The following is a 49,753-nucleotide window of genomic DNA, read 5'->3' as shown; positions in this document are numbered from 1 at the left end:
TAAATCAGGCATTCCACCACCAAAGGCTCCAGCGTAATAATACCCACCACCAAGTGTATGCCATAAACTACGGTTCATCGTATATCGATCATCATTACTTGTTATCTTACGGTAGTATCCTTGATAATCAGGATCATCATTTCTCCATGCTTCAAACCAAGGATGTTGATTTGATGTATGATTGACAAGTAAATCAATAATTACTTTTATACCTCTTGCTTCTGCTTCTACTAAGAAGTTCTCAAAATCTTCTAATGTTCCATAATCAGGATTGATATCATAATAATCTAATACGTCATATCCATGATATGTAGGACTTGGATGAATCGGCATTAACCAAATTCCTTCAATTCCTAATTCCTCCATATAATCTAACTTCGCAGTTAAACCATTAAAATCTCCAATTCCATCTCCATCAGAATCTGCATAACTACGTACAAAAATTTGATAATAAGCACCCATTTCAGGATACATCTCATCAAAATCTATAAATTCAATTTCAGGTTCTTTTTCAACACAAACACCTTCAATTAATTCTTCAGTGTCTAAACATTCAATTTCTTTTTCTGTACATCCACTTAACGTAAATGCACCAATTAATACTAAAAATCCTATAAATAGTTTTTTCATATCTTCACCTCTATCATTCATAGAATACCAAATATTATACTAAGTGTAAACGCTTTAACGTATGTAACCCTTACCTTAAAAAAACAGAGAAATCTCTGTTTTTTAGTTAAAGTCCTATGTTTTTATTCGTTCTTACTTCTTTAAACTCATATCTGAACTTATTATCGTCTTCAATATAGATCAATAAGTAACTTTCTATTAAACCATTTCTACTTCTATGGACAGAACCCGGATTCACAAAATATATTCCATCCTTATAATCTACTTTTGCAATATGGGTATGTCCATATAATACAATATCACTTTTATGTTCAACTGCTTTATCATATAACCTCTCAATACCTCTTCTAACTCCATATCTATGCCCATGTGTCATATATATGTTTGTGTCCATTATTTTGATTTCCTTATCATATTCAAAACCAGCATCAAATGGATAATTTCCCTTTACTAATGTTATATTCTTTTCTTGTAACTCTATAAGAGGTAACTCACTATCTCCTAGTGACAATATATAGTCCGCATCAGGATTAAAATCAATGATTCTTTGTAATGCAGTTCTATTACCATGTATATCACTAACAACTACTACCTTCATTTATACTACCTCCTATCATTATATATAATAGCATATTCCAAATAAAAAACGATGCATGGCATCGTCTTTTTTTAGAAATTAGATTTTTTTCTTTCAAAGTAAGCACGTGGATGCATACATACAGGGCACATACCCGGAGCTCTTTTAGCTATATGAACATGTCCACATTCTCTACAGAACCAAATCGTTTCTTCTTCTGTTTGGAATACGATATCTTCTTTTAGGTTACTTGCTAACTTAAGATATCTTTCTTCGTGATCTTTTTCAATTTTTGCTATTTGACGGAAACTAGCAGCAACTTTTTTAAATCCTTCTTCTTCTGCGATTCTTGCGAATTCAGGATATAATTCAGTCCACTCTTCATTTTCACCGTCAGCAGCAGCTTTTAGGTTTTCCATAGTAGTTCCTTCAATTCCTGCTGGATAAGTAGCTGTAATTTCAGCAGTTCCACCTTCTAAGTAACGGAAAAAGATTTTAGCATGCATATACTCGTTTGCAGCTGTTTCTAAGAATAATTCAGAGATTTGCTCATATCCTTCTTTTTTAGCGATTTTAGCAAACATTGTATATCTGTTTTTTGCTTGTGATTCTCCAGCAAAAGCTTTTAGTAAGTTTAATTCTGTTTGTGTTCCTTTAATTGACATAGTTGTCCTCCTTCTTATATTTACTATTTAATTATAACAAATAAAAAGAGCATTTTATATACTCTTTTTGTATTATGTATCTTTTATAAATACCTTTTGTATACTTCTCAACGTTTTCATAATCTATCATTTTTTTGAATGATTTGATTGTTGGTCTATTCTTTAGAAATGGATTCTCTAATATTTCTCCTTTTTATAGGATTAAGTGGCTAAAAGATTATTCAAATGAATTTACCATTATAAATGAATATTTGGTATAATAGAGTATATTTTAGAAAACGAGGTATCCTATGACTCATAATTACGAATTCAAATATCTTGAGCTATTAAGTAAAGAATTTCCATCTGTTCAAGAAGTAAGCACAGAACTTATAAATTTAACTGCTATATTGAATTTACCAAAGGGGACAGAACATTTTTTATCTGATATCCATGGTGAATATGAAACATTCAATCACTTCTTAAAAAATGGGAGTGGGGTAACCAAAGATAAAATTAATATTCTATTCACAGAAAAATCAGAATCTGAAAAGAATAGATTATCATTTTTTGTGTATTACCCTAAACAAATGATTATTAAATACGAGAATCTAGTTCAACCAAATGAATTCAAAACATTTATTAGACTAATGCTTCTAGATTTGATATCTCTAGCTAGTTTATTGGCCCAAAAATACACTAAAAGTAAAGTACGTAAAACATTACCTACAATGTTTTCTTACATTATCCAAGAATTACTATATGAAAACAGACAACACACAGATAAAGAGAAATATTATGATGCAATATTAGACGCTATCTTTAAAACAAAGCGTGAAAAAAACTTTTTAATTGAATTATCATATTTTATTCAAAGACTTACGATTGATAGACTTCATATCGTTGGTGATATTTTTGATAGAGGACCGCAAGCACATTTAGTAATGAATAAAATCCAAAAGTATCATTCAGTGGATATTGAATGGGGAAATCACGATATTATATGGATGGGTGCTGCTTGTGGTAGTAAACTAGCAATCAGTAATGTTTTAAGAAACAGTGCTAGATACAATACTTTAGACACCTTAGAAGAAGGATACGGAATCAATCTTCTACCTCTTGCCAGATTCGCAGATAAATATTACTCAGATGATCCTTGTGAAATCTTTATGCCACCTACCCTTCATAAAGGTCCTGATGAAGATGAGGAATTATTGGTTGCTAAAATGCATAAAGCAATCGCAATTATCCAGTTTAAATTAGAAAAATCACTTATAGCAAGAAATCCTCAGTTTGAATTAGAGGATAGATTGCTTTTAGATAAAATAAACTATGAAACAGGGACCATTTCAATAAACGGAAAAACGTACCCCTTAAGAGATACAAACTTTCCAACCATTGATCCCTCAAATCCTTTTGAGTTAACCATTGAAGAGGATTCTATTTTAACGCAATTGAAAAGTGCATTTTTAAACAATGATTTACTTCAAAACCATATGAAACATTTATTTCTGATTGGACAATTATATCTTAAATACAATAACAATCTATTGTTCCATGGTTGTATCCCACTACACAGAGATGGTTCACTTTCTGGGATTACAGTAGAAAACAAAGAGTATAAAGGGAAAGCATTGTTTGATTTCCTTGATCAAACAGTCCGTATGGGTCATTTAAATAGATACAATGTCATCAATGATGAAAAAGACTATTTCATATTTTTATGGCAAGGTAAGAACTCACCACTCTTTGGTAAAAAATCAATGAAAACATTTGAACGTTACTTTATTAAAGAAAAAGAAACGCATATCGAAGAGAAAAACGATTACTTCACATTAAGAGAAAACGAGGATGTTTTACGTAATCTATATACTGAATTTGATATTGATTTTAACAAATCTAAAATCATTAATGGCCATGTACCTACTGACATTAGTAACGGAGATAATCCAATCAAAGCAAACGGTAGAATATACGCAATTGATGGCGGAATGAGTAAACAATACTCAAACAAAATTAGTATTGGTGGCTACACTCTTGTGAGTGATTCATATAGTATGTTTTTAATCTCTCATGATCGATTCCAATCCAAAGAAGCATTGATAGAGCAAGAACAAGATATTATTAGTCTAGTTCGTTCTGAGGATATAAATAAAGACAGAGAGTTTATGTACAGCACAGACAAAGGAATGAAATTACAAGAAGAAATCGAAAACTTATATAAACTTTTAGAATGTTATCGTCATGGACATATAAAAGAGAACATCAAGAAACATAATAAAAACAAAAGACAATGATTATTCATTGTCTTTTTTATTTCTAATATATTCTGTTAATTGTTTTAAACATTTACCTCTATGACTTATCTGGTTTTTCTCTTCAAGAGAATATTCTGCCAAATGTCTACTTCCACCTTCTACAATAAATAAAGGATCATACCCGAATCCATTATCCCCTTTGAATTCATATCCAATGTTTCCAAATAGATAATCTTCAAAGTAGATAGGTTCTTGTCCTATATTATACATACAGATAGTAGTTACAAACCGTGCAGTTCTATTTGAAACACCTTGTAGTTCTTTCAACAACAAATGATTGTTTTCAGTATACGTCGCATTTTCTCCAGAATATCGTGCACTATAGACACCAGGTCTGTTATTTAGAGATTCCACTTCAATTCCGGAATCATCTGCGATAACATCTTTATTTAAGTATTCACTTAGTTCTTGTGCTTTTTTTAACGCATTTCCCCTGAATGTATCTTTATCTTCGATGATTTCAGGAAACTCTTCAAAATCAAACAAACTTAACACTTTATACCCAAGTGGTTCTAAACTATGCTTCATTTCTACTATTTTGTGCTTATTTTTTGTCGCTATTACGATTTCTTTCATATTATCACCTACTACCATTATACAAAAAAATAAGCCGAGAGGGCTTATTTTTTTAACCAATTATTAAATTTCTCTAAATCATCATTTTTACCAACTAGTAAAAGTTGATCACTTTCACCTAATAAATCATCAGGTTTTGGAATAATAACGTCTTCTCCTCTACGGATTGCGACGATATTGATATTGAATTTATTTCTTACATTCAGATTAATAATTGTTGAATCAATAATCTTTGGGGTTACTTCTACAATAATGAAACTATGTGATTGATTTAAATCAATGAAGTCTAGTACATTGTTTGAAACAATTTTACTAGCAAGTCTTCGTCCTGATTGTTTTTCAGGTTGAATAATTTCATCTGCGCCTAGTTTATCTACTATTTTAGCGTGATCTTCTGTTTGAACCTTAACAGTTACTGTTTTAACACCTAAGTTCTTAAGAGCTAAGGTTGTTAATATGCTTGATTGAATATCTTTACCGATTGCCACAACTACGTGATCAATAGAAGAAATACCTACTTCTTTTAATGATTCAACATCTGTCGTGTCTAATGTAACAGCATGAGTAGCTATTTTTGACATTTTCGCAATTCTTTCTGGATCCTTATCAATTACTAATACATCAGCTTCTCTTTTAATTAATTCTTCAACAACGCTTTGTCCAAAGCGTCCCATTCCGATTACAGCAAAACTCTTTCTTGCCATGATATCACCCTTTTTTCATGAATATTTGGTTCTTTTTTAACTCACTTAATATTACCATAAAATATTTATAAGTCAATGTTTTAGGATTTGGCTAAATATGTTATAATTCTCTTTAGAGGTGGGACTATGAAAAGAAATATATTTATTATACTAACGTACATTGCGGTTTATGTTTTAACATCAGTATATGCTGGTTTTATCATCGCAGGACAAATAGCAGCTACTGGAGATTACGTAGAATCTGAAGTATTGTTATATGCTCAGATATTTATGGGTGTTGCCGGTTTTGCGCTAATGGTAGGGATATTTAGAAAGTACTTATTACAACAATTTAAAGATTTCAGAAATAGACTAGGGAACATCATTCTAATAGGGATTCTTGGATTCATGGCTTTGTTTGTTGTTTCGATTATTAGCGGAATAATTATCAGCTATTTTACAGAAACAGCAACCTCTGTTAATCAGGGTGGTATTCAAAGTATGTTTGAGGGTCTATCCACGTTTCAATTAATTATGCTTTCACTATCAATTGCAGTGTTTACTCCAATTGTGGAAGAACTTACGTTTAGAAAAGGACTTTATGGGATTATTGGGTTCTTGGTTATGTCGGTAGGTATTAAAATTAATAAAGAGGTTGATGATGCAAAGGATTCAAAATTATTTATGATTGCATCGATCTCAGCTATTATTGGTAGTAGTTTGATATTTGGACTACTTCATGTGTTTGCTGGTGGAGATTATATTTATCTTATTAATTATGCTAGTGCTGGAATTGTTCTTGGTGTAATTTATCATGTAAGCGGTAGAAATATTTATGCATCAATTATTACTCATATTATTCAAAATACAATAGGTGTAATCGCAATATTATCTGTAATATAAAAGGCTCAAATAATTGAGCCTTTTTTTAATACATCATATAGTTCTAATTTCTCAGTATGTACTGCAATTTCTAGTACATTATATCCACCGTATTGCTTAGTGTAATCCAGTGGTTTTTGTTGTAGTATTTTAACGATTTCAATGTTCCCAAGAAGAGTAGCATAGTATATGGCATCATCACCGTGAGGTTCAATTCCATAGATTGATGCATTTTGTTCTAATAGACGTTCTACTAGATATGCTTCTTGATTCATAATCGCATAGAATAGCGGTGTATTACCAAATATATCTTTTTGATTCACATCTGAAATATTGACTAAACTATCTGCTTTATCAAACTCATTCATCACTATTGCCAAGCAAAGTGGTGTTTTTTTAAGACGTGATTGGAATACTTTATCATTCTTTAACTTATTGAATAATTCAACACTTTCATATTGATTTTTTGATAGTGCAATATCGTATGGTGATTGATCAAATTTTGTTTTATCATAACTTGTCAAACCACTTTCCATTAGCACTTCCAACATCTCAATTTGAGGGTGTTCTACTGCAAGATGTAGTGGTGTCATTTTATACTGATCTTTTGAATATGGATTCACTCCTAATTCAATTAGATATTTCACTATATCTACAGTTGAATGTAGTGATGCATAGTGCAATGTGCTTTCTCCTCTAATATCAATGCTATTAATGATTGCTCCACGTTCTACAAGATATTTAACAGCTTTTATTTTTTTGCTTCTTACTGCAAATTGTAGACAAGAAGTTAAATTCTCATCTGTTAGATAAATATTTGAGTGATAATCCAATAATAGTTTTATTACTTCGACACTACCTTTAAATGATGCTCTATGTAAAGGTGTTTCTTTTGTGTTTGATTGATAATTTGGATCCGCATTGTTTTTTAATAACTGTTCTACTAAATTTGCATTCCCCATGTACGCACATATGTGTAATGGTGTGTCTCCAAATTTATCCCCAATATTTGGATTACATCCCATCTTTAAAAGAAGTTCCATTGAACGTTCTGCTTTGTTTCTAGCAGCTAAGTGTAGTAAGGTTTGTGATCGATCATCAAGTAGATGAATGTCTTCCTTATTATTATAGTAATTTACTATATACTTTGCATCGTTCGTAAGAGCTGCGATAAAGATTGAACTGCTGTTACCATTTCCATAATTTAAATATTCTTCGTACATCCTTTCACCTCCATAACAATACCTCTCAATTTTAACATAAAGGCATAAAAAAAAATACCACTTGAGTGATATTTCTTTTTTATTTTTTTATGGTTATCTTACTGCTTCTTTTAAAACTTTACCAGCTTTGAATGCAGGTGATTTTTGAGCAGGAATATGAATTTTTTCGTTTGTTCTAGGGTTGTGTCCAACTCTTTCTTTACGATTACGTACTTCGAAAGTACCAAATCCTGTTAATACTACTTTTTCCCCTGCAACTAATGATTCTTGAACTGCTGCTAATGTAGCGTTTAATGCTGTTTCAGAATCTTTTTTAGTTAAACCAGAAACTTCCGCAATTCTAGCGATTAATTCAGTTTTATTCATCGTTTGACCTCCTATAAATTTTTATCTACCCCAATTATACCAGTTGAACGGCTTCATTGCAAGTGATTTTGTGGTTTGCAAAATAAAAGACCACAAATTATATAAAATTCGTGGTCAATTTACGTTAATCGCACAGTTAAAGAGTATAGTGTATATTGTATGAGTGTAAACTCATTTGTAGTACAACCTTATTCTGATTTGACCTTTCTTGATAGCAAAGATTTTAATGCGATGTTCGGATCCATTTTATGGAATAGCACATTATAGATTGCTTCAATAATCGGCAACTCTAGATTGTGTTCTTTTGCATATTTATAGGCAGCTTCACAAGTACGAATACCTTCTACTACCATTGTCATTGAGTTCAGTGTTTCTTCTAAATCTTTTCCGTGTCCAATCTTGAATCCAGCTTGGTAGTTTCTACTATGTACTGATGTACATGTAACTACTAAATCTCCGATACCTGTCAGACCCATTAAAGACTTTGAATCAGCGCCGTAAGCATTGTAGAACTTTTCCATTTCTACTAGCCCTCTTGTAATAAGAGCAGCTCTACTATTATCTCCTAATCCTTTACCAGCAATTAGTCCAGATGCAAGTGCAAATATGTTTTTTAATGCCCCACCAAGTTCAGCACCTTTTAAGTCTAAAGAACTATACACTCTGAAGTAATCTTCATTGTGAAATAATGATTGAACAAATAGTCCATCTTCTTCGTTTTCACTAGAAGCTGCTACTACAGTTGTCATACCTTTGATTACCTCTTCGGCATGACTCGGTCCACTTAAAGATACAAAGCCTTTTAAGTACTTTTCATCAACCATTTCTTTGAAGACTTCACTTACTCTGAGAAATGTTTCAGGTTCGATACCTTTTGCGGCATTTATGAACAATTTTGGAGTTTTTAAGTGTTTTAAGACATCACTTATGGCAAATCTTAATACTTTTGTAGGTACTACGAACAACAATGTGTCAGAAAAATCGATTATTTCTTTGATATCAGTTGTTGCCTTGATATTTTCAGGAATATACTCGTCTAATTGAACACATAGATGTAGTTCATTAATTTTTGAAACTATCTTTTCATTCACATCATATACTAGTACACCATGTCCATTATCAGATAATACTTTTGATAATGCTAATCCCCATGATCCACCACCGATAACACTTACGTTCATCTAATCACGCTTTCTTAAAATTAGTTTGATAGGTGTTCCTTCAAAACGGAAGGATTCACGTAGTCTATTTTTCAAATAACGTTCGTAACTGAAATGCATAACTTGTTCTTCATTAACGAACAGTACAAATGTTGGTGGTTTTGATGCAACTTGTGTTGCGTAATATACTTTTGCTTTTCCACCATTGTGAATCTTTGGAGGATTCACATAGAATGCATCTAGTATTACATCATTTAATACAGATGTTTGAACTCTTCTACTAAAGTTATTATATGCTTCTTCTATTGCTGGGAACATTGTGTTTACACGTTGTTTTGTTTTAGCACTTAAGAATATGATAGGTGCATATGTTACAAATTGGAAATGAGAACGAATTTCTCTTTCCCATCTGTGCATTGTATTTGTATCTTTTGTTACTGTGTCCCATTTGTTGACAACTAAGATGATTCCTTTACCTGATTCTGTTGCATAACCAGCTATCTTTTTATCTTGTTCTCTTATACCTGTTTCTGCATCTATTAAGATCAAACAGATATCTGATCTATCGATTGCGCTTAAAGCACGTAGAACAGAATACTTTTCTGCGTTTTCGTATACTTTACCTTTTTTTCTCATTCCAGCTGTATCGATTACTACATAATCTTGTTCTTTATATGTAAATAAACTATCGATACTATCTCTTGTTGTTCCTTCAATCTCAGATACGATTACTCTGTCTTCACCTAGTAATGCATTTGTTAAAGAAGATTTACCAACGTTTGGTCTACCAATAAGACATAATTTGATACGAGTATCTTCATAGACAACATCTTTTACATCTGGAAGTTGTTTTGCTACTTCATCAAGTAAATCCCCAATTCCAACACCATGTTGTGATGATACTGGGATTGGATCTCCAAGTCCTAGGCTATAAAATTCATACATTGTATCAGTTAATGTGATATCATCTGCTTTGTTTATAGCTAGTACTACTGGTTTATTTGCTTTGTAAAGCATTCTTGCGATATATGAATCTTCATCTGTGATACCTGTTCTGATGTCACATACAAGGATAATTAAGTCTGCTTCTTGAATTGCGATTTCTGTTTGACTTTTTATTTCATGGATAAAAGGGGCATCGTTAAAATCGATTCCACCTGTATCTATTATATTAAATTTTCTTGTTAGCCATTCACCTTTACTATAGATTCTATCTCTAGTAATTCCTGGCTCATCATCTGTAATACTTAATCGATTACCGATGATTCTGTTGAATAGAGTTGACTTACCGACATTCGGTCGTCCAACTATTGCTACTGTTGGTAACATAGTAACACCTTATTTCTTGAATTTCTCTAGCTGATCTTTGAATAAATCACCTAATGTAGGATTTGTTGCTTGTTCTTCTGTTTTTAGGTAATCTTCGAATTCTGCGCGTTGTTTACCTTCAACAAGTTGATTCATTGAGATTGCCATTTTCCACATGTGTTTGTCTACATTTGTAACGACAGCGTTGATGACATCATTCACTTTTAATACTTGTGCAATGTCTTGAACACGTTCAGATTTGATTTCACCAATTGGTAAGAATGCTTTAACACCTTGAATTTTTACTAAAGCTCCGTTACTTTGTAGTTCTTCTACTGTTCCAGATACTTCTTCTCCAACTTTAACGGTTACATCTTTCCAAGGGTTATATTCTAAATGTTTTTTAGATAATCCCATTTTTCTGTTTTTAACATCTAAGCTTAGTACTTTTAATGTAACCTCATGTCCAACTTCTACTTCACCAGCGAAGTTTAAACGAGGATCCCATGAATAATCTTTTTTATGTAGCATTCCAACAACGTCTCTTGAAATCTCTACTAAGATACCATTTGCCATTTTACGAACAACTTTACCTTTGATTTCGTCTCCAACTTTGTTAGATTCTGCGAAGATTTCCCAAGGAGTTTTTTGTAAGGCTTTGATTGATAATCCAATTTTACCTTTTGCTTTTGAAATTACTTTTGTTTCAATTTCTTGTCCTTCTGTTAGAACGTCAGTAACTTTTTCAGTTCTGTGGTGTGATAATTCAGATTTATGTACCAAACCTTGGTTGAATCCGATTTCTACGAATGCTCCAAAGTCCATAATCTTAACTACTTTACCATTTATAACTGCACCAATTTGAATGTCTTCAAATTCTTTTTTTCTATCTATTTTACGTGCTGCTTCTAAGACTTTACGACGACTTACTTTGATTTTACCGTCTTTATTTTCAAGTACTGTAACTTCTAATGTTTGTCCTACAAAATCTTCTGCTTCCACTCTTTCTAATGAAATATGAGAAACAGGCATAAACATATCAATTCCGTTATAATTCAGTAATAATCCACCTCTGATAGCGCGTGTTACTTTTGCTTTGAATGAATCACCTTCACCGCTAAATTTATCAAAGTCTTTTCTTTTTTCTGCTAATAAGATATCAGTTCTTGATAATAATATTTGTTGGTTCTCATCATCGATTTTAGTGATTTTAGCTGATAAGATATCTCCTTCTTTTACTACATCTTTACAAGAAGAAATATCGTCAAGTGTTAACCAATCTCTATATATAACACCTTCTGCGTATGCTCCAAAATCTACGTGTACTGATTTTTCAGTAACCATAAATACTTTACCTTCTACAAACATCCCAACTTTAACTTTTTTCATGTTGAATTCCATATTAATCTACCTCATTTATCTGATTTGTAATTAATTCTACGACTTGTTCTATTGATAATTCAGATGTATCAATTATGATTGCATCTTCTGCTGGTTTTAATGGGCTATGTTCTCTTGTTGAATCAAAATGATCTCTCGTTTTAATTTTTTCTTTCAAGATATTTAAGTCACTCTTAATTCCTCGCATAATATTATCTTTATAGCGTCTTTCCGCTCTTGTTTCTATTGATGCTGTTAAATAAAATTTATAGTCAGCATTCGGTAATACATTATACCCAATGTCTCTACCATCCATAACGACACAATCTTTATCTGAAATTACTCTTTGAATTTTAACACATTCGTTACGAACGGATATGTATGATGAAACCAAAGATACATTGTTAGATACTTTGTGTGTTCTAATGTTTTTACTTTCATCTATATCGTCCATGTATAATGCTCCATCAACGAATTTGAAAGTTGTCTCTTTGACAAAGTTGAAATTGTCTTCAATAGTTAGATCAATGTTTTGTCTTAATGCTTTTAATGTAATTGCTCGATACATTGCTCCTGTATCAATATATGTATAACCTAATTGCCTTGCAATCATCTTTGCTATAGTGCTTTTACCAGCACCCGCAGGACCATCAATTGCAATTTGAACATGCTTCATATATTCACCTCTCAACTCTTTTAATATTATAACACAACTATGTTTCTTTTCTAAGTTGTTTTAGCTCGTATGGTTTTAACTTTCTATGGTCTCCTTTTCGAAGTCCATCTAAGGTTACAATTCCAAATCTTGTTCTCATTAATTTAAGTACTGGATGTCCTACTGCTTCAAACATTAATTTTACCTGATGATATTTACCTTCAGTGATAATGATTGTGCATATTGATGTTTCATTTTTCTTATTGTATTCGACATCTTTAATCACAGCTTTTTTTGTCATATAACGATCTATTTTAATACCTCTAGAAAGTTTTTGTGATTCTTCTTTTCGTAAGAATCCTTTTACTTTTACACGGTATTCTTTCTCCGTATTGTGTTTTGGAGATGTCATCAGATTAGTAAATGTTCCATCATTCGTGATTAATAACACTCCTGATGTATCATAATCTAATCTCCCTACAGGATAAATACGATTTTCAGAAGGTATTAAATCTAATACCGTTCTTCTATCTTTTTCATCGCTTGTTGTAGATACATAACCTTCTGGTTTATATAGTACATAGTAAACAAACTCTTCTAGAGTTATTGCTTTACCATTTACAATAACTACGTCTTTAGGTCCAACTTTTGTCCCTAATTCCTTAACGATTGTATCATTTACTTTTACTTTACCAGCTGTTATTAATTCTTCAGCTTTTCTTCTTGAAGCGATTCCGCTTCTCGCTATTACTTTTTGTAATCTTTCCATTATATCACCCACAAGATAAAAAGAGGTTATACCCTCTTTTAGTCTTCAATTTCTTCTTCGATTGTTAAATGCACATAACTAATACGACGCTCTTTAATATCTTTTACTACGAATTTAAGTATTAGAATTGTCGGGTCGTCTTCATTATGATCATACGAAGGGATTTCTTGACGGTATGTATATGATTCATCTATTTCAGGAATATCTTCAAACATCTCATACAACCAACCACCTAAACTACTATAATGGCTTTCTGGTTCTGGACCTAGTTCTAACTCTTCAAATAAGTCCTCTAAGTCGATATCTGCATCTACCCCGTACTTATGTTCTTTTATTTGTTGGATTGATTCCCCTTCGACAACATCATGTTCGTCGTAAATCTCTCCTACAAGTTCTTCTAATGCGTCTTCCATTGTAACGATACCACTTGTACCACCGTATTCACCTGAAACGATAGCGATGTGTATCTTTTCTCTTTGTAATGTTTCAATCAAAGTATCTACTTTCATTGATTTTGATACAAAGAAAGGTTCTCTCATTAGTTTTTTTATTGTGACTTTTTGTCCCTTAATCAGTTTTGTAAAAAAGTCTCTTTCGTGTAGTACTCCAATAACGTTATCACGTGTATCTTCAAATACAGGTACTCTACTGAATTGATTATCAAAGAATATTTTCTTTATATCTTCAATAGTATCGTCTTCAACATCAATACCAATCATATCTACACGAGGTGTCATAATTTCGTATACTTGTTTATCATTAAGATCTAATACACTTTGTAGTAACTCAGCTTCATCCTCATCAATACTACCTTCTTCTTCCATAGTATCAATAATTGTTTCTAGTTCATCACCAGTAACACTGATTTGAATTTCATTGTTATCTTTAACAATCCACTTTTTGATTTTCAAGAATATCCAAGTAACAGGTTTTAATACGATAATTATGTAATAAAACAAACTGCTTATTCTTAAAGATATAGTATCAGCATTATTTCTTGCGAAGCTTTTAGGTACTATTTCACCGAAGATTAGAATTACTGTTGTCATAACGAATGTACTCATTATACTAACTAAATTCAATGGTAAAATGGCTGTGAAGAAGCTTACACTAACAACTGTTAATGCGATGTTTGCTAGATTGTTACCAACTAAAATCGTTGTCAATGTTAAATCATAGCTCTCAACAATCCACAATGCTTTCTTACTACCTCTTTTACCGTCTTCAATATTTGTTTTTAATCTTATTGGGTTTACAGTAGAGAATACAGTTTCTGACATACTGAAGAAACTTGATACTACTAATAAAACCAACATTAAAATGCTTAAATCTAATGGTATACTACTAAAACTAAAAGTATACAACCTGACGAGATCTTCCAATTAGCTCACTCCTTATGCGCGCTTATCATATTTTCCAGTATTTGTATTTACAACGATTTTATCGCCTAAGTTTACAAATAAAGGAACTTGTAATTTAAATCCTGTTTCTAAAATACAATCTTTTGTTGCACTTGTTGCTGTGTTACCTTTTACTGCTGGATCAGCTTCTGCTACTTCTAATGTTACTTTTTCAGGAATATCTACTCCTAAAATTTCACCTTCGAAACTAATAACACTCACTTCCATACCTTCAATAATGAAGTTCAATTGATATTTGATACTTTCTTTTTTGATTTCTACTGATTCATATGTTTCATTATCCATGAATACAAAAGTATCTCCCATTGAGTACGAGTATGTCATTTTACTTTTATCTATATGTGCTTTAGCCACTTTTTCTCCGGCTCTCCAAGTTTTATCTACGACTGCTCCCGTACGTAAGTTTCTTAATTTACTTCTTACAAACGCAGGACCTTTCCCAGGTTTTACATGTTGAAATTCCATTACTAACCATAGGTTTCCTTCGTTTTGAATTGTTACACCATTTCTAAAATCATTTGTTGATATCATGTGTCTCACTCCCAATCAATATAATATTATATATAATATTAGTATGAATGTAAACAAAATCATACAATATATCTTTAAATTGACAAAAAGAACAGTACAATTTATAATTGACTTTGAGGAAATAATTATCGCGGATTTTACATATACACGGAGAAGGAAGGCTGGATTATGGCAAATTATTGTTCGAATTGCGGATTAGAATTGCAAGAAAATTCAACAAGATGTAAAGAATGTGGAAATATACAATACATACAACCACAACGTACAACAAAGACAGAAGGCACATCAAGTTCTACAGGTGCGATATCAGTTGCAACTGGGGTTATTGGTTTATTGATTTTTGGTTTACCTCTAGGTATTGTTAGTGTTATTTTAGGTATAAAATCAATAGAATCAACAGCAGGTAAGATTGGATTAATACTTGGTGTTGTAGATATTATTGGTGTTCTATTATTTTTAGGATCACTATAGAAGGAGTAAATTATGGAATGGTATACATGGGTCATAACAATTGTCGGTGGGGTTGTGCTTGGATTATTAGTATCAAGTAGAAAACCTGCAAATAAAGAAGTTATTCATATTGTTAATAACGATGATTTCAAAAACAATATGCGTAAAGGACAATTGGTAGATATTAGAAGCAAAGATGAATTTGAGAAATCAAAAATCAAAGGTGCAAGAAATTTTACAAAGAAAAGTGTCTTATCAAAGTATTCAAAACTTCGTAAAGACCAATCAGTATTCATTTACTGTAATAATGGTAAGAAAAGTTACAACCTTGCAAAAAAGATGTCTAAAGAAGCATTTAAAGCTATTTATGTTTTAGATGGTGGGTTAGAAAACACAAAATAAAAATGATGGAAAATTCCATCATTTTTTTAATAGTAACTTATTGTCCCATCACATCTTGTTTCTGTTCCAGCAATATACCCATTATCCGTTTTCATTATGATTTGTCCCCGACCAAATCCTCCACCATAAAGATCAATTGAAATATGATGACCTAGTTCTCTTAATTGTTGAGCAATATATATATCAAACGAGTTCTCAACACCAACTTTTAATCCTTCATCCCATCTAAATCTTGGACAATCCAGACTAGATTGTGGGTCCATATTGTAATCTACCAGATTCATAACTACTTGTAAATGACCTTGAGGTTGCATAAATCCACCCATAACTCCAAAAGGTCCAACTGCTTTGTTATCTTTCATAATAAATCCTGGAATAATTGTGTGATATGTTCTTTTTCTTGGTGCCAATGCATTGTGATGTTCTTTATCTAAACTGAAAGTATGACCTCTATTCTGCATCGCAATCCCTGTACCATCAATCATAATTCCACTACCGAATCCCATATAGTTACTTTGGATAAATGATACCATGTTACCATCTTTATCAGCGGTTGATAGATATACAGTTCCAGCTTTTTTATAGTCTATTGGTTCTTTCAATGTTGCTTTATCCAAAATGTCTTTCTTTCGTAGTTTTACATATTCATCACTAAGTAGAAAGTCAGGATTCATTTTCATAAAATTAGAGTCTGTAACATATGTAAGTGTATCACTAAATGCAATCTTTAATGCTTCAATTTGCTTGTGATAAGTCATTATATGACCTTGTTCTAATGTTTCATCTTTAAGTAAATTCAATGCCATTAATGCAGTTATCCCTTGTCCATTTGGAGGGATTTCGCAAATATCATATCCTTTATAGTTTACACTGATTGGATCAACCCATTCAGACTCAAAATCTTCTAAATCTGATTGATCTATGAAACCATTATGTTTTTCCATAAATGAGACGATTTTCTTTGATAACTCACCTTTATAAAATGAATCACTATTTGTCTTTCCTATTTCTTCTAGTGTTTGTGCATGTGCTTCACTTTGATAAAAATCACCAGCTTTATATCCCATATTGTTTTTTGTGAACACATCAAAGAATGTGTGATACATCTCACCTTGATTTCTTTTTTTATATGTTTCCATTGCTTTTTCCCAGTAGAAGCCTACTGTTTCAGATACAATAAAACCATTCCTTGCAAGTTCAATCGCAGGTGTTAAACATTCTAATAAACTTAAATTACCAAATCTTTTGTTTAAAGCAGCCCATCCCTTTGGAGTTCCTGGGATAGTAATTGGGATAATTCCAGACACAGGCATTTTATCATGTCCCATCTCTTTTACTTTTTCTATAGAAATGTTCTTACTAGAATACCCACTACTATTTAATCCATAAAGAGAGTCATTCATGTACACAATTGCAAAGCAATCACTACCAATACCATTACTTGTTGGTTCTGTTACTGTTAAGGCAGCGGCAGTTGCTACTGCAGCATCTACAGCATTTCCACCTTTTTTTAGTATATCTAGTCCAATTTGTGAGGCAAGTCCTTCACTTGTAGCTACAACACCGTGTCTTGCATGTACTGATTGTCTTTTACTAAAGAATTGATTATTCATATTACCACTCCTTATTATCAAAACAATTATAACATAACTTGAAAATAGCGTATATCTATTTTCTATAACGGTGTTAAGTCATATAATGAGGGTGAGGTGATAGTATGAAAAAAGTATCAACAATAAAAGCTAGTTTATTAGGTAGTGCAAGTGCACTTGGTTATAACTGGATCTATGATAGAGGATACCTCTTAGAGCTATCAAATAAGAAAGATTTACTATTCCAACCTATTGACCATACAGCATATGATGAATCGACTCAATCATTTGATGTATATCCAGATTTCAAACTTGGAGATGTCGATTTTATGGGAGAATCTCTCTATCTTTTTAGTAAGTTTTTAGCATTAGAGTATGATAATGACCCTCTAAAATGGAGAAATATGATGTATAACCATATTCATGACAATGGAGAGTATAATGGGTATATCGAAAGTTTTGGAAAAGATTTACTATCTCAAGTTAAACATGAACAAGACTATAGTAAAGAACCTAAAGTCTTTACTGACCATATCGATAAACAGTTGATTGGACCTGTATTACTGCTTGCGAGTATGGATAATGATGATATTTCAGATAAAGTAGACACTGTATTAGCGTATTCTAAAGTATTGACAGGTTATACCAATACAAAACATTTTTTAGACATGCTATTTGATGTTCTTGATAACGTAAACGAGTTTAATAAACTAGACGTTCTAAAAAATAGTTTAAAGTATGCTCCTGATGAATATCTTGTTTCACTAGAAAAAGCTATTTCAATGAATGACATCAATGAGTTTATATTTGAATACTCAGGTGTTGCATGTGGATTAGAACAATCCTTTCCTTTAATCTATTATATAGTAGCTCATTATGATACATGGGAAGATGCATTACGTGAAAATGTAATTCTAGGTGGTGCCTCTTGTGCAAGAGGAATATTTATTAGTGCAATATTCAATAAGATTAGTGGTATAAATCCAAAATTCGAGACATTACTAAATCATACATTATAAAAAACTTGTCAACTAGACAATAATTTAGTACAATTTCATAGTACACTTTTACTTAAAGGAGTTGTGACTATGAATGAATTTGGAACTACGATTACTTGTATGGATGGTAGAGTGCAGGAAACTGTTCAACAATATGTTAAAGATAATTATAATGTTAAGTATGTAGATACAATTACTTTGGCAGGGCCAGTAAAAGTAATTGCCTTAAAAAAGCAAAAATCAATTCTACATAACCTTCAGTTTAGAAGTGATATCAGTGTTAACGGACATAAATCCAATATAATTGCTGTTGTTGGGCATCATGATTGTGCTGGAATTGTTGAAGATGATGATACACAAGTTGAGTTTATAAAAGAGTCTGTTAAGACCATTAAAGAATGGTATACAGGTGTTACTGTTATTGGGTTATGGTTAGATGAAAAATTTCAAATTACAAAATTAAACGACTAGTTTTAGTCGTTTTTTTATGGTAATATGTTATATAGTAAACATAGTAAATTGAGGTGTAATATGAAAAAGACATTACTAATATTAACATTATTTATGATAGGGATTTTAACAGGTTGTACTGGAGAACGCATTATGCAGTGCACTCTTCAAGTTGGTGACATTTCACAAACAATTCAGTACACATATACTAGAAATGATATTGTAAGTATTAATGATACGAATAGATTACTGAGTAATGAAGAGATCGATTACTATGAAAATCTATATATTGAATTATATGAAGGCAAAGATATCTTTGAGACAATGGATTTATTCAAAGAGGATGCTGAGGAACGATTAGGTTTGGTATGTATAATAGACTAAAAAAAAGACCATAAATGGTCTTTTTATTTTACTGAATATCCTTTTGATTCAAGATTCCACTGACTCAATCTATTAAATAGAGGAGAAGGAAGTAATGAATCTTTCGATATAATCTTTGTCGGTTCTACATTCTCTTTAAATTTGTCAATTACCTCAATATCACTTAATGCGATTAAACCTAAGGCAACTAAATCATATCCTGATTTGAATGCTTCTTCTATTTTAGGAAGGGTATCAAGACCACCTACACCTATAAGTGGTACTCTACCATCAATAACTTCAAGTAATTGGTTTGCGATAGAGATTGTATTTTCTTTATCTCTGATTGATAATTGATCGTGTTTTCCTAATGAAATGTGTAGATAATCAACACCAAGTTTACATAATTGATTTACCAATACTTTTGTTTGATCAAGTGTTATTCCTGGGTTTTCAATTTCTTCAGGACTAAATCTGTATCCAATTATGAATTCTTCTGTCGCATAATGTTGTTTGGTTCTTAGCAATCTTTTTGTTAGTTTTAATGGAAAGCTTAATCTTTTTTTATCAGATCCACCAAACTCATCATCTCTTTGATTTGAATGAGGACTGAAGAATTGTTGTATTAAGTATGTATTTGCACCATGTAGTTCTACACCATCAAACCCAGCTTTAATTGCGAGTTTAGTTGCATCTACAAAATCATCTATGATGTCATACACTTCTGATGTTCTAAGTTCTCTTGGTGTTACACAGTAGTCTCTTTCTGCTTTTACAGCACTAGCGCTAACTATGTCTTGCCCATTATAAAGACCAGGAGGATTCATTCTTCCTCCATGATGTATTTGAAGGATTGCTTTTGATCCTTCTTTTTTTATTGAATTTGCTAATCTAGTCATTGAGTCTAAGTATCTAATATCCCTAATAGATATCTGATTCTCGAATGCTTGTGCGTTTTTACTAATCGCTGTAGCTGCAGTAATTATCATACCAAATTGCTTTGCTCTACTATTATAATAAACTTCTTCTTCCTCCGATAATGTTAAATCGTCATTAGAAGAATAGGTTGTCATAGGTGCTAAGCAAAATCTATTTTTTATCGTTGTACCATTTTTGAATGTGTATGGTTTAAATATGTCTTTCATGCTATCACCTCTACTCTATTATATAGAACTTTCCTTGATTTAAGAAATGATATATAAAAAGAATAGATTTCTCTATTCTTAATTGTACTCATTTATGATACCGATTATATCATCTTTGAAGTCTACAGATTCATATCCTGTACAAGATGTTGGAGTTCCAGAACATACTAGTATTGTATTTCCATTTTTAGATATTTCATAGTTTTCTGCGTCACCTTGGATAATGTAGATATCGTCGTCAATCTCAGTCGTAATAATTGTCACTGTACCATATTGTACTTCAACTATATGACCATTGTTAGTAAATATATCATAATCGTTTTCTGTTTTTACATATTCATAAGTTTCACCAGAGAAACTGATGCTATCTACATCTTCATTCTCCTCTGTGTTACCACATGCTGTTAATGTAAGTATTGAAATTAATAGTAATAGTTTTTTCATCTCTTATCCTCTAAAATATATCTTCCTGAAGTTGTGGACTTCTTCTTTTTAGTTCAAAAATAAATCGTTCTTTATCTTCTGGACTAATTTCTGTGTATGCTGTTAACTTCTTTTTATGGCTTTCCTTGATTCGCACTCTATCACTAGATAAGGCGTAACTGTTTGTTAACCCTTTTTTTTCAGTGATTTCAGATATGTTTGAATACTTAATTCTCTTAATAACAAACCCAAATCTTATAAGTAAATGATCATCTCTTAATTCATAGAATCCAATCATTACAAATGGTAGAATAATTGCCATATTTAGCAATGATACTAGAACTACGATAAACATTTCTTCTCTTGGTACAACAAATATAATAGGTACTACTAGAAATGCAGAAAAATACATCACCAGTCTCATCCATAAATCAATTTTTACTTTAAATTTCATAATTATTTATAACTTCCATTTAGATAACGACACATTTCGAATAATACGAATTGATGTTTGATATCTGTGAAGTTATAAGTCACCTCCTTGTAGTCAAAGCTAAAGCTATGTCTCATTGTGTTTACTTGATGTTTTATGTCTTTAAGATCAAAGACACGAGTTTCTTTATTGTTTTTCAGAGTTATTTTTTTATCTTTATAATATAAAGTGTATTTCCCTACTTTTTTATTTTTAAGTTTCTTTGTGTTTACAACATTTAAAGTTACTGGAAATGAGAATTCTGAATGTATTACTTCTTCAATATGAGAGTATTGTTCCTTGTTATAATCAACTAAGTTATCATGTTTATTACCCTCTATAAATTCAAACTCATTAATTGTACCTATTGTTCCACATGTTGAACAATTAATATGTGAGTCTTCTCCATAAATAGTCATTACACTATTACATTTATTACAGTAATAGATAAGTCTCTCTATTCCTTCAGCTCTCTTTTTTCTTTTCATCGGAATCATATGTTCTCTTTGATAGTCATAATCGTTATGATATAGTTCTTTTTCAACTATTTTTGTTATTTGGTCCGGTTCTAATTCTTTTAATTCTTCTTTGGTTATAATCGTTTTTGTGTATGTATGAAGTTGTCCAGATTTACTAAAGTAATCTGCCCATCTAGGCTGTGAGATGTATCCTAGTGCTTGTTTTGTTAATACGACATCCACATTTGTTTTCTTTAATAATCGTCCGGTGTTCTGAAATATTTCAAGTGTTTCTCCATAGTATGTATTATCTCCCTCTGGAAATACTCCAATACTATAACCCATCTTAAGGTATCTAAACATTTCTTTGGTTGCTTTTACGTCTTTTTTACCTACTCTTTTTCTGATTGCTCTGGCTATATATTTAAGAAGAGCTTTTTTTGATTTATCCAAAAATGCAATTTCTGTTACAACGAAACGGATTCTTGTTTTATTATGTTTCATCAGTGCAAAAGCATCCCATGTATTAAAATGGTTGCTTATTAAAATGAAAGGTTCCCTATCCTTTGTGATTTTATCCCCAAAATGTGTTACTTTAAGTTCTCGTTCCATAAGAAATACGATGATTGGTCTGATAAGACCAACGATAAAGTCAGCAAATCTTTCGTGCAGTGGGGCTTTCATTTTATCACTCCTCAATCTATTATAGCATAAAAAAAATAGACCAAGAGGTCTATTTTAGTAATTGTACTAAGTTTGAATCAATGATAGTTAGTTTATCTATGTATTCTTTGTATGTATTTGCATCTATCGTTTCTTTATACATGATCAATTCGAAGTTTTTTCTAATCGAATGAACTTGCTTCATTGATGGTAATTCGAAGCTATCTTTTAGAAGTTCTATTGTATCTTTTAGTGCTTCTAATACTTTAGAACGTGAGAAGTTTTTGGTTAGTTTATTTTCGATAAACTCAGTGTTTATTTCAAGTCCGTTTTTTGCATCTTCTATTACTTTTTTATTGAACCCTATTAAACAGTTTGTACCCCCACAAACACCACAATGGTTTTCTCCTAAACAGATGTCTTCTAATGTGTTATACATAGTGTTGTAGAAGTTATGAAGTCTTGTAGCTGTACGTTGGTATTCAGTTGAGCGTCCTAGTCTTCGTAATGCTACTGTTGGTTTTAATAATACATAGCTCATAAATAATAGTATTAAGGTAACAAACGTAATATTGAATACCGATAAGTATGTAGTTGGAAGAGAACCTATTAGTTTGATGTACCCAAATACAAAGAAAACCGTTGATGCGACTATCTTTATATAAAACTCATCAACCTTATTCCCTAGTTTAATCCCGACAAATATACCAAGAAGTCCAGTAAGAACCATCCCTGATACTGTCCCAATTAGGATAAATACTGGGTTCACAGCATCTGTTGCTAGAATGATTGCTGTTAACTGTGTTTTGTCACCAAGTTCGCCAATAAAGAAGGCAAGTGCAACTGTTGATATTGGACCAAAGAATGTTTTTGATTTAGATTCGTCTTCGTCATCCATTTTTAGGTTCCATAATCCGAACAATAGAAAACTGAATCCAGCAATAATTCCAAGTGCTGATATTGGAATTATTTTATATAAGTTCGCACCTAGTAAAACTGCGAGTGCGTGATTTAAAAAGGAACCGATTAAGATTCCAAGTACTACTTGTTTGATTTTATATTTTGTAGCAAATGCCATTGCGAGAATCTGAGTTTTATCTCCCATTTCAGCTACAAATATTAACAGTAATGCTCTGAATAACTCTGCCATGATTTCACCTGTTTTCTATAATATTGATTACCTTTTTAAATGTGTTATCGAAGTTATTTAAATCCACATCAACCCAGTTACAATCAAATTGATTGTTGAAGAATGTGAATTGTTTTTTTGCTAGGTTTCTTGATTTTTGTTTTATTTTGTTTACTGCTTCTTCTAATGTGCAATTTTTATCAAAGTATGTATACAGTTCTTTGTATCCAATGGCTTGTACACTGTTTGATTGTATGTTGGCATCATATAATGATTTCACTTCTTCTATTAAACCATTGTTTATCATTATGTCAACTCGTTTGTTTATAATTTCATATAATTGTTCTCGTTCAAGAGTTAAACCAATTAATGTGAAATCATATACTTTGTTATCTTTGTTTGTATTATCTGATACTTTGTTTGATGAAGATCTACTGATTGCCTGTAATACTCTTTTTCTGTTGTTTGGATGTATTTTAATGCTTGATTCTTCATCTTTTTCCTTTAAGATACTATGTAGTTCTTCGTTGTTAAGATCTTTATATTCCTCTTCTAAGGAATGATCTCTTTTTGTTTCGTCGAAATTATAATCATATAATACTGATTTTATGTATAACCCAGTCCCTCCTACGATTAATGGTATTTGGTTTTTTGAGTTGAACTCATCAATTTTATTTCGTACAAGTTTCTGATAAAGTGCGACACTAAAATCTTCTGTTGGTTCGAAGATATCAATTAAATGATGTTTGATTCCTTGTGTTTCTTCCTTTGTTACTTTTGCGCTTCCGATGTCTAGTTTCTTGTATACTTGGACACTATCACCACTGATGATTTCAGTGTTATAGTGTTTTGCGAGCATAATACTTAGTTTGGTTTTCCCAATACCTGTTGGTCCTACTAAAACAATCATTACATAATCCTCTTAAACATTTTTTCGATTTCTGTTTGTGTGAATTTTATAATAACTGGTCTTCCATGAGGGCAAGTATATGGGTTGGTACATTGTTCTAAATCATAAAGAAGTTTATCTATTTCAATTCTATTGATATATTTGTTTGCCTTGATACTGTGTTTACAGCTTAGGTTCTTCGCTAAGTCATCACGGATACCTTCTACAGTTAAATCTCTACCTTCAATTATGTATTTTACGATTTCTTCTGTATAAGATTGTTCAAATCCTTTTGGGAAGTATGATGGGACTTCTAATATATCTACCCCACTGTGGTTATTGTCTACTAGTGATACACCAAGAGGTAGAGTGATATCAAGATTATCTTTTATTTGAAGGACCTCTGCGTTACTTAAGTCTAATGTCATTGGGATTAAAAGTTTTGTTGTGTTAATTTCAACTTCTCCAAATTTCTTTTTATAGTTTTCATATCTAATTCTTTCAGCAGCTGCGTGTTGATCTATGATGAATAGACCTTCACTGTTTTGAGCGATTAGGTATGTACCTAGATACTGTCCTATATATTCCATATTTGGTACTTTGGTTGTTTTTGTTTCTATTGTTTGTTCTATTTTTAGTTCTGGTTTTTCACCGACTTTATTCTCAATAAATGTCATAAAATCTTCTTTTACTAATGTTGGCTCTAATGTATCTGAACTAAGGTTTAATGTTTCGTATTTATAGTCTTGTTCTTTTTTAGGTGTTTTCATTTCTGGGATTAGGTCTAATCTTTGTAATGTTTCTGTGATTGTGTTTCTGATTAGACTGTGAAGCATTCTTTGTTCTGTGAATTTCACTTCTAATTTTTGGGGATGAATGTTTACGTCTATTAAAAGTGGGTCTAATTCTATTTGAAGAAAGACGATTGGGTATTTCCCAATCGGAATGAATGTTTTAAATCCATCGATGACTGCGTTTATTACTTTTGAGTTTTTAATCATTCTGTTGTTGGCGATTAATGTTACGTGGTTTCTTGTTGATCTGTTGAACATTGGTTTTGTTAGAAACCCTTTTATTTTAAAGTACTGGTTCTGGTTTTCAAATGGAACCATGCTTTTTATGATTTCTATGCTATATATATTGCTTAGAACTTTTAGGTGATCATTTGATCCTGGAGTTCTAAAGATGACTTTTTTATTGTTAGATAATGTGAAGCTTATTTCTGGATGTGATAATGCTATTTTGTTTATGTAGTTCACGATATAACTAAGTTCTGTGTTTGTTGCTTTCAGATGCTTTAGTCTAGCTGGTGTGTTAAAGAATAGGTATTTTACGTTAATCGTTGTCCCTTTTCTTGGGCTATACTCCCCTTGATTTTGGATGACACCGTTTTTTAGTTCAATTTTGTATCCTGTTTCACCTTCACTTGAAATGATATCCATATGAGATACTGAGGCAATACTAGGCATTGCTTCTCCACGGAATCCTAGTGTGTTGATATGATATAGATCATGAGATGTTTTAATTTTAGATGTAGCATGACGTTGAAAGCACATTAAAATATCTTCTTTTGACATTCCATCACCGTTATCAATAACTTTGATTTCTTGAAGACCTGTCTCTAGTAGTTCTATTTTAATGTCTGTACTGTTTGCGTCTATACTGTTTTCAACTAGTTCTTTTACGACTGAGGCCATGTTTTCTACTACTTCACCTGCGGCGATTAAATTAGATAGTTGATCGTTGAGTTGTATTATTTTTCCCATATCATCACTTCTTTCTACACTATTATACAAAATTATATATATTTTATCTATAAAAAGTAAAAAAGTAGATTTCTCTACTTTTTAAATAAATGTAAATACTCGCTATATCCTTTTTTACTCATATCTTCTTTCTTGATGAATTGAAGTGATGCACTGTTTATACAATATCGTAAGTTTCCATCTGGCCCATCGTTAAAGACGTGTCCTAGATGTGAATCAGGTGTACTGCTTCTTACTTCGGTACGGATCATTCCATGGGTAACGTCTGTCTTTTCTACAACTAATTTTTCGTTCACTGGTTTTGTAAAACTAGGCCATCCACAATGCGCATCAAATTTATCGTTTGAACTGAATAGTACTTCTTTACTAATGATGTCTACATAGATACCTTCTCCAAATTCATTATAATACTCGTTTTGAAATGGTGCTTCAGTACCATTCTTCTGTGTTACTCTATATTGAATATCAGTTAACTTACTGATTTCATCTTTAAATTTTTTCATGATATCACCTCGTTTATAGTATATCAAACATCATATATATTATATGTGTAAATGCAATAAAAAAAGCCACTACTGTGGCTATTTTAATAGTTCTTCATCGAATTTACAAAGTACCCAAATACTTTGAAATATTGTTACTACGATGTAAAGCATTAAAATTATTTCATTTATCAATTGAAAAATCAAGAGTATTCCTACTATTAGTACTAATTGAGATAGTAAAAAATTAATAAAGATTTTTTTATGATGTTTTGTTTTTAACGCAATTGCTGAAGCAATAACAATAACTAATACGTTGGTAATCAAGAATATTATTGTAAGTGTCGCAGTAGCGTCTATACAAGTCGCAAATGTTATTGATGATGTTTTAAGATCTAAATTAATCAGTGATGCGATTAATACTATCACGAATCCAGTAACCAATAACTTTATTTTTTTTCTAATCATGGGATTCCTTCTTGAAAGGAAAACATATAGATAGATTATACTTGGAACGGATGTTATTGGAAGCAAATAGTATATATAATCACTATATGATTTCAATATTATTTCAGTTCCTGATGTTATGTTGATTCTTGTGAAATACAGTTCACTGATATCTTGATAATTCATACTAAATAATAAACTAAATAATACAAGTATAATCATTAAGCTGATCAATAGTTCGTTTTTATAGCATTCTAATCTCTTATACATTTTGTACCTACCTTTATCCCTTATTATTATTAGACACCCTTCCAAAGTGAACTAATAATTTGTTACATTTATCATACTATATTTCATTTCACTTTAATTCTCATTTCTGCAAGTTACATTTAAATTGCTTTATAATACAGAAAAAAAAGCTAGATTCAGCTTTTTTATTAATCTATCGTACAAGTACCACCTATTGATTCCATTGCTACTTTTGTGTTGTCAATGTATGACTCGATTCCACCAGCAATTGATACAAATGCACTATAATCCATAGTAATTCCTTCAATTACGATACCATCTTCAATTTCAACACCCATATAACTGTATTTGATTAACTCTTCGTCATCATATACATATTCATATTCGTCAGTACCTACAACACAAGTCATAGTTGATTTTTCTGTACAACCAGTTAATGTGAATAATACTAAAAGTGTTACTAAAAATAAAAATCCCTTTTTCATAGTTTTAAGTCTCCTTCCCTTTGTATTTGACTATTTGCGACATATATTCTTATTAGTCTTGGAGCTAAGAATACTAGTCCTATACTAATTGTTATTATAATTATATTTTCAATATCTATTATTGATATTGATAAATGAAAGAACTGAAACCATATATATGATAATAGTAGTAATGTTCCTATCGTATTAGATACTATATTAATTTTACCATGATATATCCTATTTATTTCAAATCTTTTACTTTTGTCGCTTGTTTTTTTTGTTTCCGTGTTTATTTTTTTTACAAGATTGATCTGAACAATCAATGTTATAAGTAGAACAATAGCCATATAGGAGATAAATCTAGTAAATTCTTTGCTACGTTCTATTATTATATCTAATTCATTTAAATACTCAGTAGTAAAATGACCTTCATCGTTGAAGATTTCTGTATCTCCAAAAAAATTATCGAAATTTACAAACTCTTTTTCTAAAACATATAACCCTATTAAAACGATGAAAACAATCAATATTTTAATCCCTTTTCCCATCAAGTTATCCCCCTATAGTTTGTTGATGATTTTGTGTAATAAGTTTAGTGCTTCAATTGGTGTAAGTTCATCAACTGATATATCTTTTAGCTCAGTAATGATTTCGTTTTCTTTAGGAAGTTCTTCTTCCTCATGATCATCAAAGTTAAATAAGTTGATATGTACATCATCACTTAGTTTTTGATGATTAAATTCTAAGTCTTTGAGTATTTTTTTAGCTCTTGCGATAACTCCTGTTGGGAGTTCTGCGAGACTTGCTACGTTGATACCGTATGATTTGTCGGTTGGTCCTTCTTTGATTTTGTGTAAAAATATTATTTTACCGTTTTCTTCTTTTGCGGACACATGAACATTCTTTAGTGTAGCTAGAGAGTCTTCTAGAGATGTTAGTTCATGGTAATGTGTACTGAAGAATGTTTTACATTTTATTTTCTCGTGGATATATTCAATGATTGATTGAGCAAGTGCCATACCATCGTATGTCGCAGTTCCTCTTCCGATTTCATCAAATAGAATTAACGAATTCTCAGTTGCGTTTTGTAGTGCGTTATTGGCATCTAGCATTTCAACCATGAATGTTGATTTACCACTTACTAAGTCATCGGCTGCGCCGATTCTTGTGAAGATTTGATCAAAGACCGGTATTTTCGCTTTTGATGCAGGTACAAATGAACCTATTTGAGCCAGAATTACTGTTAAAGCCATTTGTCTCATGTATGTTGATTTACCACTCATATTTGGTCCAGTGATTAAAAGTATGTTTGTTTTCTTGTCCATAACTATATTGTTAGGAACAAAGACATCATCAATTAGTACTTTTTCAACTACTGGGTGTCTTGAGTCGATAATTTCAATTGTGTTGTTTGTTGTTAATGTTGGTTTGATTAAGTTAAAATCTTCACTAATCTGAGATAGACTGATCATCATATCTACTTCACTAATGATATTAGCGTTTTTTTGGATAGTTGAGATATATGATTTTGCTTGTTCTCTTATCTCTAGGAATAATTCGTATTCTAGTTTTACTGATTTATCTTCACTAGTTAGAATAATTGTTTCTTTTTGTTTTAGTTCTTCTGTGATGTAACGTTCACTGTTTGATAGTGTTTGTTTTCTTGTGTATCCAAATTCATCTTTGATATTTGGTACTTGCCCTTTAGGGACTTCTATATAGTAACCAAATACTCTGTTGTATCCGATTCTAAGTTTTTTAATTCCTGTTTTTTCTTTTTCTTGTTCTAATAATTCATCTAGCCATACTTTTACATCTTTGGCTGCGTTTTTGATTTCATCTAGTTCTTTGTTGTATCCTTCTCTAATAATGTTTCCTTCTTTTATTGTTAGAGGAGGTTCTTCTGATATTGAGTTTATAAGCAAACTAGATAATTCTTCTAAATCATCGATTGATGTACTTAGAAAGCTAGTGTGACTGTTGTTTAACTCGTTTAATTTTTGCTTAAGTTCCGGGAGAATACTAAGTGATCTTCTTAGTTGAACCAAATCTTTGGCGTTTGTATTTCCGTAACTTATTCTACCTACGATACGTTCTAAGTCGTATACATTCTTAAGTAGCGATTTTATCTCTTCTTTTATGATGAATTCTTTGTTTAGTACATCAATTGTTTTATATCTTGTATTAATTGTGTCTTTATTTACAAGAGGTCTTAGAATCTGTTTTTTTAGATATCTTGATCCCATTGCAGTTTCACATTTATCAATTAACCAGAATAATGATCCGATTCTATTGTTTTGTCTTAGTGTTTCAGTTAGTTCTAAGTTTCTTACAGTGTTTGAATCCATACGTAGATAAGAAGATGCTTCTAGTAAAACAGCTTTCTTAAGATGCATCAATTCTCTTTTCTGTGTTTTTATGATGTAGTTTAATAGTCTTTTAAATGTTTTTTGTTCTTCTTTTGATGGTAAGTCTGAATATAAATGATCAAATACAGAGTTTACTTCTGTTTCGTTATTGTACGAAACCAAAACTCCTTCACTGTTTATATACTTCTCTAAATGAGATTCATCAAAATAATTACTCATAACAATCTCTTTTGGATTGATTTGAAGTAACTCATTAATTAATATGTTTAAGTCTTTTGGTAAAGTCATACTATAGCTATCACCTGTCGATAAATCTAGATAGCTTATTGTATAGTTATCGATATTTATTCCAATACAAGCAAGGTATAATGCATCTTCACTTTTAGATTCGATGTATGTACCTGGTGTTATCAGTCTAACGACATCTCGTTTCACGATTCCTTTTGCTTCTTTTGGATCTTCAACTTGTTCACATATAGCGACTTTATACCCTTTATTGATCAAACGTTCTATATATCCTTCAGCTGCATGATGTGGAACACCACACATTGCGACTTTATCTTTCGCTCCTGCGTCTCTTGCGGTTAATTGGATTTCTAGTTCTTTACTTGCTAGATACGCATCACTGAAGAACATTTCGTAGAAATCTCCAAGTCGAAAAAAGACTATAGCATCGTTATAGTCTTCTTTTATTGTTAAATATTGTCTCATCATCGGAGTATATTGTGATTTATCTATGTTCTGCATATTATCACCTATCTGGAAGTTATTGCATTAAGAACCAAGCCAAAGCTCCTGCTCCACCTATTATAACAACTATTCCCAAAATAATCAGTAAATTTTTCATTTTTCTCTTACGTTCTACTGCCATGTTATCAGCTATCTCATCAAATTTTAATTGATATAAATATTCTTCAATGTTCATACCTGAAAATACTTTTAAACTATTAGTATACATTGGTGCTTCTTTAGCTGGCATTTTGATTAAGATATACTCAATCATATCTGATTTCTTAAGTTCTATAGAAACATTAACTTTTCTACGTTTAGCATAACGTTCGATCTCAAGAATAGATTTTTTCGATATCTCTTCAATTTTTTCTTTATCTAATTTAAGTTTTAAAGCAACGATGTCAATTAACTGCTTTTTATTGATACGTCTTGGAATTTCCACACCATACATTTTACCTAATTCTCTTAATTCAGTAAGTGTAGTAGATTGGTTTAACACTTCTTTTGCATCTTCAATTAAAGTTCCATCGAAGTATCCTTGTGGTTCGAAGTATACTTCTTCAAAATTCTTTTTCATTTCTTCGAAAGTTTCTTGTGGTTGTTTTGCATATTTCAAAGTCAGATTTTGAAGTTTAACAAACTCCAAGTTGTTAATTCCTAGTTCAGTACGATTACGTACTATGATGTCCCAAAAATCTTTCTTGTATTCATCAATATTAATTTTCATTTGATATCCAAATGCAAGTTTCTCTAATTGGAACACTGTGAATTTATCAAAAAAGCGCAATCTAATTTTCATCTCATCGGAAAATTTATTTGTACTTTCAGCATCTGCGATTGCAGGTGCAATATTCTTACGAACAAGTGCTTTATGGAAATAATATGGTAAATATATTTCCTTGTTTTTAAGATATTTTACTATCTCGTTTGATGGTATTACTATAAATGACTCAATCAATTTAGATATTTTAACTTTTTTAGAGTACAAAAAGATAAAATCATCTTTGCCACGTCCTTTTTTAGCCATATTCATCACTCCTTATCATATTTTCTGTATGTCAAATATATTATATATCATTTCAATATATAAAGCAATAGGAAATTGCTTAAAAAAGGCATTTCCCACTATTCCGTAATAAAAATATGGATGTTTGACCACTAGTCAACATCCATATTTATCTCATCTGAAATTATATTTTGAATCATCTGAACATCATTGTTTATTGACTCCAATAAATCAATATATTCTTCTAGCAATACGTGATTTTTTACAATCTCATATTGTACATCGTATTCGCTTCTTATATCGCTTAATTTAGCGTTTTTAGTGTTCTCTGCTCGTACAAGTTTCTTTTGTAATTCTTTTAATAATTCGTACTCTTTTTTCAGGTTTTTATCGTGGTCAATTATGTATTCAAGCTCTTTATATCTCTTTATAGACTCATCGTTGTTTAGTGCAACGATTAATTCTTTTAAGTTATTCACTCTGTTTACCAATTAAATGCCATGTTTTCGCTTCTGTGACATCAACCTTTACAATTGTACCAATTAATTCTTTGCCACCTGCAAAGTTTACTAATTTGTTATTTTCTGTATAACCAGCTAGTATTGCATCATTGTTTTTACTAACACCATCAACAAGTACTTTAACTGTCTTTCCTTCAAATCTTTTTGTACCTACTAAAAAGCCGTCATTCACTATTTTGTTAAGTTTGTACAATCGTTCTTTCTTTTCTTCTAATGTCATATCATCTTCGAATTTGGCTGCTGGAGTACCTTCACGAGGACTGTATACAAATGTATATGCCCCTTCAAATCTACACTGTTTTACTAGATCTAATGTTTCCTGGAATTGCTCATCTGTTTCTCCAGGGAAACCAACTATGATATCTGTCGTTAATGATGCATGTGGTATGTATTTATATATATTTGCTACTAACTCTAAATAGTCTTCTTTAGTATATTTACGATTCATTCTTTTTAATACTTCATTATTCCCAGATTGTACTGGAAGATGAATGTAAGGCATTAAATTTCCTTGTTTTGCTAGAACTTTTACAGTTTCTAAATCGAAATCTTTTGGGTGAGACGTTGTAAATCTAACTCTTTCTATCTCTAGATCATTCAATTCTTCAAGTAGGTTACTAAATGTATACTCTTTGTCGGTAAAATCTCTACCGTAACTGTTTACGTTTTGTCCTAGTAGAGTAACTTCTTTATACCCTTGCTTAATTAGTTCTTTGATTTCATGAATTATGTGTTCTTTATCTCTTGAACGTTCTTTACCTCTTGTGTAAGGAACAATACAGTATGTACAAAACTCATCACATCCATACATAATGTTAACCCATGCTTTTTTAGTGTTCTCGCGTATTTTAGGCATATTCTCGACAATACTACCTTCTTCGCTAAATACTTCGATTACACGTTCTTTTGATAAAACCACTGTTTCTAAGTATTCTGGTAATTTGTATATATTATGAGTACCAAATACTAGATCTACATGTTGAACTTTTTTTAGAATTTTTTCTACTACTTTTTCTTCTTGTGGCATACAACCACACACACCTAAGATAAGTTCTGGGTTGTTTCGTTTGTATTTTTTTAGTCTTCCTAGTTCACCAAATACTCTGTTTTCAGCGTTTTCTCTGATTGCGCATGTATTTAACAGTATTAAATCAGCATGTTCAAGAGTATCACTTTCAACGAAATCTAGTGCTTCTAGGATCCCTCTGATTTTTTCTGTGTCTGCTTCATTTCCTTGACAACCAAATGTTTCTATTTTGTATGTTTTTCCTTTACCAAAACCTTTAATGGTGAAATATTCATTAAAGTCGATTGTTTCAGTTTCTTTTGATTTTCTTTTTCTTGCATCTTTGATTGAAGGTTTAACGAAGTATTTTTCGTAGTCTTTTGCCATAGTATCACCGTTTCTATATGAAATTAATATTTATGATTGCTCATAAATATTAATTGCTTTTATTGTATTTCTATCTGTATCAATTATGACACAGTTTACTTGTAGTTCTTTTGCTAAAGATTCTTCTATTCTATTAGGAAGACATGTTGTTGCCTTTTTAACAATTAAATCTCTGTCAGCCCCTAGTATTCCGTATAGTGGACCTGTCATACCAACATCTGTGATATACAGTGTTCCCTTTGGAAGTTTGATAGCGTCAGCTGTGGGAACGTGTGTATGTGTTCCTGTAACTGCGGTTACTCGTCCATCAACGTAATGAGCGAATGCTAGTTTTTCACTTGTAGCTTCTGCGTGAAAATCGATAAAGATATAATCACTATCTACTTCTTCTAAGATTTGATCTATTTTATCATATGGATTGTTTAATGCATCACCCATAAAAATACGTCCCATCATATTAATGACTGTGACTGTTTTATCATTATACTTCAGTGTAATATACCCTTTACCTGGAACGATGTCTGGGTAGTTTGCTGGTCTAATGATGTTTGTATCATCAATGTATTCTAATAGATCTTTCTTTCTAAATGTGTGGTTACCCATAGTAACAACACTAATTCCCATACTCATCACTTCTTTGTAGATTTTTTGGGTAATTCCAAATCCTTTATCAATGTTTTCTCCATTGATAAAAATCATGTTTGGTTTATATTCAGTTTTTAGTTTTGGTAAATACTTATGAAGTGCTTCTTGTCCTCGTGTCCCATATACATCTCCAAAAATCAATACTCTCATATAAATCCCTCTATTCTAGGTATCTTTATAGATACGAGATAATTGTATCAAATATTGAGTTAAAGTCAATCAAATAGATATAACTTATGGATTTTAAACATTGATTAATGTATCATAAAATTATAGGAGGAAATGATATGATAGAGGTTAGTATTATTCACAATGAAACTGAGTTTTTAGAACACAATCAGATTATTTTATTACTGAAAGACCAGATGGAGTTTATTGGTAGCCCTAAGACAAATCAGGAAATACTAGATATAATAAAGTTAATGTTTAAAAGTGAACAGGCTAAGTTAATGGTTATTGGTAATCAAGGACATGTTATTGGATTTTGCTTTTTCAATATTGCGATTGGGATGGAAAGTGCTGGAAAGTATATATGGATAAATGAAATGCATGTCCATCAAGCATATCGATCAAAAGGATATGGTTCAATTTTGTTTAAAGAACTTGAGAAATGGTGTAAGGAAAATCACATTGTTAGAATAATGGGAATGATGGATGACACTGAGGATAGAACTAGAAAATTTTATGAGAAGCAGAATGCAAAAATATACAAGCAAGATATATTCTCTTTAAAACTATAAAAAAAGACATTTAAAATGTCTTTTTTTTATTATTTTATAACCATTCCCAACCGATGTAGTAACCGTCTATGAATAATACTAAGTAAACATCACTACCACTGTATCCGCCACCCCATGTAACTGCGTAAGCTTGAACTATCTCATCGGGAACGATTCCTGCTTCTAAGATTAAGTCAGCATATGTAGTAATTCCTAATCCAACTAAGTATGCATCAGCACGTACTCCAGTGTCGTCAGTAATTTGTCCATCAACTGATACTAAATCATAATCTGCATGTTTTTCAATTGCATCGAATACGTCAGTAAATAACATATTTGTATCATACAATTTATATACACCTTGATATACTGAGAAGACATATAAGATTTCTAAGTTTGAACCCGTTGTAACGATGTATGACTCGAATGAATCAATTGATGCATCTTCATCAATAATCGTTTCTAAGTCTGGATAAATATAACTTGAAAGATTGTTACCATCTTTGTAACTAACTAATGTATCCTCATTCATGATTAAGTCGCCTTCTATTACGTCATAAGCATAATCCCACTCATCAACTTCGATTCCATTTTCTACGTAAATCGGACCATTTAAAGCACTTGAGAGTGCATTGAAACTCCATAATTCATTTACTAGGACACCATTCATATCAACATATTCTACCTCTATATTAGCAGTACTTGTATCGATACCCCAGTTAATTGTAAATCCAGATTTATTATCATCTCTATAAACGTCAAAGAAATCAATTGGACAAAGTAGATTACCACTGATTCCTGAAACTTCTAGATCTGTACTCGCAGTCATTATTGGATGGTAATAACCATAATAAACAGGTATATCCTCATGAACAATATCTATGCGGACATGATTAACATCATCATATAGTATTTCTTCGTACTGTCTTTCAATTTCTAGCCTCATTGCTTCTAGATATGTATTACCATGGGTTCTAAAGGTTAAAGTGATTTCAATGACTGTTGGATTCTCTTCTGTCCCAGCTGTATAGTGGCCATCAGCTATAGCTTGTTCAACTGCTGATCTAAATAGAGTTCTTGCCTGAGTCTCATTGAAACCATAATCATCACCAGTAAACTCATTGTAAACTGCTTGCCCTGCTTCACTACCTCTAAACGTCATACCTGACTGATTATCCAAAAAGTATGATGATGAGAAATATGTTGTCGCTGGAAGATATGTGTGCCCAACTTCAACTGTTAAGTGCTCTCTATCTATTCCATAGTATAAAGCTTGTTTCATTTCTGTATATCCTAAGATTGGTTCTGGAACGAATGTTTCAGATAAACCAAATTCAGGGTATTGTGCGATAAATGCATCACGATTAGCTTCAGTTCCAAATCCATTGATTTGTAATCTCCAAGTAGTTGCACCTGGGCTTACTTTAACACGTGGATCTTGTCCATAAGCATCAACTTGAGATGCAGGAACAGCAGCTGTATCTAAACGTCCAGCTAAGAATTCAGCGAAAATACTATCTGAACCATCAACGAAACGATATTGGTAACCAGTATAGTGGAACATTGCGCTATCTGGATGTGCATCATTTTTCTTGAATGTTAAGAATTGTCCTGGAGTCCAAGTTTCGAAGTAGTATACACCACTTGAAGCTACTTCTTCAGGAGTTAATCCGTAAGAACCTTCTTCTCCACCTAATGCCATGAATAATTCTTCATTGATAGGAGTTAAAGAGTTAGCGAACATATATTTTATGTCGAATGCAGTTTTTTCAGTTGTGAATTCGATTTCTAAAACATTAGTTTCACCATCAGCCATACGTAATCCAACTTCATCAAATGTTACTGAACCAGCTAAATAATCAGAAATTCCTTTTACACCATGTGTAATGAAATCTCCACCACCAGAGATAGCTCTAAACCATGAGTTATCTAAAGCGTGTTGCCATGTCCATAAGTAATCATTTGCGTCTAATACTTCATGTCCTGCGGGTAATCCAGAAACATCAGTATCTGGATGGTATGTCCACGTTAATCCGTCTTTAACAGGAATTTGCCAAACGTAAGAATACACTGTACCGTTTTGCTCAGTTCCGTTAACAGCGACAGGTTCACCGTCAGCTAAACTACCATTAATTTCGTAACCAGTTTTTGAATCATCAAAGTAGAAATCATATAGTCCACCTGTGAATAATTCAACAAATTCAGAAGTGGCTCTATCATAAGCTTCCCAAGGATTTAATACTTGAGGATCCGTGTTGAATGAACAACGCCAAGTGTATTCTCCAGGATTACCGTAAACGTCATCGTACATAAGTACCGTTGAATCGTCAGCAGTAAATTGAGAAAACGGAGCCCCAAATGCCATAACTCCATTATATGTTTCACTGAATAATTGTGTTCTTTCAGAGAACATTACACGTGCCGCACTTCTATATAGAGGTACCCCACCTGTAACTGTATCTATAAGATATGATTCTAGTGCGGCAAACAAATAACTTTTACTATCAACATCTAAGTACCTTAAGTCATATAAACCAGTTGTATTCATTTCTGAAACAAGAACATTTACAATGTATAGTGCTTCATTTCCTGATTCATCTGTCAGTTTAATAGTAACGTCATATTCACCAATCACGTCATAATTTATATTATCTTCAATTACTTCTACTGTAATTGAATCATTATAATTGTCATCAACTATAAAATTAATTTCTGAGAAATTAATAGGTGTACTACCTAATCTTACTTTTAAAGTATCTCGAAGCATTATTGGTGCTTCTAGATCGACAACGTTAATCGTTCTTACTAATATATGTTCATAATCGATAAGAGAATACTCACAAGTATACGTCATAACAACCGCTGTATCTATATCGCATGTTGTTGTATACTCTAACGAGTTGTCTTCCCAATCTAATGCGATTACTCCAGCATCAGTATATTCAAGTCCAAATTCAATGTTAACTTCACTCTCACCAACTAATTCAAAAGTATAAGAAGGTTCTGTAATAACCTCTTCTTTTGGTTCACAAGCAAACAAAAACAACAATAAAAATGATAATGTTAGTATTGTTGTTAATCTTATTTTAATATTCATATAATATCCCCCTGTTTACACAATGTATTAAATATATTATACCATAAAATAACGGTAACCTGTAAGCACCTGTTCATAAGTTACAGAGTTATACTCATATTTTTAGGTAGAGTTGCTAAAATATTATGACAAAGATATGAAAGAGGTTAATATAATAATTATGGGAATGATCGATAAAGCTGCAAATGAAAAGACATCTAGGATGTCTTTTTTTTAGAACACTATAGCACTAAAAATCAATATTATTGAAGAAGCGGCTGCGACATTACTGAGTACAGCATATCTTATATACAAATACAATTGTTCACTATCATATAGTAAGAAATATGAAATAAATGCTTCTACTGTGAAACAACCAATGATTAATCCAAGAATAGGGATTATGGAATCGGTCATGATGAATTGGTTATTCAAATAACCATAGAGCAAAAGAAATGAAGTTAATGATAGTGCAGTTACAAATAATATATATAAATAATGTAATGTTTTATTCATAATCTTCGGTTGTAATCCTTGTCGGTTATGGATTAATGATTTAACAACCGATATAATCACAGAGAATATGGCAACAATGAATAGACCAATTGCAAAGAATAAGCTAGTGTAGATATGTACATTAGCTTCAAACTCAAAGGTGATTGTGTTGAAATATAATCTAATATCTCTTTCTTGATAAAATCGTTCATTAGGTACCTCTATGGTATCACTTATGGTTATTGTATCTCCATTTTCATCTATATACACAAGTTTTATTGAAGATAAAACATCAGGTAAAACATCTATGTTAACATGTTCAAATATTGAAATCCAATACTCTTGTCTACATGTTGAACTCTCGATATGAGCACAAAAGCTAACCCATTCACCATCATCTAAGTAATCGTATGATTGGTAGTTTGGATGTTCTTGTCTAAAACTCATGTTTACTTCGCTAGTATAGTAACCAGATAATTCAGACTTTAATACTAGCAAATCAATATGACCTTCTAGTTCCTCGTCATCGTATTCGACAAATAAATTTCTACTGTTGGTTGGTTGAGAAGCATATACGGTTTGAATAGATAATAATGTTACTATAACCATCATTACAATAATTAAAGTTTTTTTCATGATGTTAGCCCTCCTATAAAGTCCTAAGATAAACACTTAAAAATTATCCCTTACTTATTAATGTAATTATATCACAATTGTCTACATTCTGTATTATTAGTCCTTATCAATGTTTTATTATATAATAAGGGTAAGAACGAGGTGATTACATGAAAGATTCATCTTATCGTAATGAAGCTACATTGTTTCAAATAGGTTCTTTTGCTGGTAACAATGCAGCGACAGGAGCTTTATCTTTAATCTTTACTGGTTTCTTTTTAGCGTATGGTACGAATGTGTATGATTTTCATCCGTTAACGATTGGGGCAGTAATGATGGGTACTAGAGTTCTTGATGCATTTACCGATCCATTGATCGGTGTATTAGTAGATCGTACTAATACACGATTTGGACGATTTAGACCTTGGATATTTTTCGGGGCCATTTTAATGAATATCTCATTCATTTTATTGTTCTGGGGTATTGATTTTGGTAGTAGTGGTTTAAATCTATTATGGATAGTATTTATGTATTCTATATGGGTTATTGGATATACTTTCCAAACTACAATAACAAAGGCAGGACAGAATGTTTTAACAAACATTCCTAGACAGAGAACATTATATAGTGCGATTACTCAGTTCTATTCTATGTTTCTACTTCTGTTTATATATACTATTATGGTTCCATTCTTAGATAACTATGGTGGGTTCACATCAGCGATAGCGTGGAGGAACTTAAGTATTGTAATGATTGGGATCCAATCATTATTCACTATTTTATCTCTAATAGGTTTATGGAATAAAGATAAACCTAAATACTATTTAAAAGAAAAAAGCGAACATCCTAAGGTTAAAGACTATATAGATATGTTTAAGAACAATAAAGCATTGATGATGTTGATTATAGCGGCTTCTACTAATAAGACCGCTAACACTATGGTTAACGGTCTTGTCTTATTCTTTTATGTGTATGTAGCACAGGATGTAACGAATCAGACTAGAGTTACACCGACTATGGGGATCGCAATGGCATTAGCCATTGTGTTAACCACTATCCTTACTAATAGGATAGGTAGAAAGAAAGCATTCTTATTAACTTCTAAAGGTGCATTTCTATTTGGACCAGTGGCATTCTTACTAATTGCCTTCTCTCCAACACCAACACCGTATTTAGTACTTGTATTAATGTTTGGTTTATTCGCATTCTTAACAGCCGCTACAGAATTAAACATCATACCAATGATTGGAGATACTGCGGATTATGAGTATTCATTATCCGATAAGTTTGTCCCTGGGATGATTGGCTCAGCGTTTAGTTTAATAGATAAGTTTATTAGTAGTTTTGCTGGTTTGTTTAATGGTTTAGTTCTTGGATTATTAGGATATGTTAGTTTCACTGAAACTGATCCTAATAATACTATGTTCTGGGGTATATTAATTACGATAACCGCAGTGCCTACTTTAGCTCATTTAGCTAGTATAATAGCGATTAAGTATTATCCAATTGAAGATCATTAGATTAAAAAGAAAAGCCCATAATGGGCTTCTTTTTTTTGAATTTTTTTAATACATTTAAATTAGGTTTCCTCAATAACTGCTACTATTTCTTTAAAATTCTTAAGTACTACATCTATTGTTTTACTACAAAACTGAGTACCTTTATTATTTCGTAGTTCTTTAATACAATCTTCTTCTGATAATTTATTGCGGTAAAGTCTATCTGTTAGCATAGCATCAATTGCATCTGCAACACCTATGATTCTTGATTGAATTGGTATTTTGTCTCCTTTTAATCCTCTTGGATATCCTAGACCATCTGGTCTTTCATGATGACAAAATACATACTGTGCTATATCTCTCATTGTAGAAACAGAGTTAAGTATTCTATATCCAATTTCAGAATGTTTTTTAATTTCACTGTATTCTTTTGGAGTTAGTCTACCTTCTTTGTTAAGAATTGAAGTAGGAACTATTATTTTACCTATATCGTGTAGTAGTCCTGCCGTTCTTATCACACTGGTTATGTTTTCTCCTATAGCCATGAATTCAGATATTTTAACAGATAATTTAGACACTCTCTTTGAGTGTGCTTCTGAATACTCATCTTTCTGATTGATTGTCGCAATTATAGCTTCAATTATAGAACTTCTGTTAGAAGGTACTTGATTAAGTTTCTCACGATACATCCAATCCTCAGCCTCAGTAAACATTTCTCTAAGTGTTTTATTCTCTTTCATAGAAGCATAACCGACACTTACAGATAACGAAACACCTTCAATTTTTATTTTTTTGATTTCCCGATCCAATTTTTTTATTAAGATATTAATTGAACTTTCAGATTTTCCATACGGAAATACTGCAAATTCATCTCCACCAATCCTAAAAATATCTGAATTAACAAAGAGCTTTAGTAATAGGTTAGCTGTTTCTATAAGTACTTTATCACCGCTTATATGTCCAAATGCATCGTTTATAAGTTTTAAACCATTAACATCAAGCAAAATAATTGAAACTGGTATCCCGTCCATTTCTTTAAGTTTAGGATATTGGACTTCAAAATAATTCCTATTAAATAATCCAGTTAAATCATCATGGTATGACTTATATGATAATTTCTCATTTGCATCTTCTAAATCAGTATATGCTAGTTCCAATCTTTCTTTACTGTGTAAAACTTCTAACCTTGCCTTATTTCTATTACTAACACTTACAACAAGTGTGATAATAATAACTGTTTGGAAAATCAGAAAGATACCTGCAGTAACAATGTAACCAGTGTATCTCTCAAATATATTGTATTCTCTATTGATAAACTCAACATCATTAGGTAATCGTTCACTAGAATAATTGTATTCGTTGAATACTTCATAATTTATCATATACACATTGGGGCTATCATCAACTAAACTAAAATCATCAATGTTTGTCCCATCAAGTACAGATATTGCGATATAAGCTGCTGTTTGTGCTTGTGAATAATGAGATACAACTTTACCACCTATCAGACCATCTTCGATACCGTGTTCAAACAAATGATATATTGGCTGATTTGCCTCTTCTAACATTAATTCTAAACTATCTTCAAAATCATAAGTAACATTATCAACATCCTTTAAAGCTGACAATAATATCAAAACAGAGTCATCATTAACTTGACTCAGTTCACTTAGGAATTCTGCCATTGATAACTCACTCATATCTATTTTTCCAAAAGTGTAATCATTATAATCTGACTCTACATCATAGAATCTAACTAAATCTGATTGTCCCGAAGTAGTATTATCAGATAGCGCAATTATATTTTGTGCATTAGGATTCAATGCTAATGCTAAATCTATTGTATCTTCTATTGAAATTCCTTCTACAACTCCCGTTACTCCTGTTTCTTGTGCATATGCACTGGCATTTGAAGTATTATTTACTCCGAAGAATATAATTGGGATTCCAGGAAGTAAATCATCTCTATGTTCCATCACGAAATTAATAGCATTATCATCTGATGTAATTACAAGATCATATTCAGTCTGAGACAACTTGTAAGTTAATAACTCTTTAAAATTCTCTATATTCTCATCATTATAAAATCTCTTTGAATCCATAAACTCAACATCGATAGTAACTGGATAACCCTCAAATGTCTCCATCAGCCCATCTATCTGTTGGAAATATGTAGGGAATGCAGATGAATATGATGAAATGAAGAGAATTCTATTCTCATGAATTTCACTTTGATTGGAACTTTCAACTTGAGTGCTGCTAAATACGACAACAATCAACATCATTAAAGTAACAGTAACACTAAATAAGTAAACAAGTTTTTTTCTCAGCTTCATTCTAGTAACTCCTCCGTCAACCCAGTCCATAATTCAGATTATTAACATGAACAGTAAAATTATTAAATAACTATGTATAGTAATTGTATCATATAAATAACACGATTTTCGCTCTATTTTAGATAAATACGCTAAAAAAAATAAAAAACATATGAAATTTCATGTTTTTTATGTTTTTATCAGAAAAAGTTAATCAATAAATTGAAACTATGTAAACAAAGTCTAATGTACCATTACCTCTTTCAACTGTATACTCAATTTCACATATCGAGTCTGTTTTGTATCTTGTCTTTTCCCATTCAGAATAGATGATTTTTTTTGCATTTGGGATTTGGTTTTCATTAATACTAGTACAAGTAAATTTGATGGCTTTCTTGACATCAAATTCATGGTGTTCTAGATTATCTTTTTTAGTTTTAATACCAGCTAAGAAATGATACTTCTTTGCATATAAATCAACATCATACAACACTCTATATACAGTTGGATTTGATCTATATGGATTATCTATATTGTATAAGTTACTAAAGGTACTAGTAAACTTGTTTAAGAAGTACTGTGTTTCATCATAGTCTTCTTCATAGATGAATGTGGATGTACCGTAAAACTCATATGTTTGGTTTTCTAGTATTTCATACTTAATAGATATTAGGTTTCTATTTGGGACATCAAACTTAATCACAGGAAAATGAGTATATACTGTAATCTTATTCTTTCTCGCAATTGATGGGTTTATCCCATGGATTTGTTTAAAGGCTCTAGTGAATGCTTCATTAGAGCCGTAGTTATATTTTATAGCGATATCTAATATACGAGTATCTGTATGAGCTACTTCGTATGACGCTACTGTGATTCTTCTATTTCTGATATACTCTTTTAAGGTATATCCAGAAATCGCAGAAAACATCTTAGAAAAATAATGATAACTTACATTAGCGTTTTTTGCGATGTGTTCTAGCTTGATATCGTCTTTTATGTTTTCTTCGATATAATCAGTTGCTTGATTTATTATTTCTAACCAGTTCATATTATCACCACTTCAATTTTATCATATTGATTTATATTCACAAAATAGGTCAAGTGTCTTTGAATATAAACTGTTATTATGTTTATAGTTACTCAGGTATAGTTGATCCTTCTTTATATCCTGTCCCTATCTTGTTTATACCTGAGTAATAGGAATTATCTAAACCGTATAACAATGGTTTTATCTTATTAAGAATAAGTGAATCATTCTTGATAAGATCATTATCGATAAAGGTTTTATCTACTTTACAAACATAGATGACACGTTGTTCTACTGTTATACTATTTACAACATCAACAATCATATTGATTGGTGATGTATCAATAATAGGTAACTCGTCAATTATACTAGATTTGAATAGTGAACTCTTATCTTTAGATGAGGCACTATGGATACCACAGTAATCAACCTCTTTCATCATTGAAGATGATGTACTGTTTATAGAGAAACGTTTATGTGTTTCTATATACTTAGTTGCTTCGTGGTTCTTATGTAAAGAAACCATCACTAATGGCGGATTTAATCCCGCAACTGCGATATCGCCAATTGTTGTGTAATTTGCTTTATCACAGTAGATTGTCCCTATTAAAACAATCGTTGTTGGATGGATTAAAGGATACGGTTTAATTGTTTGTTTCATATGCATCACCTACTTATATTATTTGGAGGATATTATGGATTATTTTGAAGATATGTGGAGAAAAAAGATTAAGAAGAATGTTAAAGATATAGTGTCAGTTTCTGATAGTACTCTTATATCTAATATAGATGCTTCTGATCCTATACCTTACACCAAAGAATTAATTAATACATTAAAAGAAAATACTATTGAAGATAAGATAAAAAGGATATTTTGTAAGAGTGCTTGTCATATACCTCATGAGAAACTAGAGTCCGCTAAACTAGTATATGAAGACACTAATTCTATTGAAAGTGCAAGACTCGTACTAGAATCTTCCTTTAGAAAAGACATAAAGGAATATAAGAACCTCACAGACAGTCAAGTACAGCTAATCCTAAACAGAGGTTGGGGATTAGCGGGAAAACTAATAGACGGCAAAATTATAGCGACAAAGATACCTTCAAAGTTTCATGAGTATTTCTTAGAAGAAGATACCCAGAAGAAAAAGTACTACTACTGTCACTGTCCTAGAGTGCGAGATGCATTTTTAGAGAATGATTCCATTGATTCTATATATTGTAATTGTGGTGGTGGATTCTACCAGGATGTATGGGAATACATCACTGGCAAGGAAGTTAACATCAATCTACTGAAATCACTATTTGATGGTGATCAAGTATGTCAGTTTGAGATTGAGATATCTACTAATAGTATACACGATTCTAGATCATAGGTTTGACATAAGTTGTTTATATCTATCAATACTTATGGTTCAAGATTATTGATTCCCAAATCTTATAAGATGAACCTAAGTAAAAAAGACCACAGAATTTCTGTGGTCTTTTGCTTATTCTTGTTCATGAAGTAATCCATCTAATGCTAGCGCTTGGAATACAAAATATAGTAACGTTGTAATCGATATAAATATTCCATAATAACCCCATACATCCCATGATACATCGTAAGTATTTCTATTATAATCATCTACTACTCTAAAGAAGAGTAATACGAATGAAGAAAACTTTAGATACAGTAGAACTGCTGTGATTGTTATGTAGATTCCACCTCTTTTATAGACATTTAGATACTTAATCACTAAAAAACTTGAGGCAAAGATAATAATCGTACTAGCCATTTTAATTATCAATGCATACCCTAATATTTCTGATGGTATATACATCTGATAGGAAAACAGTAATTCAACAAACTCATATAGTACATAAGATACACTAATGATTCTTACTAGTTTCCAATCACCTGTCATTAAGAACTCGGTTCTTATAAACAGTATTATTGGTATTGGTAATGTTGCGATAAATCTTATTGGTGCTGTTATAGTTATATCTATATTGAAACCATTTAACGTTATAGGTATTATGAAATACAATACTATAACGTATGTAAGTAACATAATAATTAAGTTCTTCCTTTTCATATGAGACCCCCGTAATAATTGATAGATGTATTATACTACTCTACTAGTAATATCTATATACATGTTTTGTCATGTTAGGTCTAATTATACTATGGTTAAAAGAAAATCGATACATACAATCTAATATAATTTGTCATAATTACTACCAAAAAAACGGTCTTTTTAAGATAGTTTAATGTATATATACAACCGAAAACGTTAAAGAAATCTTTTGGGGGGTCAATATTCTTTGATGCAGTATATAATAGTACAAAACAGTACCATATACCAACAACATCTATATCATATTGGGGGGGAATATCAATGCCGTATGAAAATAAGTACCTAAGTTTATTATCAAAAGAATTCACTTCTGTTCAAGAAGTAAGTACAGAGTTAATCAACCTTACTGCGATACTTAACTTACCAAAAGGAACAGAACACTTTATCTCAGACATTCATGGTGAATATGAAACATTTAACCATTTCTTAAAAAATGGGAGTGGGGTAACTAAAAATAAGATTGATATTTTATTCCCAGAGTTCACAGAAGATGAAAAGAACACATTAGCGTTCTTTGTATATTATCCTAAGCAGATGATTGCAAAATACGAAGAACAATTAGAACCAGGTGAATTTAATCAGTTCATCAAAACAAAACTCTTAGAATTAATTAAACTATGTAATCAATTATCACAAAAATACACAAAGAGTAAAGTACGTAAAAGTCTACCAAAGACGTTTAGTTATATTATTCAAGAGCTTCTGTATGAAGACCGTAATCAAGATGATAAGATTGAATACTATGATTCAATCTTAAACGCAATATTCTTAACCAAAAGACAAAAGAACTTCTTAATCGAGTTATCATACTTAGCACAGCGTCTAACGATAGACCGTCTTCATATAGTTGGAGACATTTATGACCGTGGTACTGGTGCACATCTTGTAATGAATAAGATTCAAAAATATCATTCAGTTGATATTGAATGGGGTAACCATGATGTTATCTGGATGGGGGCTGCTTCTGGTAGTAGAGTAGCTATTTGTAATGTTCTTAGAAACAGTGCTAGATACAATCTACTAGATACATTAGAAGAAGGATACGGAATAAATCTTCTACCTCTATCTCAATTTGCTCTTAAGTACTATAAAGATGACACTTGTGAGATTTTTAAACCTAAATCAGCCAATGTCATTGATGAAGACAGAATCAAGCTAGTAGCTAAAATGCATAAGGCACTCGCAATCATGCAGTTCAAACTTGAAAAGAGTTTGGCTGATCGAAATCCTACTTTTGATTTTGAAGATAGATTATTACTTGACAAGATTAACTTCAATGATTCAACAATCACATTAAATGGAATCACATATCCATTATTGGACACTAGTTTTCCAACCGTTGATCCTAGTGATCCATTTAATCTATTAGAAGATGAAATTAAAGTTTTAAATCAACTTCAAAGAGCGTTCTTAAACAGTGATTTACTTCAAACACATATTAAGCATTTATTTAATATTGGACAAATGTATTTAATCTATAATAACAATCTATTATTCCATGGATGTATTCCTTTAAATAAATCAGGGGAACTTGAAGAACTTGATATCGATGGAACATTATATAAGGGTAAAGGGTTATTTGACAAACTAGATCAAAAGATACGATCTAGTTACTTGAATAGATATAGTCCAAATAACAAAGAGAAAGATTACTTTGTATATTTATGGCAAGGTAAGAAATCACCTTTATTTGGTAAAGATTCAATGAAAACATTTGAACGTTACTTTATTAAAGACAAAGCAACTCATAAAGAAACAGAGAACTCATACTTCACTCTTCGAGAGGATAAAGATATTCTAAAGAATATTTATGATGAATTTAATATTGATTTTGCCACATCAAAAATAATCAATGGACATGTCCCTATAGATATATCTGTGGGTGGGAATCCAATTAAGGCTGACGGTCGTATATACAGTATCGATGGTGGAATGAGTAAACAGTATAGCGCTAAAATCAATATCGGTGGATATACATTAGTTAGTGATTCATATAAACTATTCTTAATATCTCATGATCGTTTTGATACAAAAGAGAAACTGATTAGTAAAGAAAAAGATATCATCTCTGTAGTACAATCTGAAGAGATGAACCGTAATAGGTTATATATGTATGATACGAATAAAGGTAAGAGTATTCAGTCTCAAATTGAGGATTTATATAAATTATTAGAAGCATATAGACAAGGTGTCTTTAAAGAGACTAAAAAAAAGTGAATCACGTAAAGTGATTCATTTTTTATTTTATCTATGTTGGTCTAGCATTATGATATTGCCATCAGGATCTGTAAGAGTAAGATGATCAGGACCAGTATCTTTTTCTGTTTTCTTTGTAAGCTTTAATCCTTCTTTTAAGTAACTTCTTTCAATATCTCTAATGTCATCAAATTCTGATAGACTAGTAGCGTCTTGAGCCCAACCAGGATTAAAGGTAAGAATGTTTTCCTCAAACATTCCTTGGAATAATCCAATAACTGTTGATCCATTTTTTAGGATTAACCAGTTTTGGTTTATGTCTCCACCCATATTAACAAATCCTAGTTTTTGATAGAAATCTAGTGATTTCTTAATATCTTTAACTGCCAAACTAACTGAGAATGCACCTAATTTCATAATAGCCTCCTTAGAGTATGTTTTTTATAAGTTCATTGTATCATTTTAAAAGTATTCGCCTTTACCATAAGCACTAAAAAAGATATTACAGAGTCTGTAACATCTTTTATTTATGTTTTATTGAAGAAGTAAGAAAATACCTGCTGCAATTGCTGAACCGATAACTCCGGCTACATTTGGTCCCATCGCATGCATTAGTAAGAAGTTTTGTTTGTCTTCTTCTAATCCCATTTTATGAACAACACGTGCAGCCATTGGTACTGCGGAAACACCTGCTGCACCAATCATTGGGTTGATTGGTTTCTTTGATATTTTGTTCATTATCTTAGCGAATACTACACCACTAGCTGTCCCGAATGCAAAGGCGATTAAACCAAGTCCTATAATGCTCAGTGTTTGAACATTTAGAAATGATTCTGCTGATGTCTTAGCACCAACTGTTAATCCGATAAGGATTGTGATTATATACATTAAAGAGTTATTCGCATGTTCTGCTAGTTTTGGTACTACTTGTGATTCTTTAAGTAGGTTACCAAACATGAACATTCCAATAAGTGGTACTGAACTAGGTATGATTAATACGACAATGATCGTTACTACGATAGGGAATACTACCTTTTCTAGTTTCGATACAGTACGA

At 31.4% G+C, this 49,753-nt stretch carries 50 protein-coding genes; 11 read left to right on the top strand and 39 right to left on the bottom strand.

Annotated features, from left to right (window positions below; genetic code table 11):
* From AC2LE6_RS01490 to rbr, 3 genes are all read right to left on the bottom strand, one after another.
* Positions 1–630 (bottom strand): alpha-amylase family glycosyl hydrolase (locus AC2LE6_RS01490; protein WP_484477465.1); only part of this gene is annotated, 630 nt, incomplete at its 3' end.
* A 106-nt stretch (positions 631–736) separates the two neighbouring features.
* Positions 737–1,228 (bottom strand): metallophosphoesterase family protein, encoded by a 492-nt coding sequence (locus AC2LE6_RS01485; protein WP_484477464.1) that lies wholly within the window; start codon positions 1,226–1,228, stop codon positions 737–739.
* A 71-nt stretch (positions 1,229–1,299) separates the two neighbouring features.
* A complete protein-coding gene (gene rbr, locus AC2LE6_RS01480; RefSeq protein ID WP_484477463.1) occupies positions 1,300–1,872 on the bottom strand; it encodes a rubrerythrin in 573 nt (190 codons plus the stop codon).
* Positions 1,873–2,162: 290 nt separating this feature from the next.
* Here rbr and AC2LE6_RS01475 point away from each other — a divergent pair, with 290 nt between their 5' ends.
* The gene (locus AC2LE6_RS01475) at positions 2,163–4,148 is read left to right on the top strand and encodes a fructose-bisphosphatase class III (protein WP_484477462.1); all 1,986 of its coding nucleotides are present in this window, start codon (positions 2,163–2,165) and stop codon (positions 4,146–4,148) included.
* Here the strand turns inward: AC2LE6_RS01475 and rdgB are convergent, their stop codons facing one another.
* Positions 4,149–4,745, bottom strand: coding sequence for an RdgB/HAM1 family non-canonical purine NTP pyrophosphatase (gene rdgB / locus AC2LE6_RS01470; protein ID WP_484477461.1), 597 nt, complete (start codon positions 4,743–4,745; stop codon positions 4,149–4,151). It abuts the gene before it with no gap.
* A gap of 44 nt (positions 4,746–4,789) precedes the next feature.
* The gene (locus tag AC2LE6_RS01465; RefSeq protein WP_484477460.1) at positions 4,790–5,449 is read right to left on the bottom strand and encodes a potassium channel family protein; all 660 of its coding nucleotides are present in this window, start codon (positions 5,447–5,449) and stop codon (positions 4,790–4,792) included.
* Between the two features lie 126 nt (positions 5,450–5,575).
* Between AC2LE6_RS01465 and AC2LE6_RS01460 the strand changes: the two genes are divergently transcribed.
* On the top strand, positions 5,576–6,331 hold the full coding sequence (locus AC2LE6_RS01460; protein WP_484477459.1) for a lysostaphin resistance A-like protein: 756 nt from the start codon (positions 5,576–5,578) through the stop codon (positions 6,329–6,331).
* Between the two features lie 5 nt (positions 6,332–6,336).
* Here the strand turns inward: AC2LE6_RS01460 and AC2LE6_RS01455 are convergent, their stop codons facing one another.
* The 9 genes from AC2LE6_RS01455 to efp all read right to left on the bottom strand — a co-directional run bounded on the left by AC2LE6_RS01455 (position 6,337) and on the right by efp (position 15,123).
* Positions 6,337–7,533, bottom strand: a complete 1,197-nt coding sequence (locus tag AC2LE6_RS01455) for an ankyrin repeat domain-containing protein (RefSeq protein WP_484477458.1) — start codon at positions 7,531–7,533, stop codon at positions 6,337–6,339.
* 93 nt (positions 7,534–7,626) lie between these two features.
* Positions 7,627–7,899: an HU family DNA-binding protein gene (locus AC2LE6_RS01450; protein ID WP_484477457.1), complete on the bottom strand. Its 273-nt coding sequence runs from the start codon at positions 7,897–7,899 to the stop codon at positions 7,627–7,629.
* A 188-nt stretch (positions 7,900–8,087) separates the two neighbouring features.
* Positions 8,088–9,080 (bottom strand): NAD(P)H-dependent glycerol-3-phosphate dehydrogenase, encoded by a 993-nt coding sequence (locus AC2LE6_RS01445; protein WP_484477456.1) that lies wholly within the window; start codon positions 9,078–9,080, stop codon positions 8,088–8,090.
* A complete protein-coding gene (gene der / locus AC2LE6_RS01440) occupies positions 9,081–10,388 on the bottom strand; it encodes a ribosome biogenesis GTPase Der (RefSeq protein ID WP_484477455.1) in 1,308 nt (435 codons plus the stop codon).
* Positions 10,389–10,397: 9 nt separating this feature from the next.
* Positions 10,398–11,768, bottom strand: a complete 1,371-nt coding sequence (locus AC2LE6_RS01435) for a S1 RNA-binding domain-containing protein (RefSeq protein WP_484477454.1) — start codon at positions 11,766–11,768, stop codon at positions 10,398–10,400.
* A gap of 1 nt (position 11,769) precedes the next feature.
* Positions 11,770–12,423, bottom strand: a complete 654-nt coding sequence (cmk, locus tag AC2LE6_RS01430; protein WP_484477453.1) for a (d)CMP kinase — start codon at positions 12,421–12,423, stop codon at positions 11,770–11,772.
* 37 nt (positions 12,424–12,460) lie between these two features.
* On the bottom strand, positions 12,461–13,171 hold the full coding sequence (locus AC2LE6_RS01425; RefSeq protein WP_484477452.1) for a pseudouridine synthase: 711 nt from the start codon (positions 13,169–13,171) through the stop codon (positions 12,461–12,463).
* Between the two features lie 38 nt (positions 13,172–13,209).
* Positions 13,210–14,553, bottom strand: coding sequence for a hemolysin family protein (locus AC2LE6_RS01420; RefSeq protein WP_484477451.1), 1,344 nt, complete (start codon positions 14,551–14,553; stop codon positions 13,210–13,212).
* 12 nt (positions 14,554–14,565) lie between these two features.
* A complete protein-coding gene (efp, locus tag AC2LE6_RS01415; protein WP_484477450.1) occupies positions 14,566–15,123 on the bottom strand; it encodes an elongation factor P in 558 nt (185 codons plus the stop codon).
* A gap of 168 nt (positions 15,124–15,291) precedes the next feature.
* On the opposite strand from efp, the gene AC2LE6_RS01410 reads away from it, so the two are divergent.
* Positions 15,292–15,594: a hypothetical protein gene (locus tag AC2LE6_RS01410; protein WP_484477449.1), complete on the top strand. Its 303-nt coding sequence runs from the start codon at positions 15,292–15,294 to the stop codon at positions 15,592–15,594.
* Positions 15,595–15,606: 12 nt separating this feature from the next.
* Entirely contained in the window at positions 15,607–15,975 is a 369-nt protein-coding gene (locus tag AC2LE6_RS01405; RefSeq protein ID WP_484477448.1) for a rhodanese-like domain-containing protein, read from the top strand.
* Between the two features lie 26 nt (positions 15,976–16,001).
* On the opposite strand, the gene AC2LE6_RS01400 is transcribed toward AC2LE6_RS01405, so the two are convergent.
* Positions 16,002–17,588: a gamma-glutamyltransferase family protein gene (locus AC2LE6_RS01400; RefSeq protein WP_484477447.1), complete on the bottom strand. Its 1,587-nt coding sequence runs from the start codon at positions 17,586–17,588 to the stop codon at positions 16,002–16,004.
* A gap of 104 nt (positions 17,589–17,692) precedes the next feature.
* On the opposite strand from AC2LE6_RS01400, the gene AC2LE6_RS01395 reads away from it, so the two are divergent.
* The 3 genes from AC2LE6_RS01395 (at position 17,693) to AC2LE6_RS01385 (ending at position 19,399) form a co-directional block, all read left to right on the top strand.
* Positions 17,693–18,586: an ADP-ribosylglycohydrolase family protein gene (locus tag AC2LE6_RS01395; RefSeq protein ID WP_484477446.1), complete on the top strand. Its 894-nt coding sequence runs from the start codon at positions 17,693–17,695 to the stop codon at positions 18,584–18,586.
* A 69-nt stretch (positions 18,587–18,655) separates the two neighbouring features.
* Positions 18,656–19,036, top strand: coding sequence for a carbonic anhydrase (locus tag AC2LE6_RS01390; protein WP_484477445.1), 381 nt, complete (start codon positions 18,656–18,658; stop codon positions 19,034–19,036).
* 60 nt (positions 19,037–19,096) lie between these two features.
* Positions 19,097–19,399 (top strand): hypothetical protein, encoded by a 303-nt coding sequence (locus AC2LE6_RS01385; protein WP_484477444.1) that lies wholly within the window; start codon positions 19,097–19,099, stop codon positions 19,397–19,399.
* Positions 19,400–19,422: 23 nt separating this feature from the next.
* Here the strand turns inward: AC2LE6_RS01385 and AC2LE6_RS01380 are convergent, their stop codons facing one another.
* From AC2LE6_RS01380 to AC2LE6_RS01305, 16 genes are all read right to left on the bottom strand, one after another.
* Positions 19,423–20,523, bottom strand: a complete 1,101-nt coding sequence (locus tag AC2LE6_RS01380; RefSeq protein WP_484477443.1) for an NADH-dependent flavin oxidoreductase — start codon at positions 20,521–20,523, stop codon at positions 19,423–19,425.
* Positions 20,524–20,601: 78 nt separating this feature from the next.
* Positions 20,602–20,967, bottom strand: coding sequence for a hypothetical protein (locus tag AC2LE6_RS01375; RefSeq protein WP_484477442.1), 366 nt, complete (start codon positions 20,965–20,967; stop codon positions 20,602–20,604).
* Between the two features lie 10 nt (positions 20,968–20,977).
* Complete coding sequence (locus AC2LE6_RS01370) at positions 20,978–21,400, bottom strand: PH domain-containing protein (RefSeq protein WP_484477441.1); 423 nt, start codon at positions 21,398–21,400, stop codon at positions 20,978–20,980.
* Between the two features lie 2 nt (positions 21,401–21,402).
* Positions 21,403–22,560: a lysophospholipid acyltransferase family protein gene (locus tag AC2LE6_RS01365; protein ID WP_484477440.1), complete on the bottom strand. Its 1,158-nt coding sequence runs from the start codon at positions 22,558–22,560 to the stop codon at positions 21,403–21,405.
* 49 nt (positions 22,561–22,609) lie between these two features.
* Positions 22,610–23,689, bottom strand: a complete 1,080-nt coding sequence (locus AC2LE6_RS01360) for a TMEM165/GDT1 family protein (protein ID WP_484477439.1) — start codon at positions 23,687–23,689, stop codon at positions 22,610–22,612.
* A gap of 4 nt (positions 23,690–23,693) precedes the next feature.
* Complete coding sequence (gene miaA / locus AC2LE6_RS01355; RefSeq protein ID WP_484477438.1) at positions 23,694–24,578, bottom strand: tRNA (adenosine(37)-N6)-dimethylallyltransferase MiaA; 885 nt, start codon at positions 24,576–24,578, stop codon at positions 23,694–23,696.
* A complete protein-coding gene (gene mutL, locus AC2LE6_RS01350; protein ID WP_484477437.1) occupies positions 24,578–26,323 on the bottom strand; it encodes a DNA mismatch repair endonuclease MutL in 1,746 nt (581 codons plus the stop codon). The genes miaA and mutL overlap by 1 nt, the downstream gene beginning before the upstream one ends.
* Positions 26,324–26,397: 74 nt before the next feature.
* Positions 26,398–26,826, bottom strand: a complete 429-nt coding sequence (gene msrB / locus AC2LE6_RS01345; RefSeq protein WP_484477436.1) for a peptide-methionine (R)-S-oxide reductase MsrB — start codon at positions 26,824–26,826, stop codon at positions 26,398–26,400.
* Positions 26,827–26,904: 78 nt separating this feature from the next.
* Positions 26,905–27,522 (bottom strand): hypothetical protein, encoded by a 618-nt coding sequence (locus tag AC2LE6_RS01340; RefSeq protein ID WP_484477435.1) that lies wholly within the window; start codon positions 27,520–27,522, stop codon positions 26,905–26,907.
* Between the two features lie 167 nt (positions 27,523–27,689).
* The gene (locus tag AC2LE6_RS01335) at positions 27,690–27,986 is read right to left on the bottom strand and encodes a hypothetical protein (protein WP_484477434.1); all 297 of its coding nucleotides are present in this window, start codon (positions 27,984–27,986) and stop codon (positions 27,690–27,692) included.
* Positions 27,983–28,516, bottom strand: coding sequence for a hypothetical protein (locus AC2LE6_RS01330; RefSeq protein WP_484477433.1), 534 nt, complete (start codon positions 28,514–28,516; stop codon positions 27,983–27,985). Before AC2LE6_RS01330 ends, AC2LE6_RS01335 begins: the two co-directional genes overlap by 4 nt.
* 12 nt (positions 28,517–28,528) lie before the next feature.
* Positions 28,529–31,084, bottom strand: a complete 2,556-nt coding sequence (gene mutS, locus AC2LE6_RS01325) for a DNA mismatch repair protein MutS (RefSeq protein ID WP_484477432.1) — start codon at positions 31,082–31,084, stop codon at positions 28,529–28,531.
* A gap of 19 nt (positions 31,085–31,103) precedes the next feature.
* Complete coding sequence (locus AC2LE6_RS01320; RefSeq protein ID WP_484477431.1) at positions 31,104–32,096, bottom strand: hypothetical protein; 993 nt, start codon at positions 32,094–32,096, stop codon at positions 31,104–31,106.
* Positions 32,097–32,227: 131 nt separating this feature from the next.
* Complete coding sequence (locus AC2LE6_RS01315; protein ID WP_484477430.1) at positions 32,228–32,554, bottom strand: YlbF/YmcA family competence regulator; 327 nt, start codon at positions 32,552–32,554, stop codon at positions 32,228–32,230.
* Positions 32,547–33,989: a tRNA (N6-isopentenyl adenosine(37)-C2)-methylthiotransferase MiaB gene (miaB, locus tag AC2LE6_RS01310; RefSeq protein ID WP_484477429.1), complete on the bottom strand. Its 1,443-nt coding sequence runs from the start codon at positions 33,987–33,989 to the stop codon at positions 32,547–32,549. The genes AC2LE6_RS01315 and miaB overlap by 8 nt, the downstream gene beginning before the upstream one ends.
* 30 nt (positions 33,990–34,019) lie before the next feature.
* On the bottom strand, positions 34,020–34,784 hold the full coding sequence (locus tag AC2LE6_RS01305; protein WP_484477428.1) for a TIGR00282 family metallophosphoesterase: 765 nt from the start codon (positions 34,782–34,784) through the stop codon (positions 34,020–34,022).
* Positions 34,785–34,921: 137 nt separating this feature from the next.
* On the opposite strand from AC2LE6_RS01305, the gene AC2LE6_RS01300 reads away from it, so the two are divergent.
* On the top strand, positions 34,922–35,374 hold the full coding sequence (locus AC2LE6_RS01300; RefSeq protein ID WP_484477427.1) for an N-acetyltransferase family protein: 453 nt from the start codon (positions 34,922–34,924) through the stop codon (positions 35,372–35,374).
* Positions 35,375–35,408: 34 nt separating this feature from the next.
* On the opposite strand, the gene AC2LE6_RS01295 is transcribed toward AC2LE6_RS01300, so the two are convergent.
* Entirely contained in the window at positions 35,409–38,450 is a 3,042-nt protein-coding gene (locus tag AC2LE6_RS01295; protein ID WP_484477426.1) for an ABC transporter substrate-binding protein, read from the bottom strand.
* Positions 38,451–38,663: 213 nt separating this feature from the next.
* On the bottom strand, positions 38,664–39,560 hold the full coding sequence (locus tag AC2LE6_RS01290; protein ID WP_484477425.1) for a hypothetical protein: 897 nt from the start codon (positions 39,558–39,560) through the stop codon (positions 38,664–38,666).
* A gap of 149 nt (positions 39,561–39,709) precedes the next feature.
* Here AC2LE6_RS01290 and AC2LE6_RS01285 point away from each other — a divergent pair, with 149 nt between their 5' ends.
* Positions 39,710–41,059 (top strand): MFS transporter, encoded by a 1,350-nt coding sequence (locus AC2LE6_RS01285; protein WP_484477424.1) that lies wholly within the window; start codon positions 39,710–39,712, stop codon positions 41,057–41,059.
* Between the two features lie 59 nt (positions 41,060–41,118).
* Here AC2LE6_RS01285 and AC2LE6_RS01280 read toward each other — a convergent pair whose 3' ends face one another.
* The 3 genes from AC2LE6_RS01280 to AC2LE6_RS01270 all read right to left on the bottom strand — a co-directional run bounded on the left by AC2LE6_RS01280 (position 41,119) and on the right by AC2LE6_RS01270 (position 45,041).
* Entirely contained in the window at positions 41,119–43,374 is a 2,256-nt protein-coding gene (locus tag AC2LE6_RS01280) for an ABC transporter substrate binding protein (protein WP_484477423.1), read from the bottom strand.
* A 193-nt stretch (positions 43,375–43,567) separates the two neighbouring features.
* The gene (locus AC2LE6_RS01275; RefSeq protein ID WP_484477422.1) at positions 43,568–44,401 is read right to left on the bottom strand and encodes a helix-turn-helix transcriptional regulator; all 834 of its coding nucleotides are present in this window, start codon (positions 44,399–44,401) and stop codon (positions 43,568–43,570) included.
* Positions 44,402–44,489: 88 nt separating this feature from the next.
* Positions 44,490–45,041 carry a flavin reductase family protein gene (locus AC2LE6_RS01270; RefSeq protein ID WP_484477421.1) on the bottom strand — a complete coding sequence of 184 codons (552 nt, stop codon included), beginning with the start codon at positions 45,039–45,041 and terminating at the stop codon, positions 44,490–44,492.
* A gap of 34 nt (positions 45,042–45,075) precedes the next feature.
* On the opposite strand from AC2LE6_RS01270, the gene AC2LE6_RS01265 reads away from it, so the two are divergent.
* Entirely contained in the window at positions 45,076–45,756 is a 681-nt protein-coding gene (locus tag AC2LE6_RS01265; protein ID WP_484477420.1) for a hypothetical protein, read from the top strand.
* Positions 45,757–45,870: 114 nt separating this feature from the next.
* Here AC2LE6_RS01265 and AC2LE6_RS01260 read toward each other — a convergent pair whose 3' ends face one another.
* Positions 45,871–46,458, bottom strand: a complete 588-nt coding sequence (locus AC2LE6_RS01260; protein WP_484477419.1) for a hypothetical protein — start codon at positions 46,456–46,458, stop codon at positions 45,871–45,873.
* A 303-nt stretch (positions 46,459–46,761) separates the two neighbouring features.
* Between AC2LE6_RS01260 and AC2LE6_RS01255 the strand changes: the two genes are divergently transcribed.
* The gene (locus AC2LE6_RS01255) at positions 46,762–48,717 is read left to right on the top strand and encodes a fructose-bisphosphatase class III (protein ID WP_484477418.1); all 1,956 of its coding nucleotides are present in this window, start codon (positions 46,762–46,764) and stop codon (positions 48,715–48,717) included.
* A 27-nt stretch (positions 48,718–48,744) separates the two neighbouring features.
* On the opposite strand, the gene AC2LE6_RS01250 is transcribed toward AC2LE6_RS01255, so the two are convergent.
* Together AC2LE6_RS01250 and AC2LE6_RS01245 are read right to left on the bottom strand one after the other, a co-directional pair.
* Complete coding sequence (locus AC2LE6_RS01250) at positions 48,745–49,113, bottom strand: VOC family protein (protein ID WP_484477417.1); 369 nt, start codon at positions 49,111–49,113, stop codon at positions 48,745–48,747.
* 117 nt (positions 49,114–49,230) lie between these two features.
* Positions 49,231–49,753: sodium ion-translocating decarboxylase subunit beta (locus AC2LE6_RS01245; RefSeq protein ID WP_484477416.1), on the bottom strand; the 523-nt coding region annotated here is incomplete at its 5' end.

Source organism: Candidatus Izemoplasma sp., assembly GCF_982632705.1.
Note: the sequence above shows the minus strand (reverse complement) of the source record. Positions and strands in the feature narration are given on the sequence as shown.

Bases quoted from the DNA above. Each gene is read 5' to 3' on its own strand.
- AC2LE6_RS01460 (WP_484477459.1), top strand. From the start codon at position 5,576: ATGAAAAGAAATATATTTATTATACTAACGTACATTGCGGTTTATGTT.
- mutL (WP_484477437.1), bottom strand. From the start codon at position 26,323: ATGGGAAAAATAATACAACTCAACGATCAACTATCTAATTTAATCGCC.
- AC2LE6_RS01265 (WP_484477420.1), top strand. From the start codon at position 45,076: ATGGATTATTTTGAAGATATGTGGAGAAAAAAGATTAAGAAGAATGTT.
- AC2LE6_RS01285 (WP_484477424.1), top strand. From the start codon at position 39,710: ATGAAAGATTCATCTTATCGTAATGAAGCTACATTGTTTCAAATAGGT.
- AC2LE6_RS01395 (WP_484477446.1), top strand. From the start codon at position 17,693: ATGAAAAAAGTATCAACAATAAAAGCTAGTTTATTAGGTAGTGCAAGT.
- AC2LE6_RS01365 (WP_484477440.1), bottom strand. From the start codon at position 22,560: ATGAAAGCCCCACTGCACGAAAGATTTGCTGACTTTATCGTTGGTCTT.
- AC2LE6_RS01360 (WP_484477439.1), bottom strand. From the start codon at position 23,689: ATGGCAGAGTTATTCAGAGCATTACTGTTAATATTTGTAGCTGAAATG.
- AC2LE6_RS01425 (WP_484477452.1), bottom strand. From the start codon at position 13,171: ATGGAAAGATTACAAAAAGTAATAGCGAGAAGCGGAATCGCTTCAAGA.
- AC2LE6_RS01435 (WP_484477454.1), bottom strand. From the start codon at position 11,768: ATGGAATTCAACATGAAAAAAGTTAAAGTTGGGATGTTTGTAGAAGGT.
- AC2LE6_RS01485 (WP_484477464.1), bottom strand. From the start codon at position 1,228: ATGAAGGTAGTAGTTGTTAGTGATATACATGGTAATAGAACTGCATTA.
- AC2LE6_RS01370 (WP_484477441.1), bottom strand. From the start codon at position 21,400: ATGAAATTTAAAGTAAAAATTGATTTATGGATGAGACTGGTGATGTAT.
- AC2LE6_RS01335 (WP_484477434.1), bottom strand. From the start codon at position 27,986: ATGAAAAAGGGATTTTTATTTTTAGTAACACTTTTAGTATTATTCACA.
- AC2LE6_RS01255 (WP_484477418.1), top strand. From the start codon at position 46,762: ATGCCGTATGAAAATAAGTACCTAAGTTTATTATCAAAAGAATTCACT.
- AC2LE6_RS01295 (WP_484477426.1), bottom strand. From the start codon at position 38,450: ATGAATATTAAAATAAGATTAACAACAATACTAACATTATCATTTTTA.
- AC2LE6_RS01390 (WP_484477445.1), top strand. From the start codon at position 18,656: ATGAATGAATTTGGAACTACGATTACTTGTATGGATGGTAGAGTGCAG.
- AC2LE6_RS01475 (WP_484477462.1), top strand. From the start codon at position 2,163: ATGACTCATAATTACGAATTCAAATATCTTGAGCTATTAAGTAAAGAA.
- AC2LE6_RS01330 (WP_484477433.1), bottom strand. From the start codon at position 28,516: ATGGGAAAAGGGATTAAAATATTGATTGTTTTCATCGTTTTAATAGGG.
- AC2LE6_RS01385 (WP_484477444.1), top strand. From the start codon at position 19,097: ATGAAAAAGACATTACTAATATTAACATTATTTATGATAGGGATTTTA.
- AC2LE6_RS01250 (WP_484477417.1), bottom strand. From the start codon at position 49,113: ATGAAATTAGGTGCATTCTCAGTTAGTTTGGCAGTTAAAGATATTAAG.
- AC2LE6_RS01290 (WP_484477425.1), bottom strand. From the start codon at position 39,560: ATGAAAAAAACTTTAATTATTGTAATGATGGTTATAGTAACATTATTA.
- AC2LE6_RS01410 (WP_484477449.1), top strand. From the start codon at position 15,292: ATGGCAAATTATTGTTCGAATTGCGGATTAGAATTGCAAGAAAATTCA.
- der (WP_484477455.1), bottom strand. From the start codon at position 10,388: ATGTTACCAACAGTAGCAATAGTTGGACGACCGAATGTCGGTAAGTCA.
- mutS (WP_484477432.1), bottom strand. From the start codon at position 31,084: ATGCAGAACATAGATAAATCACAATATACTCCGATGATGAGACAATAT.
- AC2LE6_RS01380 (WP_484477443.1), bottom strand. From the start codon at position 20,523: ATGAAAGACATATTTAAACCATACACATTCAAAAATGGTACAACGATA.
- rdgB (WP_484477461.1), bottom strand. From the start codon at position 4,745: ATGAAAGAAATCGTAATAGCGACAAAAAATAAGCACAAAATAGTAGAA.
- AC2LE6_RS01445 (WP_484477456.1), bottom strand. From the start codon at position 9,080: ATGAACGTAAGTGTTATCGGTGGTGGATCATGGGGATTAGCATTATCA.
- AC2LE6_RS01465 (WP_484477460.1), bottom strand. From the start codon at position 5,449: ATGGCAAGAAAGAGTTTTGCTGTAATCGGAATGGGACGCTTTGGACAA.
- AC2LE6_RS01405 (WP_484477448.1), top strand. From the start codon at position 15,607: ATGGAATGGTATACATGGGTCATAACAATTGTCGGTGGGGTTGTGCTT.
- msrB (WP_484477436.1), bottom strand. From the start codon at position 26,826: ATGAAAAAATTTAAAGATGAAATCAGTAAGTTAACTGATATTCAATAT.
- AC2LE6_RS01280 (WP_484477423.1), bottom strand. From the start codon at position 43,374: ATGAAGCTGAGAAAAAAACTTGTTTACTTATTTAGTGTTACTGTTACT.
- AC2LE6_RS01450 (WP_484477457.1), bottom strand. From the start codon at position 7,899: ATGAATAAAACTGAATTAATCGCTAGAATTGCGGAAGTTTCTGGTTTA.
- miaA (WP_484477438.1), bottom strand. From the start codon at position 24,578: ATGATTGTTTTAGTAGGACCAACAGGTATTGGGAAAACCAAACTAAGT.
- rbr (WP_484477463.1), bottom strand. From the start codon at position 1,872: ATGTCAATTAAAGGAACACAAACAGAATTAAACTTACTAAAAGCTTTT.
- miaB (WP_484477429.1), bottom strand. From the start codon at position 33,989: ATGGCAAAAGACTACGAAAAATACTTCGTTAAACCTTCAATCAAAGAT.
- AC2LE6_RS01375 (WP_484477442.1), bottom strand. From the start codon at position 20,967: ATGAAAAAACTATTACTATTAATTTCAATACTTACATTAACAGCATGT.
- cmk (WP_484477453.1), bottom strand. From the start codon at position 12,423: ATGAAGCATGTTCAAATTGCAATTGATGGTCCTGCGGGTGCTGGTAAA.
- AC2LE6_RS01400 (WP_484477447.1), bottom strand. From the start codon at position 17,588: ATGAATAATCAATTCTTTAGTAAAAGACAATCAGTACATGCAAGACAC.
- AC2LE6_RS01275 (WP_484477422.1), bottom strand. From the start codon at position 44,401: ATGAACTGGTTAGAAATAATAAATCAAGCAACTGATTATATCGAAGAA.
- AC2LE6_RS01340 (WP_484477435.1), bottom strand. From the start codon at position 27,522: ATGTATAAGAGATTAGAATGCTATAAAAACGAACTATTGATCAGCTTA.
- AC2LE6_RS01455 (WP_484477458.1), bottom strand. From the start codon at position 7,533: ATGTACGAAGAATATTTAAATTATGGAAATGGTAACAGCAGTTCAATC.
- AC2LE6_RS01320 (WP_484477431.1), bottom strand. From the start codon at position 32,096: ATGGCTAAAAAAGGACGTGGCAAAGATGATTTTATCTTTTTGTACTCT.
- AC2LE6_RS01270 (WP_484477421.1), bottom strand. From the start codon at position 45,041: ATGAAACAAACAATTAAACCGTATCCTTTAATCCATCCAACAACGATT.
- efp (WP_484477450.1), bottom strand. From the start codon at position 15,123: ATGATATCAACAAATGATTTTAGAAATGGTGTAACAATTCAAAACGAA.
- AC2LE6_RS01300 (WP_484477427.1), top strand. From the start codon at position 34,922: ATGATAGAGGTTAGTATTATTCACAATGAAACTGAGTTTTTAGAACAC.
- AC2LE6_RS01260 (WP_484477419.1), bottom strand. From the start codon at position 46,458: ATGAAAAGGAAGAACTTAATTATTATGTTACTTACATACGTTATAGTA.
- AC2LE6_RS01305 (WP_484477428.1), bottom strand. From the start codon at position 34,784: ATGAGAGTATTGATTTTTGGAGATGTATATGGGACACGAGGACAAGAA.